At 38.9% G+C, this 57,671-nt stretch carries 44 protein-coding genes (1 of these 44 running past the window's edge); 34 read left to right on the top strand and 10 right to left on the bottom strand.

Translation table 11 applies throughout. The features are described 5' to 3' along the window. On the top strand, positions 1-871 hold the 3' portion of the coding sequence (locus AC5WOF_RS05065; protein WP_496048865.1) for a cytochrome P450. The gene continues 353 nt to the left of window position 1, outside the view; 871 of the gene's 1,224 nt are visible here — the last part of the coding sequence; the start codon falls outside the window, past its left edge; it ends in the stop codon at positions 869-871. Positions 872-929: 58 nt separating this feature from the next. Here AC5WOF_RS05065 and AC5WOF_RS05060 read toward each other — a convergent pair whose 3' ends face one another. Then, positions 930-1,559 carry a spore coat protein gene (locus AC5WOF_RS05060; protein ID WP_496048864.1) on the bottom strand — a complete coding sequence of 210 codons (630 nt, stop codon included), beginning with the start codon at positions 1,557-1,559 and terminating at the stop codon, positions 930-932. Positions 1,560-1,735: 176 nt separating this feature from the next. Between AC5WOF_RS05060 and AC5WOF_RS05055 the strand changes: the two genes are divergently transcribed. Further along, positions 1,736-3,208: a catalase gene (locus tag AC5WOF_RS05055; RefSeq protein ID WP_496048863.1), complete on the top strand. Its 1,473-nt coding sequence runs from the start codon at positions 1,736-1,738 to the stop codon at positions 3,206-3,208. Positions 3,209-3,259: 51 nt separating this feature from the next. On the opposite strand, the gene AC5WOF_RS05050 is transcribed toward AC5WOF_RS05055, so the two are convergent. The 3 genes from AC5WOF_RS05050 to AC5WOF_RS05040 form a co-directional block, all read right to left on the bottom strand. Beyond that, complete coding sequence (locus AC5WOF_RS05050) at positions 3,260-3,907, bottom strand: cupin domain-containing protein (protein ID WP_496048862.1); 648 nt, start codon at positions 3,905-3,907, stop codon at positions 3,260-3,262. 117 nt (positions 3,908-4,024) lie between these two features. After that, entirely contained in the window at positions 4,025-4,999 is a 975-nt protein-coding gene (locus AC5WOF_RS05045; RefSeq protein WP_496048861.1) for a YncE family protein, read from the bottom strand. Positions 5,000-5,061: 62 nt separating this feature from the next. After that, positions 5,062-5,757 (bottom strand): YiiX/YebB-like N1pC/P60 family cysteine hydrolase, encoded by a 696-nt coding sequence (locus tag AC5WOF_RS05040; RefSeq protein ID WP_496048860.1) that lies wholly within the window; start codon positions 5,755-5,757, stop codon positions 5,062-5,064. Positions 5,758-5,909: 152 nt separating this feature from the next. On the opposite strand from AC5WOF_RS05040, the gene AC5WOF_RS05035 reads away from it, so the two are divergent. Beyond that, positions 5,910-6,218: a hypothetical protein gene (locus AC5WOF_RS05035; RefSeq protein WP_496048859.1), complete on the top strand. Its 309-nt coding sequence runs from the start codon at positions 5,910-5,912 to the stop codon at positions 6,216-6,218. Between the two features lie 48 nt (positions 6,219-6,266). Here AC5WOF_RS05035 and lplA read toward each other — a convergent pair whose 3' ends face one another. Further along, complete coding sequence (gene lplA / locus AC5WOF_RS05030; RefSeq protein WP_496048858.1) at positions 6,267-7,262, bottom strand: lipoate--protein ligase; 996 nt, start codon at positions 7,260-7,262, stop codon at positions 6,267-6,269. A 292-nt stretch (positions 7,263-7,554) separates the two neighbouring features. Here lplA and AC5WOF_RS05025 point away from each other — a divergent pair, with 292 nt between their 5' ends. From AC5WOF_RS05025 to coaD, 3 genes are all read left to right on the top strand, one after another. Continuing rightward, positions 7,555-8,082: a DUF2062 domain-containing protein gene (locus AC5WOF_RS05025; RefSeq protein ID WP_496048857.1), complete on the top strand. Its 528-nt coding sequence runs from the start codon at positions 7,555-7,557 to the stop codon at positions 8,080-8,082. 274 nt (positions 8,083-8,356) lie between these two features. Beyond that, positions 8,357-8,983 carry a 16S rRNA (guanine(966)-N(2))-methyltransferase RsmD gene (gene rsmD, locus AC5WOF_RS05020; RefSeq protein WP_496048856.1) on the top strand — a complete coding sequence of 209 codons (627 nt, stop codon included), beginning with the start codon at positions 8,357-8,359 and terminating at the stop codon, positions 8,981-8,983. After that, the gene (coaD, locus tag AC5WOF_RS05015) at positions 8,980-9,471 is read left to right on the top strand and encodes a pantetheine-phosphate adenylyltransferase (RefSeq protein WP_496048855.1); all 492 of its coding nucleotides are present in this window, start codon (positions 8,980-8,982) and stop codon (positions 9,469-9,471) included. Before rsmD ends, coaD begins: the two co-directional genes overlap by 4 nt. Here coaD and ylbJ read toward each other — a convergent pair. Then, entirely contained in the window at positions 9,468-10,685 is a 1,218-nt protein-coding gene (gene ylbJ / locus AC5WOF_RS05010; RefSeq protein ID WP_496049429.1) for a sporulation integral membrane protein YlbJ, read from the bottom strand. The genes coaD and ylbJ overlap by 4 nt on opposite strands. A 209-nt stretch (positions 10,686-10,894) precedes the next feature. Here ylbJ and AC5WOF_RS05005 point away from each other — a divergent pair, with 209 nt between their 5' ends. From AC5WOF_RS05005 to rnc, 12 genes are all read left to right on the top strand, one after another. Beyond that, positions 10,895-11,689 (top strand): patatin-like phospholipase family protein, encoded by a 795-nt coding sequence (locus tag AC5WOF_RS05005; RefSeq protein WP_496048854.1) that lies wholly within the window; start codon positions 10,895-10,897, stop codon positions 11,687-11,689. Next, complete coding sequence (locus tag AC5WOF_RS05000; RefSeq protein ID WP_496048853.1) at positions 11,682-12,722, top strand: SepM family pheromone-processing serine protease; 1,041 nt, start codon at positions 11,682-11,684, stop codon at positions 12,720-12,722. The genes AC5WOF_RS05005 and AC5WOF_RS05000 overlap by 8 nt, the downstream gene beginning before the upstream one ends. A 239-nt stretch (positions 12,723-12,961) precedes the next feature. Further along, positions 12,962-13,492 (top strand): YceD family protein, encoded by a 531-nt coding sequence (locus AC5WOF_RS04995; protein WP_496048852.1) that lies wholly within the window; start codon positions 12,962-12,964, stop codon positions 13,490-13,492. A gap of 64 nt (positions 13,493-13,556) precedes the next feature. After that, positions 13,557-13,739, top strand: coding sequence for a 50S ribosomal protein L32 (gene rpmF / locus AC5WOF_RS04990; RefSeq protein WP_240875104.1), 183 nt, complete (start codon positions 13,557-13,559; stop codon positions 13,737-13,739). Between the two features lie 164 nt (positions 13,740-13,903). Continuing rightward, complete coding sequence (gene fapR / locus AC5WOF_RS04985) at positions 13,904-14,452, top strand: transcription factor FapR (RefSeq protein ID WP_496049428.1); 549 nt, start codon at positions 13,904-13,906, stop codon at positions 14,450-14,452. 12 nt (positions 14,453-14,464) lie between these two features. Next, a complete protein-coding gene (plsX, locus tag AC5WOF_RS04980; RefSeq protein ID WP_496048851.1) occupies positions 14,465-15,466 on the top strand; it encodes a phosphate acyltransferase PlsX in 1,002 nt (333 codons plus the stop codon). After that, complete coding sequence (locus AC5WOF_RS04975) at positions 15,463-16,458, top strand: beta-ketoacyl-ACP synthase III (RefSeq protein ID WP_496048850.1); 996 nt, start codon at positions 15,463-15,465, stop codon at positions 16,456-16,458. The genes plsX and AC5WOF_RS04975 overlap by 4 nt, the downstream gene beginning before the upstream one ends. Beyond that, the gene (gene fabD, locus AC5WOF_RS04970; RefSeq protein ID WP_496048849.1) at positions 16,458-17,420 is read left to right on the top strand and encodes an ACP S-malonyltransferase; all 963 of its coding nucleotides are present in this window, start codon (positions 16,458-16,460) and stop codon (positions 17,418-17,420) included. Before AC5WOF_RS04975 ends, fabD begins: the two co-directional genes overlap by 1 nt. 2 nt (positions 17,421-17,422) lie before the next feature. Continuing rightward, positions 17,423-18,166 carry a 3-oxoacyl-[acyl-carrier-protein] reductase gene (gene fabG / locus AC5WOF_RS04965; RefSeq protein ID WP_496048848.1) on the top strand — a complete coding sequence of 248 codons (744 nt, stop codon included), beginning with the start codon at positions 17,423-17,425 and terminating at the stop codon, positions 18,164-18,166. A 69-nt stretch (positions 18,167-18,235) separates the two neighbouring features. After that, the gene (locus tag AC5WOF_RS04960; protein ID WP_496048847.1) at positions 18,236-18,472 is read left to right on the top strand and encodes an acyl carrier protein; all 237 of its coding nucleotides are present in this window, start codon (positions 18,236-18,238) and stop codon (positions 18,470-18,472) included. An 86-nt stretch (positions 18,473-18,558) separates the two neighbouring features. Next, positions 18,559-19,815 carry a beta-ketoacyl-ACP synthase II gene (fabF, locus tag AC5WOF_RS04955; protein WP_496048846.1) on the top strand — a complete coding sequence of 419 codons (1,257 nt, stop codon included), beginning with the start codon at positions 18,559-18,561 and terminating at the stop codon, positions 19,813-19,815. Then, positions 19,815-20,510 (top strand): ribonuclease III, encoded by a 696-nt coding sequence (gene rnc / locus AC5WOF_RS04950; RefSeq protein ID WP_496048845.1) that lies wholly within the window; start codon positions 19,815-19,817, stop codon positions 20,508-20,510. The genes fabF and rnc overlap by 1 nt, the downstream gene beginning before the upstream one ends. A 200-nt stretch (positions 20,511-20,710) precedes the next feature. Here the strand turns inward: rnc and AC5WOF_RS04945 are convergent, their stop codons facing one another. Further along, on the bottom strand, positions 20,711-21,115 hold the full coding sequence (locus tag AC5WOF_RS04945; RefSeq protein WP_496048844.1) for a hypothetical protein: 405 nt from the start codon (positions 21,113-21,115) through the stop codon (positions 20,711-20,713). Between the two features lie 415 nt (positions 21,116-21,530). Here AC5WOF_RS04945 and smc point away from each other — a divergent pair, with 415 nt between their 5' ends. Both smc and ftsY read left to right on the top strand, forming a co-directional pair. Next, positions 21,531-25,100 (top strand): chromosome segregation protein SMC, encoded by a 3,570-nt coding sequence (gene smc / locus AC5WOF_RS04940; RefSeq protein WP_496048843.1) that lies wholly within the window; start codon positions 21,531-21,533, stop codon positions 25,098-25,100. Positions 25,101-25,112: 12 nt separating this feature from the next. Further along, positions 25,113-26,096 (top strand): signal recognition particle-docking protein FtsY, encoded by a 984-nt coding sequence (gene ftsY / locus AC5WOF_RS04935; RefSeq protein ID WP_496048842.1) that lies wholly within the window; start codon positions 25,113-25,115, stop codon positions 26,094-26,096. 46 nt (positions 26,097-26,142) lie between these two features. On the opposite strand, the gene AC5WOF_RS04930 is transcribed toward ftsY, so the two are convergent. Then, on the bottom strand, positions 26,143-26,328 hold the full coding sequence (locus AC5WOF_RS04930) for an H-type small acid-soluble spore protein (protein WP_496048841.1): 186 nt from the start codon (positions 26,326-26,328) through the stop codon (positions 26,143-26,145). Between the two features lie 32 nt (positions 26,329-26,360). After that, complete coding sequence (locus tag AC5WOF_RS04925) at positions 26,361-26,660, bottom strand: MTH1187 family thiamine-binding protein (RefSeq protein ID WP_496048840.1); 300 nt, start codon at positions 26,658-26,660, stop codon at positions 26,361-26,363. Positions 26,661-26,882: 222 nt separating this feature from the next. Between AC5WOF_RS04925 and ylxM the strand changes: the two genes are divergently transcribed. From ylxM to AC5WOF_RS04870, 11 genes are all read left to right on the top strand, one after another. Next, entirely contained in the window at positions 26,883-27,209 is a 327-nt protein-coding gene (gene ylxM, locus AC5WOF_RS04920; RefSeq protein WP_496048839.1) for a YlxM family DNA-binding protein, read from the top strand. Between the two features lie 15 nt (positions 27,210-27,224). Next, the gene (gene ffh, locus AC5WOF_RS04915; RefSeq protein WP_496048838.1) at positions 27,225-28,568 is read left to right on the top strand and encodes a signal recognition particle protein; all 1,344 of its coding nucleotides are present in this window, start codon (positions 27,225-27,227) and stop codon (positions 28,566-28,568) included. A 38-nt stretch (positions 28,569-28,606) separates the two neighbouring features. Next, complete coding sequence (gene rpsP, locus AC5WOF_RS04910; RefSeq protein WP_496048837.1) at positions 28,607-28,864, top strand: 30S ribosomal protein S16; 258 nt, start codon at positions 28,607-28,609, stop codon at positions 28,862-28,864. An 18-nt stretch (positions 28,865-28,882) separates the two neighbouring features. After that, positions 28,883-29,395 carry a ribosome maturation factor RimM gene (gene rimM, locus AC5WOF_RS04905; RefSeq protein WP_496049427.1) on the top strand — a complete coding sequence of 171 codons (513 nt, stop codon included), beginning with the start codon at positions 28,883-28,885 and terminating at the stop codon, positions 29,393-29,395. Positions 29,396-29,404: 9 nt separating this feature from the next. Beyond that, positions 29,405-30,142, top strand: coding sequence for a tRNA (guanosine(37)-N1)-methyltransferase TrmD (trmD, locus tag AC5WOF_RS04900; RefSeq protein WP_496049426.1), 738 nt, complete (start codon positions 29,405-29,407; stop codon positions 30,140-30,142). A gap of 86 nt (positions 30,143-30,228) precedes the next feature. Next, complete coding sequence (gene rplS / locus AC5WOF_RS04895) at positions 30,229-30,582, top strand: 50S ribosomal protein L19 (protein ID WP_240875126.1); 354 nt, start codon at positions 30,229-30,231, stop codon at positions 30,580-30,582. A gap of 74 nt (positions 30,583-30,656) precedes the next feature. After that, positions 30,657-31,232: a signal peptidase I gene (lepB, locus tag AC5WOF_RS04890; protein ID WP_496048836.1), complete on the top strand. Its 576-nt coding sequence runs from the start codon at positions 30,657-30,659 to the stop codon at positions 31,230-31,232. A 25-nt stretch (positions 31,233-31,257) separates the two neighbouring features. Further along, positions 31,258-32,136, top strand: coding sequence for a ribosome biogenesis GTPase YlqF (gene ylqF, locus AC5WOF_RS04885; RefSeq protein ID WP_496048835.1), 879 nt, complete (start codon positions 31,258-31,260; stop codon positions 32,134-32,136). Next, complete coding sequence (gene rnhB / locus AC5WOF_RS04880; RefSeq protein ID WP_496048834.1) at positions 32,120-32,896, top strand: ribonuclease HII; 777 nt, start codon at positions 32,120-32,122, stop codon at positions 32,894-32,896. Before ylqF ends, rnhB begins: the two co-directional genes overlap by 17 nt. After that, positions 32,896-33,255, top strand: coding sequence for a YraN family protein (locus tag AC5WOF_RS04875; protein ID WP_496048833.1), 360 nt, complete (start codon positions 32,896-32,898; stop codon positions 33,253-33,255). Before rnhB ends, AC5WOF_RS04875 begins: the two co-directional genes overlap by 1 nt. A 135-nt stretch (positions 33,256-33,390) precedes the next feature. Further along, positions 33,391-34,548 carry a D-alanyl-D-alanine carboxypeptidase family protein gene (locus AC5WOF_RS04870; RefSeq protein ID WP_496048832.1) on the top strand — a complete coding sequence of 386 codons (1,158 nt, stop codon included), beginning with the start codon at positions 33,391-33,393 and terminating at the stop codon, positions 34,546-34,548. 96 nt (positions 34,549-34,644) lie between these two features. Here AC5WOF_RS04870 and ilvA read toward each other — a convergent pair whose 3' ends face one another. Continuing rightward, the gene (gene ilvA / locus AC5WOF_RS04865) at positions 34,645-35,901 is read right to left on the bottom strand and encodes a threonine ammonia-lyase IlvA (RefSeq protein WP_496048831.1); all 1,257 of its coding nucleotides are present in this window, start codon (positions 35,899-35,901) and stop codon (positions 34,645-34,647) included. A 283-nt stretch (positions 35,902-36,184) separates the two neighbouring features. Between ilvA and AC5WOF_RS04860 the strand changes: the two genes are divergently transcribed. The 3 genes from AC5WOF_RS04860 to AC5WOF_RS04850 form a co-directional block, all read left to right on the top strand. Then, positions 36,185-42,685, top strand: a complete 6,501-nt coding sequence (locus AC5WOF_RS04860; protein WP_496048830.1) for an amino acid adenylation domain-containing protein — start codon at positions 36,185-36,187, stop codon at positions 42,683-42,685. After that, a complete protein-coding gene (locus AC5WOF_RS04855) occupies positions 42,686-53,365 on the top strand; it encodes an amino acid adenylation domain-containing protein (protein ID WP_496048829.1) in 10,680 nt (3,559 codons plus the stop codon). 5 nt (positions 53,366-53,370) lie between these two features. Continuing rightward, positions 53,371-57,671, top strand: a 4,301-nt coding sequence (locus AC5WOF_RS04850; protein ID WP_496048828.1) for a non-ribosomal peptide synthetase, incomplete at its 3' end; no start/stop codon positions are given.

Raw genomic sequence — 57,671 nt, 5'->3', positions numbered from 1 at the left:
AGCTATTGTGGATGAGTTAGTCGAAGAGATGGAAGGCGAGTCTACAGTGGATATTGTGCAGAAATTAGCGATTCCTTTACCAGTTACGGTAATCGCAGAATTGTTAGGTGTTCCTTCTAAAGATAGGGGTATAATTAAGGCTTGGTCGGATGTTCTCTTTCTCCCCTATAACAAAGAGGCATACAGTGATATTGCCCAAGAAAAAGGTAAGGCTATGAAGGAATTCCAAGAATACTTGCATCCGATTGTCCAAGAAAAACGAAAACATCCTGTAGATGACATTATCTCGGATTTGACAAAAGCAGAGCTAGAGGGAGAACAACTAACGGTTGAAGAAGTGGTCATGTCGAGCATTGGATTGCTAGGCGCAGGTAATGAAACGACAACTACGCTTATTTCCAATGTATTCTATTCACTATTGTTTGACCAACCAGGCATTTATCAAGAACTGAAAGCTGACCTATCACTGGTTCCTAACATGATTGAAGAAGTGCTCCGCTTCCGTTTTCCAGCTACTATGGATCGAAAGGTAGCGATAGACACGAATGTTTTTGGGCATGAGATGAAGGAAGGACAAGCAATAGTAGCATGGATTGGCTCCGCAAATCGAGACGAAGCTCAATTTGGTCATGCCGAAGAGTTTGATATCCACCGCCAAGGAAACCAACGTCATCTCACATTTGGAGCAGGTCCCCATTTTTGTTTAGGCGCCCCCCTCGCCAGAATGGAAGCCAATATTGCTTTAACGACATTCGTGAAACGGATTGCGAATATACAAAAGGTAGAAGGATTTAAGCTTACAGAGCATTTAACAGATTCAGTAATCGGTCAAGCGTTAAAAAGTTTCCCTATTCGATTAATGAAAGCATAATAGGGAGAATATTACCATAAATACAAAAAAGGCGATCCTCATGGATCGCCTTTAATTATTAATGCATAGCAGGAGTGGCAGGTGCAAATGCATGAACTAATGCATTTGTTGTTTGCTGATCATATTGAGGAACTTGGTAATGTCCATTTTTATTTCTCCAAAGGAAGAGTTCATAGGTCATTTCGATTGCATTTGGAACGCCATCTGCAATGACTCTGCGGACGACAGGGTTGGTTACTTCTGTTGCAGCCATAGCTTTCGAGGAAGCCAACCCTTTTACCAAATTGAGCATAAATCCTGAAATACAAGCATCATCGATGGCATTAGGTTGTTTGGGTTGTTTAGGGGTAGGAGATGGTTTTAATCCATAAACAATAGACTCATTGTTTTGATTAACCATTTGATATCTATTGGTTCCATGAGCTGGATCTTGTCCTGTCGAAAATGCTTGCACAAGCATATTGTATTCATCAAGAATAAATTGATATTGATTGTTGGCGATTTGAACTAATTCTTGATTTTTCAGTTGACCACGGAACATTGCATATTGTTCCAATGCACCGATCATACCGCCTAGTATTTCATGTACATCATTTAGTTCATGACCACCGTGGTTATAGGTAACAGAGCCAGTCTGCATGTTTTGTTGTGGTCTTTCATTTTGGAATCCATTTTGTGGTGTTTGCATCGAACATTCCTCCATCAGATTGATATAATTACTCTCCCCTTAGTCAGGAAAAATATTCATTTTGTTTGATACAAATTTCTCTAAATGAAATCGAAAAAAGACTTGAAATAAATATCATTTTATAATTATTATTATATAGGAAAGATAATCAATTACAGATAGGAGCATCTACTTATATGAGTGAACGCTTAACAACTAATCAAGGTTCTCCAGTAGGAGATAATCAAAATTCACGTACCGCTGGGCAACGAGGTCCTACACTGTTAGAAGATTATCATTTATTAGAAAAGTTGGCACATTTTGATCGAGAAAGAGTACCTGAGCGTGTTGTTCATGCACGAGGTGCAGGGGTGCATGGTGTTTTTACCGTCCATAATAGTATGGAGAAATATACAAAAGCTGCATTTTTACAAAAGAAAGGTAAAGAAACTCCTGTATTTGTTCGTTTTTCTACGGTGATTCATCCAGCTGGTTCTCCAGAAACAGCTCGTGATCCACGGGGATTTGCAACAAAATTTTACACAGAAGAAGGTAACTATGATTTGGTCGGAAACCATTTGCCGGTTTTCTTTATCCGTGATGCGATAAAATTTCCTGACATGGTGCATTCCCTAAAACCCGCACCAGATACCAACATACAAGATCCAGATCGTTACTGGGACTTTATGACTCTATCTCCTGAGTCTACACATATGCTTACATGGGTATTTTCTGACTACGGGACCCCTGCCAACTATCGTCAGATGAATGGCTTTGGTGTCCATACCTTCCAATGGGTAAATACACAAAACGAGCGCTTCTATGTCAAATATCATTGGAAACCTTTACAACAAGTGAGGAATTTGTCTGCGAGTGAAGCTCAAGTAGTTCAAGGTCAGGACTTTAACCATGCCACAAGAGATTTATTTGATCATATTGAAAAGGGCGATTTTCCAGAGTGGGATTTATACGTTCAAGTCTTCCCCATAGTAGACGAAGATGCTTTTATTGATAAATTCGAATTCGATCCCTTAGATCCAACTAAAGTGTGGTCAGAAGAAGAATACCCTCTGCAATTAGTTGGTCGTATGACTCTAAACCGAAATCCAAAAAACTTCTTTGCAGAAGTAGAGCAATCTGCTTTCTCACCTAGTGCATTGGTTCCTGGTATTGAACCCTCTGCAGATAAACTATTGCAAGGTCGATTGTTCTCTTATCCAGATACCCAACGTCATCGGATCGGGCCAAATTATTTGCAACTGCCAATCAATTGCCCATATGCTACAAAAGTGAACAATTACCAGGTAGATGGAAATATGCAAGCACGTACGGATATATCCACCATTAACTATGAACCAAATAGATATGATGATACGCCAAAAGAAACAGGCAGTAATGATGTAGAGAGTGAAACACCACTTACTGGTGCAGCTGGTAGGAAGCCCATATCCCAAACACTTAATTTTCGGCAAGCTGGTGAATTGTATCATTCCTTTTCAGCAGAAGAAAAAAATAATCTGATACACAATTTGACGAATGATTTGTCAGATGTAGATGAACGTACTAAATTACTAGCAATTTGCAATTTTTATCGAGCAGATAAGGAATATGGAGAAAGATTGGCTAAAGCATTGGGTGTTGATATCACACCGTATGTATCGAAAATATAAATAAAAAAACCAGCTTGTAGGCTATCCAGTCGATAAGCTGGTTTTTTACTATTAATACCAAAATCCATTGTAGGGGTTATTTTCATAACTATCCTGCTTGGATCGTTTGTATTTTTTTGTTTGTGAAACTTGGGAATTTTGTGTTTCGGAACATGATTCACCTACACACTCATCCGTTGGTCCGATGAGAGGCATTTGATTTTTTAATGGAGCTAGTGCTTTTTTTAGCAGTTTTGGATCTAAACAATACGTATGAGTAAAAACTTCAGTTGGCGTCTTGGTTAAAATATCAGAACCCGCAATATACTCTGGATAAGGTGCATCAAAGATGGCAAGTAGATGAGTTCCGTCTGTTGTGGCTACCTCCCAGTGCCACCAACCTTGAGGAATATTTGCAACTTGACCTGGAGTAATCGGAATGTCTGATTTTTTATTGGTAAAAGGATTGATAAGAGAAACGAGCGCCGAACCTGAAATACAATAGACCAATTCCGCAGCATTTTGATGATAATGTGGTTCTACTACACGGTTTTTGCTTAAAAAAATATCCAGCAAGGAAACATTTCCTAATGTGTTTAATTCATCTCTACCTAATTTATTTATAAAATTGCAATTATTGAGCGTGAAAAATCGATTTTGATTGACATCAGAAAAATATTGTACATCTCGGCTTTTGTAATCCATGTAACGTGTTGTCACAGCGATGTACTCCTTCCTAAATGGTGATTCCCTTGTAACATATGACTAGTCAAGAAATACGTGACAAATATCCCAAACAGCAAAAAAAAGATCCTCCAATTGCAGGAGGGATTAAAATTAGAAAACGACGATATCTTGGACAGTAGTATCTCGAATCGTTGGAAGAAGGTACTTTTTTTTCAATTTCCAATTTGAGATATCATACACTCCAACCAATCCTTGTCCATTTGCTGGGATTTGAGATAGCACATATAATTCATTGGCTTTTTGTTTTAGTTTGAAAACAGGTTGTGGGAGTTCAATTTGTTCGAGGATTCGATATGTTTTCCGATCGATCTTCGTCAATTTTTTACTGTTTTGAAATGAGACGAGCAAGTACCGTGACGTTGTAACAATATATTCGGGTCGTGAGTCAGGCAAAGTTTGATAGGTGATTTTCTTTGTTTTGCAATCGAAAATTGCGATTTGTTTTTGATTGGCGACAGAGGTAATAAATAAGTGATGATCGATGATTTGCATGTCATTTGCTTGGTCAATTTTGATTGGTATCGTCGCAGTGATTTTTGCAGAATCACGGTTTATTACATAAAGGACAGGCTTTCTTTGTTCTATAATCGTAGCAAAGACATAAATATAAGTTTGGTCAAAGGTTGCGATTCGCGGAAAGCCTGATACTATTGTCGATCGGCTTGTTTTTCCTTCCTGCCACTCCACTGTGCCAGCTTGTAGTGCTGAATTAAAAGTGGTGACACGAAAGTTTCCTGTTTGTTTCATATAAATAGGATAAAGGTGACTCTTTGCTTCTTTTAATTCATTATTTGCAAGGGTTAGCGAATAAATTTTATTTTCATATTGAACTGGGAAAAATAAATTTCCTGATCCATTATTTACGATTTGAAAAATGCCCATTGCGGGTATTTCAAATTCATCATCCTTATCTCCATTTTGGTCGAAAAGGACAAAAGCACTGTCAGGTATAGTGGCATTTGTGTAGATGGCCCCGAATGTATGGGTACTTGGCAAGGAGGAAACGGTGCAGCTTGTTATCAGAATGCTGATGCAAAGAAAATGTAGAAAATACCGGAGTCTCACATATCCATCTCCTTCTGTAAAACAGGTTATTTTCTATAAAACATAGAAAATAACCTGATGGCTTAACCTTGTGAGTAGTAGGGGATCGTATAGGGGCTTTTAATGAGATCAACAGGCCAAACGGCATAGCCTCCATAGTTGAGATCCCATCCTCGGTTATACCATGCCCTCCATACCAACTGAGAACAGTAGAATCGCGCTGTAGTGGTAATATTGAAAAAATTGTAATTGTACCCTTTGCCGATTTGTTCTCGGTTGTAGGCAGCTACATACTTGTAATCTTTTGAAGCAGCACCTTCTACCCACAAAGCTTTTACTTTTTTGTATCTTGTTTTCCAATCGTTCACCCAATGCCGTACGCCGTTTAATCCGATGGATTTGTTACCAAAAGATTCAACTACATAGCCAGGTACATCGGATACGATACCTGTGTGCCCACCAGCCCATTCAAATCCTGCGCTTGTGCCATCTAGTGTCACTAAAATATCTCCAGGTTCACCGATGGCATTGCCGGCTACAAATAAGGACTGCATTTGTGCGTCTTTAATTTTTACGTGTTTTACAGCAGCTTCTTTTTGTATGCGTTCGATGGGAAGATTGTTATTCCATTTGTAGACTTGGTTTAATGTTTCCTTTTTAGCTTGAAGGGACATCTTAATTTTGTTAAAGTCAAGGGTGGCTGCATGACTGGTAGAGGGTATTAAAATAGTAAACAAAGCGATGAAAAAGGCGATAATCGAATAAAAAGAAAAGCGCATATTTTCACTCCCTTTTCTTTCTCTTATTGTAATTAAAATTCCATAAAATGTTCAATCTTTATTTTGTATTCGATTTGGTCAATTTGTTTATCCACTTTAACGACATGTGGAATAGACTAGAAAAAGATTGTTTTACTGGAGGTGGACAATTTTTGAGTAGAGAGCGAGAATATCAAGAGATTTCGGATTCCATCAATCACTTGGTTGGTCGAAAGGCAGTAACATCCAAAAAAATAAAAAATGTGGTACAAGAGGCAAAACATCTTCGTAAAACCCAAGGGACGTCTGGTTTAATGCGTTTTGCTTCAGCGTTGCCTTACAAGTTTTTCACGCCAAAAGAGTTGGATTATATACAAACTACTCCACAATATCGAGAACTATCTAATAGATTGATCGATTTGTTAGTTGTTGAAGGGGTCATATCCTCTTTTGAAGCGATGTTTTTACGCAAGCAAGTATAAAAAAAAGGAAGCGTAACTTTTCGTTCGCTTCCTTTTTGTGTATTGTTATTAGTAGATTAGGTCTAAGAAATCTGCTTTGCTGATATTACCAAAGTAATGCTTTACTTCTACATTTTGTAATGCTTGTTCTAAATCAGCACGGTCATATCGGATACCTTCTAATCTTTTTTCTACATCACTTACATCTCCAACACCAAAAAAGTCACCATAGATTTTACAATTTTTTATTACTCCCCGTTCACCGACATTTAAGCGTACATCAATAGAACCGATGGGAAAACGTTTGGATTGTTGAACATTAAATACAGGAGACTCTCCAAAGTTCCAATCCCAATTTTGATAACGGTCTTTAGATATTTGATGGATTTTTGTCCAATCGGAATCTGTGAGGATATATTCTGGTATTGGATAGTTACCTTCGAATATAGAATTTAACAAGGCGTCACGAAATTGTTTCATTGTAAGGGGTCTGTCGAGAAATTCGGAGATATTCGCTACTCGACTACGCACGGATTTGATCCCTTTAGACTGTATTTTGTCTTGTTTTACATGGAGCGCTTTGCTTACTTGGTCTAGGTCGACATCGAGCATTAATGTTCCATGACTAAACATGCGTCCACGCCGAGAGAATTGGGCGTTTCCGGATACTTTTTTGCCCTCCACTATAATATCGTTTCGACCACTTAGTTCTGCATGGACTCCTAATTTTTGAAGTGCTTGTATAACAGGCTCGGTAAATTTACGGAAGTTTGCAAAGCTCTTACCATCATCTTTGGTTAAGAAGCTAAAACTCAAATTTCCTAAATCATGATATACTGCTCCACCACCTGAAAGTCGTCGTACGACATGAATTCCATGTTCTCGTACATAATCGACATGAATTTCTTCGACTGTATTTTGATGTTTTCCGATAATGATGGATGGTTCATTGATATAAAAGAGTAAATAACTTTCCTGATCTATCTTTAAGTGCTCCAATACATATTCTTCAATTGCTAAATTAATTTTTGGGTCAGTAATATTACGATTGTCAATGAATAACATGGAAATTTCCTCCTAAGTTATGATAAACAAGTTCATCATAACGCGATAGAGATTGCATGAGAAGTATAATATTATTTATAATTGAATTGAAAAGGTGTGATTTGTAGTATCTTTTGCAAAAACAGGGGTACTATATTCAAATCTTTGTTAGAAATATGGTTCATGCAACGTTAAAATATGTTAAGTGTACGGATGGAAAAAACATGTTATTCTTATGAATGTATTGCCAGCATAACCATAATGGTAAACATGAAAAACAATACAAGGGTATGATATAAAGGGTTGTTATTGGATGAGCGAAAAGAAAAAAAAGAAAATACCAAATTGGTTTTTACAAATTCCACGTGCAATCCGCTACAATTACCTCAAGTTGTTACGGTCGCCTGAAGGAGGAAAGAAAGTTTCTTTAGGCTTTGCATTGGGATTTGGATTGGAAATGATTGTTTTACCTACCGCTTCCTTGATTTATATTCTGTTTTATCCAATCGTTCGCCTATGCGGAGGATCATTTCCAGCCTCTATCATCGGAAATGTAATTGGTAAATTGTCTTTTTTGCCAGTGATTTTGCTTCCTTTCTCCAAAAAAATAGGAGAGCTTATCTATCCAACCCCATATGAAGACCATGTAGTCAAGTTTCATCATATCTACCACCAGTTATTACAGGGTGATTTTCGTGTGGTCAAGGATATTTTTCGTGGGGGTCTGCACATTTTAATTGGTCAGACTATATTTGGTTGTATCTTGGGTATCGCTTCCTATTTTGTTATTTACTATCTTTATGAACGTCAGAGAAAGAAAAGGATGGCACAGGGAGATTAAGGGGAGATGGTCAACTGCTGAAGGAGTAGTTGATCTTTTTTGTTTATTCCACTTGTGTCTGTTTTCACAAAGCTTATATTTAGTATAATGGAGTAGTAATGCAAAAAAAATGACTCGCGAGCTTTTCGCGAGTCCATGGTATTTTCACCATATGGGAAAATACGAAATGGGAGAGGAGAAACCGGAGGAAGAGCTTATGGGGAAACGTAAGTCTTCTCCGCGGTTAGACAGACCTTAATGGGTACTGTCTTTATTTATTGTTGCCATAGCTTGCTTGTTTATTCAACAATTTGATATTTTTATCAAGAGAAAAAAAGTTGAAGGTGCTAAAGTTATGCGAATTATAGCAGGAAGTGCAAAAGGAATACGATTAAAAATGGTACCTGGAAACCATGTCAGGCCAACGACTGATCGAGTGAAGGAATCGCTCTTTTCGGTAATTGGTCCCTTTTTTGATGGTGGAAAAGGATTAGATTTATTTACTGGGACGGGTTCCCTTGGACTAGAAGCAATAAGCAGGGGTATGGATCAAGTTTATTTTGTAGATCAATCTGACGTTAGTTTACGAATTGCCAGAGAAAATGCGGTGCATTGCGGATTATCCGAACAGGCTGTATTTTTAAGAAGAGATGCGAGAAGTGTTTTAAAGTATTTTGCGACAAAATCATTGCAATTTGATCTGATTTTCTTGGACCCACCTTATCATGAAAAACTTTTGCAACCAGTTCTTTCTTTGATACAAGAAAAATCACTTTTATCGCAGGCAGGATTGTTGGTGGTGGAACATCCGCATACTTTATCGATTCTTTCATCTGATAGTAGCTTTGTTACTTCTAGAGAACTCTCTTATGGAGATACTATTATTACATTGTTGAAACAGAAGGGAGAAACATCAGCGTGAAGGTAGCTGTATATCCAGGTAGTTTTGATCCGATCACTTATGGTCATCTCGATATTTTAAAAAGAGGGGCTAAAATATTTGATAAAGTGATCGTAGCAGTACTGATCAATTCAGCCAAACAACCTCTCTTTAGTGTAGAAGAAAGAAAACAAATGATCACGGAAGCCATCAGTCAAACTGATTATGGTGTACCAGTTGAAGTAGATAGTTTCGAGGGGTTATTGGTAGACTATTTACGAGATAAAGATATTCATGTCATACTTAGAGGTTTACGTGCCATTTCGGATTTTGAGTATGAACTTCAAGTTGCTTCTATCAATCGAAAACTAGCTAATGACGTGGAGACAATTTTTTTGATGACCAATAACATGCACTCCTTCATCAGTTCAGGAAGTGTAAAAGAAATTGCCAAATATGGAGGAGATGTAACGGATTTGGTACCTCCTCATGTAGTAACGGCTTTAAGAGAAAAAGCAGATGTCGTTTAAACCGGAAAATGGTCTTGTTGTTTTCGTATCCGTTTCAGCAAATAGAACAGCCAGAAGGACAAGACAACAAGAGAAAAAACTTGCAAGTAAACCCACCAGTGCATAGGATTGTGAGTGATCCCAGTTGTCCAAGTGGGTGCAATGGCTTGTAATTTGGGTTTGAATAATTTCCAAAAAGCGAAAGTCAAGAAAAAAGCTAGTACAGCATGCAGTATTCTCGCAAAGAAATACGGACGATAGCGAATATCACTTTTACTCAGCACACTTGCAACTTGTGCATGAATAGACAGACCATTCCAGCCGAGAAAAAAACTGACGAGTGCGAGTTGTATAAGCAGTGAAACGTTTGGGCTGTACTCGCTGATCATTTGAGAACCAATGGTCATCTCCAGTATTCCGGCAACTAAGGGAATGGATAGTATATCAGAAAGATGAAGCAATTGAAGGATTGGTTGTAAAATGGAGGCTAATAATGCTGTAATTCCAACATACGTAAAAACATGAATCAAAACAGAAAAGATAATAACAAAACCACCGATCATGAGTAGTGTCTGTACAGCAGAAGTAACTGCCTCACCAAGCATTTGACCAATCGGTCTTCCATCTTCTATTCTAGCATGATGCATGGCGGCAAAAGCTCTGATGAAGCGTTTGCCACCGTGATTAGCTGAGGGTGTAAGCTGTTTTTCTCTTGCGTGAAATCGCATAAGGAAGGCAACAATGAAACAACTTACATAATGAACTACTGCTAGGATCATACCCACTGAAGGATTTTCAAAAAAACCGATTGCAATTGCTCCAAAAATAAATAGTGGTCCTGCGGTACAAGCAAAAGAGACAAGACGTTCTCCTTCTTCTTTTGTGATTAAGTTTTGTTCTCTGAGTCGAGTAGTGAGCTTGGCTCCCATCGGGTTTCCTGAGATGAGGGCAACAGCCATAACAAATCCACCAGAACCAGGTACACGAAATAAGGGACGCATAAAAGGTTCAAAAAATACACCTAACAAGTGGACAACCCCGAATCCCATCATGAGCTCTGCAGTAATAAAGAAGGGTAGCATCGCAGGAAAAACGACATCCCACCATATTTTTAACCCTCGCAAAGAGGCTTTAAATGCAATTTCGGGATAGAATACTAGCGTAACCGCAAACAATAGAGCAAACATACCTAAGAATAAAGTTTTCGATTGACTTTGAAGGCGATGGGAAATCATTGCCATACTGTAGTTCGCTCCTAACTTCAATTGTAACGTTACTTTATCGTACGCGGTTGTCCTACATAATATGAGTTGTTTGAAAACAGTTTCCTGGTTATAGTGAAACTTAAAATTGAATATTTTTCTACAAATTGGCAAATCAACAAAGATAAGCAGCTTACATTTTTCTTATTTTTTATGGAAGTTTTTAAGCGTGGGGTGATGTGGTGGGTAGGCCTAAAGTAGGGATTGCATTAAGTGCCGGAGCAGCGAGAGGATTTGCGCATCTAGGTGTATTGCAAGTTTTAAAAGAAGCAAATGTTACAATTGATTATATTGCAGGAAGCAGTATGGGAAGTTTTGTTGGTGCACTTTATTCCAATGGTTTAGATTTAGAGATGGTGAAACATCTTGCTATTCATTTAAAACGAAAACATTGGGTAGATGTCACACTCCCTGGATTAGGATTTATTACAGGAGATAAGATGCAAGCCTTGACTAGACTCTTAACCCATCATAAAAACTTAGAAGATCTACCAATACCACTTGCAGTAGTAACCACGGATTTAATAAAAGGTGAAAAGTTAGTTTTTCGAACAGGATCGGTAGCTGACGCTGTTCGTGCAAGTATTTCCGTACCTGGTGTTTTTGAACCGGTTCCTTATGGGGATAAGTTGTTAGTCGATGGGGGAGTAGCAGATCGTTTGCCTATTTCCGTTGTTCGTGACATGGGGGCAGACTTTGTTATTGCTGTCGATGTGTTGTCCAAATCATATGATGTGCAAGTTAAAAATATTTTTGATGTGATTACCCAAGCGATTACGATCATGGAGCGCCAAATTTTAGAACAACAGGATCTGGCTGCGGATTTTCTTGTTGCACCAGAGGTGGGCGACATTGCTCCAACTGCTTTTCATCGAGTAGAAGAATGTATACGCCGTGGGGAACGAGCTATTCGTCCTTATTTGACAGATTTACTAGATAAGCTAGCCAATTGGCAAGGGGAGAACAGACATGAGTGAAACATCCAGTAACAAACAAGCGATCCGGTTGTTATGGCTTTCTATATTACTTTTAATCATTGGTATTTGCTTTCTCATACATGTTCCCTACTATGCAATGCAACCTGGAGATGCAATTGATACAGGAACAGTAATTTCAGTTGATGGAGGTTATACGGAAAAAACAGGTGACTTTTTTTTAACAACCGTTGCGATGAAACAAGCTAATGTGTTTGATTATCTGTTAGCAAAAGTGAATAAAAAAATAGAGCTAGTACCCATAAAAGAAGTATTAGCTGAGGATGAAAACGATAAACAGTATGAACAACAACAAGTTGAGAATATGTTAGAATCCCAACATAGTGCTGTTATTGCTGCTTTTCATCAATCTAAAAAGCCCTATCGTGTTACATACAAAGGAGTAGAAGTTCTAGGAGTAACTTCAGGAGCAAAAAATCATCTGAAAAATGGTGATATCATTCAATCCATCGATGGAAAATCCACACTCACAACGTATCAGTTATTGAACTTGTTTAAAACAAAAAAAGCCGGGGACAAGGTGAGCGTAGAAGTACTGAGAGCGAATAAAAAAGTAACAGAACAAGCGACTTTGATTTCATTAGATACTGGCAACAATAAAGAAAAACGAGTTGGACTAGGTTTTCTTCCGATGGATCGTTTGCTTTCTTTGACCTCTAATCCAAAAGTAAATTTCAAAACGAATAATATTGGCGGACCATCTGCAGGTCTCATGTTTACATTGGAAATCTTGAATCAACTGACTTCAAAAGATTTAACCCACGGTTATGAAATTGCTGGAACAGGGACGATTTCCCCAACAGGTGCAGTAGGACAAATCGGTGGTATCCAGCACAAGATTGCCGCAGCGATGGAAAAAAATGCAACAATATTTTTTACCCCAAAAGATATTTATGAGGGTGACGATAATGAAGCGATTGCCAAAAAGACTGCAAAAGAATTAGGGGCAAATATGAAAATCGTTCCTGTAGCTACGCTTCAAGAGGCGATCGATTATTTGAATAAATTGAAGTAGATAATGAAAAAACAACTATCTCATTTGTTTGGTGAAGAATAGTTGTTTTATGTAAAGAGAGAAATCCTTCACCATCTCTTATCGGATCTTTGATATTTCCGGTAGAAAAATACTCTTAAATAGAAGAGATAATGGGTAAGATACAAGTATGTTTTCCACAAGCTAAGATGTGTAAAGATAAATAGGTTGACACCTAAATTTGATATCTCGTATAATTCACCTGTTAGGGAGTGGGCATATTGATCATTACAATAAACCAAATAAATCAAAAAGCTGAAGGTGTCTATCCTTTTCAGGGAAAGGTTTATTTGGAAGATTTAGTGGAAGAAGATCCAAATATTGTGAAATTGGAACCGGTTCAGGTAGAGGGAGAAGCAAGTAAGCTAGACTCCCATCTTTACCAAGTTTCAGCGAAACAAAAATGTGTCGGGAAATTGATATGTTCCAGATGTCTGACGACTTTTCCTACTTCATTGGAATCTTCTTGGTTTGAGAAGTTTACAGATAAGAAGGAATTGACCATAGACACAGAAGAAGAGACCATTCATCTTCTTATAGATGGACAGATTGAGCTTGATCAGTTTGTTAGAGAACAATTGGTGATCCATCTTCCCTATGCCCCGCTGTGTAAACCTGATTGTGCAGGTCTTTGTCCGGAATGTGGGGCAAACAAAAATGAGAACTCTTGTGATTGTAATACCCAGCGGATTGATCCGAGGCTTACGAAGTTACAAGATTTGCTTACAGAAGATAAAGATTCTGTATCCTAGCACTCTTTTTAGATTTGTAGTATAATGTTTCACATTGGAATTTTTTTTAGGAGGTGACTTTCCCATGGCAGTACCTTTTCGTCGTACATCCAAAACACGTAAAAGATTGCGTCGTACACACTTTAAATTAACAGTAGCAGGTATGGCTACTTGTGAAAAGTGTGGATCAGCTAAATTAGCTCACCATGTCTGCAAAGAGTGTGGACATTACAAAGGCGCAGAAGTTGAAGGCGTAGTAAGCCAATAAAAAGTCGGTGATACCGGCTTTTTTTTGTAGGACATCATACATATATTCAAAATAGGAGATGGTTCCCTTTCTTTGTGATTGCCAACTGAAGTCATTTTTTGTATACTAATTTAGTACTTGGTACTAGAATGTGGTCATAAAAAGGGGCTGATTCCGTCATGCGCCTGTCCAAAAAAATGCGTCAATCTCGATTGGTTCAATCATTTCAAGAAAATCCTTTCTTGACGGATGGAGAAGTAGCCAAGCAATGTCAAGTCAGTATTCAAACCATTCGTTTAGACCGTATGGAGCTCGGTATCCCTGAGCTGCGAGAACGATTAAAGCATATGGCAGAAAAAAGTTTTGATGAAGTGAGATCCTTGTCTCCAGAAGAAGTAATTGGAGAAGTGGTTTCGCTTGAGCTGGACCAGAGTGGGGTTTCGGTGTTAGAAATCAGTGAAGACCATGTGTTTGAACGAAATCAAATCGCAAGAGGGCATTATTTATTTGCGCAGGCGAATTCTTTAGCTGTAGCTATTGTAAATGCAGATCTTGTATTAACTCGTTCAGCAGCCATTCGCTTTGTGCGCCCAGTAAAATTAGGAGAAAAATGTATAGCACATGCAAAAGTGGTGCAAAAACAACCATCACGTTTTCAAGTGGATGTTGAAACAAAAGTACTTGATGACATGGTTTTTCAGGGAGTGTTTGATGTATACCGTGCAACCAACTGAAAGGAGTTCGCTATGCGAATCGCATTAGATGCACATGGTGGAGATGATGCACCAAACTCAGTTGTAGAAGGATTAAAGCTCGCTGCAAGAAAGTGGCCTGATATTTCTTTTATTCTTATTGGTACAGATGATTCGTTACTTCTTGGTAACAATCTTCCAAATATACAGTTTCATAAAGTTTCAGAAATAATTTCACCAGAAGATGAACCAGTTAAGTCTGTTCGAAAAAAGCGAGACTCATCGATGGTTGTCGGTTGTCAAATGGTGAAGACAGGTATGGCAGATGCGTTTATCAGCGCTGGCAATACAGGAGCACTCATGGCGGCTGGATTGTTTTATACTGGTCGAATGAAAGGCGTGGATCGTCCAGCGCTTTCTCCGGTATTTCCTACCCTGCAAGATAAGGGTATCCTGGTTTTGGATGTTGGTGCAAATCCCGAAGCTAAAGCAAATCATTTGCACCAATACGCTCTTCTTGGAAGTCTTTATGCCAAACATGTCCAAGGAATAGAAAACCCAAAAGTTGGCTTGTTGAACATAGGGGCTGAGAATGGAAAAGGTACTGCATTGACCAAAGAAGCATTTGATTTGTTGCAAGATGATGATCGTCTTCAGTTTGTAGGAAATGTAGAAGCAAGAGAAGTCCTTTATCGTCCTTGTGATGTGCTAGTCTGTGATGGTTTTAGTGGCAACATCCTTTTAAAGGGTACAGAAGGTGTTGCCAAAGCTTTGTTTGATCGACTAAAAGATGTATTTACTAAAAATATTTTAACGAAATTAGCAGCCAGTTTGTTACTGCCTCATTTAAAAACATTGAAGTCAGAGATGGATTACAAAGAACATGGAGGGGCTCCGCTGTTAGGATTATCAGGTGCGATTATAAAAGCACATGGTTCCTCTGATGCGACTGCTATTTTCCATGCAATTCGACAGGCCCGTCTTTTTGCAGAAGGGAATGTCATCAAACAAATGGAATCACATTTACACCCTACAGAAGGGAATGTGGGAAGATGAGAAGTGTAGGTATCATAGGTACAGGTGCATATTTACCTGAGAGGCGCCTGACAAACTTTGATTTAGAAAAGATGGTGGATACTAGTGATGAATGGATCACTTCTCGCACTGGTATCACAGAGAGAAGAATCGCGGCAGAAGATGAGGCATCATCAGATCTAGCTGTCAAAGCTGCTAAACAAGCGATGGAGAATGCTGGTATTACTGCGGATCAAGTAGATTTGATCATTGTCGCTACTGTAACACCAGATATGTCTTTTCCAGCCACTGCATGTCTTGTTCAAGAACAGATCGGAGCGCCAAGAGCAGCTACGTTTGATTTATCTGCTGCTTGTACTGGCTTTATTTATGGAATTTCTACTGCAGCACAGTTTATCGCTACTGGAACTTATCAACATGCGTTGGTTATTGGTGTAGAATGTCTCTCTCGGATTGTAGACTGGACAGACCGCAATACTTGCGTATTGTTTGGAGATGGGGCAGGAGCCGCAGTTTTGGGACCAGTAAAAGAAGGGTATGGATTTCAATCCTTCGAACTAGGCGGAGATGGAAGTGGGAAAGATCTGCTTAAAGTGGCGGCTGGTGGATCTCGTTTACCTGCATCGGAAAATACAGTAGCAAATAGTTTACACACTCTCTATATGAATGGGAGAGAAGTTTTTAAATTTGCCGTTCGTGTTATGACGTCTGCTTCAGATGTTGCATTAGAAAAGGCAAATCTCTCGTTTGAAGACATTGATTTATTTATTCCTCACCAAGCAAATTTGCGAATTATTGATGCGGCAATGAAGCGGTATGGATTACCAAATGAAAAAGTAGTGGTCAATCTAGATCGTTATGGTAACATGTCGTCTGCATCTATTCCAGTAGCCCTTCATGAGGCGATAGCAGAAGGTAGAGTTTCAGATGGGGATACCCTTGTCCTCTGTGGATTTGGTGGAGGACTCACATGGGGCGCCACCGTGCTAAACTGGGGAGGAGCTATAAAATAATGAGTAAAATCGCCTTGCTTTTTCCTGGACAAGGTTCCCAAAAAGTAGGGATGGGAAAAGAAGCATTTGATCAATCGGAAGAGGCACAAAAGGTATTTGAATCTGCGGATCAAGTGTTAAACTTCTCTTTATCAGATATTATTTTTCAAGGACCAGAGGAAGAATTAAAACTTACCTATCATACTCAACCAGCTCTCTTAACTACTAGTATAGCCCTTTATCGTTGGTTGCAGACCAAAGTAGATATCAAACCTGCATTTGTTGCTGGTCATAGTCTAGGAGAATATGCTGCTTTGGTTGCAGCAGATTCCCTATCTTTTGAAGATGCTGTCTCCGCTGTATATCAACGTGGTTTATACATGGATCAAGCGGTACCGGCTGGAGTAGGGGCAATGTCAGCAATCTTAAACCTAGATCGTGATGTATTGGATCAAATTTGCGAAGAAGTTTCTACAGCTGAAAATGTTGTCCAAGCTGCCAATTATAATTGTCCAGGACAGATTGTTATTTCTGGACATGCAAAAGCAGTAAAGATAGCTGGTGAGAAGGCTTTAGAGGCTGGAGCTAGAAAAGTTGTTCCTTTGGCAGTCAGTGGGCCTTTCCACTCTTCTCTTATGCAGCCAGCAGCAGAACAGTTACAGGAGAAATTTTCAACCTATGCTTTCCATGATGCTAAAATCCCAGTTGTAGCAAATGTCACTGCTAGACCTGTTACAAAAGCTGCTGATATACAAACGGCCCTTGTTCGGCAAGTAGCTTCACCCGTCTTGTGGGAAGATACGATTCGATATTTGCTTCAAGAGGGAGTCGATACTTTCATTGAAGTAGGATCAGGATCAGTACTTGCTGGATTGACTCGTAAAGTAAATCGCAAGGTAACGATGTTAAATGTTCAAGATCAAGCTTCATTGGAAAAGAGCCTTTCTCAGCTTGAAGGAAAAACGGAAGGAATGACGAGATAGAGATGCTAACAGGAAAAGTAGCTGTTGTAACAGGTGGTTCTAGAGGCATCGGACGATCCATTGCTTTGGATTTGGCCAAAGAAGGAGCAAAAGTAATCATTTTTTATGCTGGTAATCATGGGGCAGCAGAAGAAACAGTTTCGGCTATCACAGATTTGGGAGCAGAGGCAGCAGCATTTCAAGTAGATGTTGCCGATAGCGCGCAAGTTGATGATGCATTTAAACAAGCAGTAAAGCAATTTGGACGAGTGGATATTTTGGTCAACAATGCTGGTATTACAAGAGATAATTTGTTGATGAGGATTAAAGAAGAAGATTGGGACCAAGTAGTAGACACCAACCTTAAAGGTGTTTTTCTCTGCTGTAAGGCTGTTGTTCGTCCCATGATGAAACAAAGAGGCGGCAGAATCATCAATATTAGCTCTGTAGTGGGTGTTTCAGGGAACGCTGGGCAAGCTAACTATGTAGCGGCAAAAGCAGGAGTAATTGGGCTAACCAAAACAATGGCAAAAGAATTTGGCAGTCGGAATATTACTGTCAATGCAATTGCTCCAGGTTTTATTCAAACAGACATGACTTCTGTTTTAGATGAAAAAGTAAAAGAGACTATCCTTGCTTCTATTCCACTTGGTAGATTTGGTGTTGCAGAAGAAGTAGCGAATACAGTTTCTTTTCTAGCAAGTGATAAAGCGAGCTATATAACTGGCCAAACTCTCCATGTAGATGGCGGCATGGTACCAAATTAAGAAAATGGATGAGAAAGGTTTGCGTCTGAGCCTATCATTCAACTATACTACGATAGGGAGGTGAAGAGCATGGCAGACACTTTAGAACGTGTAACACAAATCGTTGTAGAACGTCTAGATGTTGAAGCGGATGAGGTAACTTTAGAAGCATCCATTAAAGAAGATCTTGGCGCCGACTCCCTAGATGTTGTTGATTTGATTATGGAATTGGAAGATGAATTTAATTTAACTATTGAAGAAGAAGATGCAGAAAAGATCAACACTGTTGGAGATATTGTTAATTATATTAGTGCGAAAGTCTCGTAATTATAAGGTAAGTCCCAAATTTTGGGACTTACCACTTATTTCATCTAAAATAGGTCAACTCTAACGTGAAAGGTGGTTGATCCATTATGTTAAATAGAGTAGTTGTAACAGGGCTAGGTGCTGTATCTCCTATTGGAAATGATTTGTCTACTTTTTGGGATAACCTATTAGCAGGTAAATCTGGAGCTGGTCCACTTACGCGTTTTGATCCTGATTCATTTGCCACTCCATTTACAACCAGAATAGCGGCGGAAGTAAAAGATTTTGATCCTCTTTCTTTTATTGATAAAAAAGAAGTTCGTAAAATGGATATTTTTATTCAATATGCAGTAGCTGCAGCAAAAATGGCGATTGAACACGCAAAATTGGATATGGAAAAAGAAGATTTGGATGAAGTTGGAGTCTATATTGGTTCTGGGATTGGTGGCATGAATACCATCGAAGCAAATGCACGAATATTGCATGAGCGTGGTCCTAAGCGTGTAAGCCCATTTTTTATCCCCATGCTTATTGCAAACATGGCATCGGGACAAGTATCGATCTTAACAGGAGCAAAAGGTCCAAATAGTGCTTCTGTGACCGCTTGTGCATCTGGAACACATAGCATCGGCGAAGCTTTTCGTATCTTACAACGCGGAGAAGCTTCTGTGATGATTACAGGTGGTACGGAGGCAACTGTAACACCACTTTCCTTTGCAGGATTTTGTTCTGCTCATGCTATGTCTACTCGCAACGATGATCCAGAACATGCTAGTCGTCCTTTTGACAAAGAGCGGGATGGATTTGTGATGGGAGAAGGTTCTGGTATTTTGGTATTAGAGACCTTAGAACATGCACTTGCACGTGGAGCGAATATTATTGCTGAAATGGTTGGCTATGGAATGACTGCTGATGCTCACCATTTAACCGCCCCTGCACCAGAGGGTGAAGGTGCTCGTCGCAGCATGATTCGGGCACTCAAAGATGCAAATTTAGAACCAACTGAAGTGGACTATATCAATGCACATGGCACTTCCACAGATTTGAATGACAAATTTGAAACGATGGCTATCAAAGGCGCATTTGGGAACCATGCCTATAAGCTGGCTGTCAGCTCTACAAAATCAATGACAGGTCACCTACTAGGTGCAGCTGGTGGTATAGAAGCGATTGTATTGGCAAAGTCCATTCAAGATCAAGTAATACCTGCAACTATTAACTATGAATTCCCTGATCCAGATTGTGATCTTGATTATGTGCCAAATGAAGCCCGCAAAGCCAATGTGCGAGTTGCTTTGTCCAATTCTCTTGGTTTTGGAGGCCACAACGCTACCATTATCATGAAAGCCGTTGAGGAAGTATAATGTTGATCGATTTTGAAAAAGTGGAGCAAATAACAGGAATCTATATTCAAAATAGAAATTTATTCGTACAAGCATTCACCCATACTTCCTTTGCCCACGAACGAAAATCCCCCGGACGTGTTCAAGATAATGAACGCTTAGAATATCTCGGAGATGCGGTATTAGAACTACTCGTGTCTGAATTCCTGTACTATCGCTTTCCCAAAATGAGTGAAGGGGAATTAACCCGAACCCGAGCAAGAGTGGTATGTGAACCATCCCTTGCTTCCTTTGCTCGTGAACTCGAATTTGGTAAGTTTGTTCGATTGGGAAAAGGAGAAGAGCTTACAGGAGGCCGTGAGAGACCATCCTTATTGGCAGATTTATTTGAGGCTTTCATCGGTGCACTATATTTGGATCAAGGATTAGAAAAGGTTCGCCAGTTTTTAAACAAACTCGTTTTCCCACAGATCAATGGTACCTGGTTGGAGCAAATGACAGATGCTAAGAGCCAATTACAAGAATTGGCTCAGCAAGAGAAGAGAGGATCATTGGAGTATCGAATTGTAGATGTCCAAGGACCTGCGCATGATCGTTTCTTTTCAGCTGAAGTTTACTTGGATGATAAAAAATTGGGTAGAGGATCTGGACGTTCCAAAAAAGAAGCAGAGCAACAGGCTGCAAATACTGCTTTAAAATCGTGGAAAACAAACTAAACCACTGTGAGGGAATCACGGTGGTTTTATTTTTGTATCACGAAGAAATCCTGCCGTTAAACGCTAAAGTGTAACCACAAAAAAGATTAACTCTAAAGTCCATTGTAGATAATGTTAATCTTCTTTTGTGAATGTTATTAATATTTGGGAATGAATTTTACAAGGTAGGTTTGCTAGTGAAGTGACAAGTTAAGAAATTATCAAGTTTTATTATTTATGGTTTGTTCTTGTCCTGCTTCTTTTATAGACTCAGATTGGTTTAAGAAAATCGAGAGAATCATACCAGTGGCTGCTAAAAGAGTTGCCACCATGAATGACATGTTTACACCTCCGATGGAACTATCCATTCCTTTTTCAGTACCGGAACTATTCGTCATAATGGTGATTAATACAGCTGTACCTAATGTACCAGCGATTTGTCTCATCGTATTGTTCATCGATGTTCCATGTGGGATGAGTTTTTTAGGGAGTTGGTTGATAGCTAATGTTGTAATGGGGGTTGTTACCATTCCAATTCCCACCATACGAAAGAAATAGACAACAGACAAATAGAGAAAAGTGGTTTCTGTCGTTAGATTAGAGAGCATCCATGTAGTGATGGTCACAAATCCTAACCCTATAATAGATAGCCACTTTGCACCCTAATTCATGTTATTCAATCTGAATTAGCGGAAAAAATGTTACAACGATTTTCTCCCGAACAACGACATCAATTGATTCATCTTCTTGAAGGGATGATGGATAATTTAAATCTCGACTGAATTGGTAATGAATTGTCTTTGAAAAGAGAAGAATATTAGATTATTAGTGGGCCAGCTTTCAATAAAATAAATAAGATACAAGCTCCCTATCATCTCAGGGAGCTTGTATTTGGAAATATCAAGCCTCTTAAAACGATAAGTGAGAGAAAAGAGGAGAAATTTTAGTATTTTCAAAATGATAAATGTAGGCAAGTCAATTTTTTGCAAAATATATGCTACAATATGCAGGTTAGCGATCAAGAAAGGAGGCAGCTTTTCGATGCATCTTAAACGCTTAGAGATGTCAGGATTTAAATCTTTTGCAAGTCGCACTGAATTGGAGTTTGTACCTGGGATTACGGCAGTAGTGGGTCCAAATGGCAGCGGCAAAAGCAATGTCACCGATGCGATACGCTGGGTATTGGGAGAGCAAAGTGCGAAGTCCCTGCGTGGTACGAAGATGGAAGATGTAATCTTTGTCGGGAGTGATTCGCGTAAACCGGTTGGTTTTTGTGAAGTTTCCATCACCTTGGATAACACCAGACGAATTTTGCCTTTGGATTATGCTGAAGTTACCGTAACTCGTCGAGTTTATCGATCCGGAGATAGTGAATATCTCCTCAATCGGCAAGCTTGTCGGTTAAAAGATATTCAAGAATTGTTTATGGATACAGGAATCGGGAAAGAAGCATATTCGATGATTGGACAAGGTCGAATAGAAGAGATGATCAGCAACAAATCAGAAGATAGACGAGCTATCTTTGAAGAGGCAGCTGGCATTGTTAAATATAAATCCCGTAAGAAAGAAGCAGAAAAAAAACTTGCAGATGCAGAGCAAAATCTAGTTCGGATTCGCGATTTAATCCATGAACTTCGCAACCAACTGGAACCACTGCAAAAACAAGCAGAGCATGCTCAGCAGTTTAAAGCATGGCAACAAGAATTAACTGAGGTAGAAATATCTTTTTATGTACATAAAATTGAGACTTTACATGAAGAGTGGACCAAAACTTCTCAGCAGGTAAAGCAACTGAAAGAACAACATATCTCTGGCGCTTCCAAGCAGAGTAAAGAAGAAGCAGAATTAGCACAAGTCAAATTTCAATTGGTGGAATTAGAAAAGAAATGGGAAATTCTCCAGTCAGAACTGCTAGACACAAGTGAAAAAGTGGAAAAAGCGGATGCAGAAAAACAGGTATGGCAAGAGCGAACAAAAAGTCGAGCAGAAATGGAAGAAAAATTACAAGAACAATTGGAAGCTTATGTTGCAGAATATACAACAAGTGAGAAAGAACGGCTAGCAAAACAGCAGCAGCATCAAGCAAAAAAACAAGAATTATCTACCCTCCAAGACCAAATGAAGGCGATAAAATTTACAGTAAACGAAGAAATCGAATCAAAAGTATCTTCAACGCAGATCGAATGGGAAAAGATAAAGAATGAACAAGTTCGAGATGATAGTGAAAAGAAATATATTTTAAATCAGTGTGAAGAGATAGAGCAAGATTTTACGACTTACCAGCAAGAAAAGCAGACTTTGAACGAAGAAACGAAAAAGTTAGAGCAGATCAGTAATGAAATGAAGCAAAAAATCGAGGCAATAGAAACAGAACTGGAGATAAAAACAACAAAAGCTAGCGCTTTAGAATCGGAAAAAATAGAATGTTTGTCAGAACAGAAAAATTTTCACAATCAATTATTACAACTAGAAAAGCAATTGGTTCGAATCCAGTCGGAGCGCGATGTATTGCAATCCATGGAACAAAATCATGCTGGTTTTTTCCAAGGAGTCAAAGCTGTTTTGGAGAATCGTGCACTAACTGGTATCATTGGAGCCGTTGCGGAGTTGATCCAAGTACCAAAAAAAGTAGAAGTAGCGATGGAAACAGCACTTGGTGGAGCTTTGCAGCATGTTGTTGTAAAGGATGAAACAGCTGCTCGTAGCGCAATTACTTATTTAAAAGAGAAACGACTAGGACGAGCAACCTTTTTGCCGATTAATGTGATAAAAGGAAGAAGTATTCCTGAACAAGATTTAGCAAAACTTACACACATCAGTGGCTTCTTAGGGGTTGCAGATGATTTGGTTTCGACAGCTGTTACTTATCGTCCGTTATGCTCTCAGTTACTTGGAAATGTTTTGGTAACGGATAACTTAGTAACGGCAAATAAAGTTGCCCAAGTTTTATCGCATCGTTATCGAGTCGTTACCTTGGAAGGGGACGTTGTCAACCCTGGAGGATCGATGACTGGAGGAAGTAGACAGAATAAGACTCCTAATCTGCTTGCACGTAGTCGTCAACTGGAAGAATTGAATCAACAAGTACAACAATGGCTTGATAAACAAAAGAAACTACAAGCGGATGAGAAGATACAAACGGAAAGATTAGCATCACTGGAGAATGAAAGGAAAATTATCCAAACGAATCTAAACGATTTGTTTGTTCAGCAGAAGGATTTAGATGCCAAAAAACAAGAAAAACAATTACAGTTAAATAACAATATGCACCGCTTGCATCTAATTGTCATTAGAGAAGAGGAATCAGATAAAAAACGTGCTCAATTGCAACAACGATTAAGTGAAATGGAAGATATTCACCATAACAGGATGGAAAGACTTAAAGGATTAGAAGTCTTACTGGAGCAAGAGGAGTTTATACGAAAACAACAAGCAGATGAAGAGAGAGAAAGAAACTCCCAATTGACGGAGTATCGAATTGAAGAAGCAAAACTGCAACAAATGATAAGCAGTCTAGAAGAAGATTTACACCGGATCGAAGAGGCACAACAAAAAAATCTCTATTTGCAGCAGAATACAAAGAGAGAACAACAAGAGCTTTTAGAGATGGAAGACTTAAGTGAAGATGCATGGCAAAGATTACTTGCTTCCCTCTATCAACATCAAGAGGCAAAAAAAGCCCTTCAGTTAAAGATTTCTGAGCTCCGCGATGAGCGTGATGGTTGTAGTCAAAAACATCAAGAGTTAGAGCACATTGCTTATGAAAATAGCAAATTGCTTCGTTCTTATGAAGAGAAACTTCACCAGCAAGAAGTACGAGTAAATCGCCTTGATGTTGAGCTTAACCATCTTCTGCAAAAATTAGCAGAGGAGTATGAAACAAGTTTTGAAGGTGCAAAAGAAAAGTATGGTGTTCCTGAGAATCCAACACAGGCAGAAAGAAAAGTCAAATCTTTAAAGCAAAAATTAGAACAATTAGGCGATGTGAATATTGGAGCAATTGAAGAGTACCAGCGATTAACTGAGCGTCTTACTTTTTTGACGACACAAGAAGATGATCTACTTCAGGCCAAACAACAGCTTTATCAGATGATCGCACAAATGGTTTCTGAGATGGGAAAACGATTTTCTGATAGTTTTGTGCTTATCCGTGAAGAATTTCAAGATGTATTTGTGAAGATGTTTGGGGGAGGTCGTGCTGATTTGCAACTCAGCGACCCTAATAATTTACTAGATACTGGGATTGAAATTGTCGCACAGCCTCCAGGAAAGAAACTGCAACAATTGTCGCTATTGTCTGGTGGGGAGCGATCTTTAGCAGCCTTAGCTCTACTCTTTGCTGTTCTGCGAATCAAACCTGTACCTTTTTGTTTTCTAGATGAAGTAGATGCGGCTTTGGATGAAGCAAACTTAACACGGTTTACGCACTACTTACAAAAATTTGCTAATCAGACGCAGTTTATTATCATCACACACCGCAAACATACGATGGAAGGCGCGGATGTGTTGTATGGAATTACCATGCGAGAATCTGGTGTATCTACCCTAGTATCTGTCAAATTAGAAGAGTATGATGAGAGCAGAGAAGAAGTTGCCGCGGCAAAAGCATGAGGAGGATAACCGTTGAGTTTTTTTTCAAAGTTAAAAGAAAGTGTTTCCAAACGAACAGAATCAGTGACTCAAAAATTTGTTTCTGGGTTGAGTAAAACGAGTTCTAATCTCGTTGGTGCGATGGGCAGTATCTTTACTGGTCGTACTAAGATCGATGAAGATTTATATGAAGAACTAGAAGAAGTATTGATTGGAGCAGATGTAGGAGTGCCCACTACGATGCACCTAGTGGAACGACTCCGAGCTGAAGTAAAAGAGAGAAAAATCAAAGATCCGAATGAATTACAACCCATTATGACGGAATTGATCGCTGAACTTTTGGAAGATGAGGATGGTCCTGCTCTGAGACTAAATCAAGATGGTATGAGTATCATCTTGTTTGTAGGGGTCAATGGGGTGGGAAAAACGACTACCATTGGGAAACTCGCTCATACCCTCAAAAAAGAGGGGAAGAAAGTTATTTTAGCAGCAGGAGATACGTTTCGAGCTGGAGCCATTGAACAATTGGAGACATGGGGAACACGTGCAGGTGTAGATGTAATTAAGCAACAAGCTGGTTCTGATCCTGCCGCGGTTATTTATGACGCAATCCAAGCTGCCAAAGCTCGAAAAGCTGATGTATTGCTTTGTGATACTGCTGGTCGATTACAAAATAAAGTGAATTTGATGGAAGAGTTAAAAAAGGTGTTTCGTGTTGTGCAACGTGAAGTTCCTGATGCTCCACACGAAGTGTTGCTCGTATTAGATGCGACAACTGGTCAAAATGCAATGCAACAAGCAAAAACGTTTGGTGAAGCAGTAAATGTATCAGGTATTGTTCTCACGAAACTAGATGGAACTGCTAAAGGCGGTATTGTTATCGCGATCCGTCACGAACTAGACTTGCCAGTGAAATGGATTGGTTTAGGAGAGAAAGCAGATGATCTGCAACCGTTTGATCGTGAGCAATTTTTGCATGCGTTGTTTCAAGAGGCGGATATCTCATCGTTACAATAGTAAAAAGGCGTTCCTCTTTCTAGGGACGCCTTTTGTGATTCTATTTTTATGCTCTATTTTCTTGTAATTCACGGACAGGGACCATCTTCTCATCTTCTCGATTACCGACTGTATACACATTAGCGATTTGAGTAACATCATTCACCGATTGAATCCAAACTGGATCACCTTGGAATGTGACGGTTATATTGTCTGGGGAATTTAAAATTTCCTCTGCGCGTTTAACATCCATTTTACAAACCCTCTTTTTGTGAGATATAGATTTTATTGTAGCGATTGTTCAATAATTTCTATTTGTTGTTCCATACTCATTGATTTATCCATTCTTTCATCTATGGATATATTGGTAACAACACGGTGTGCACCATTGGTAATGGCATTTTGATGGATTGCTTTTGCTGCATCCATCAGTTGATTTATGTCACCTTCAATGATGGTGGCTGTAGGGGTAATTTGATACTTTAATCCTTTTTCTTCAATGAGTCTCACTGCATTGACAACAGATGAACTAAAACTAGGGCTATCTGTTCCGATTGGGATGAGACTTATCTCCATTAATGCCATTTACAGACCTCCTTATAGATAGTAATTTTCTCGTTTTGAAGTTTTATACATGATTCATTTAGGATCAAATTTTTTTCTTTTTTAATGTAGGGAGTGTTCAAGTGAGATGTTGTTTTGGTAGTATTTTCGGATACGAGGAATTGTCTTGACTCGACATCTGTTTTCTGTTACTATTTTCAACTGTAAAGGAAATCACCTTGACACAAACAAGAGGTGATCTTGGTGCTTGAACAAACTACGGAAATAAACTTGCTATATGATTTTTATGGCTCGTTATTGACTAAAAAGCAACAACTTATTTTAGAGTGTTATTATTTAGACGATTGGTCTCTCTCGGAGATTGCTAGTCACCAAGGAACATCGAGACAAGCTGTGTTTGAAGGCATCAAGCGTGCTGAACAACATTTGATAGAGTTTGAGAAAAAGCTGGGTATGGTGCAAAAGTACCGTCAGCGAGATCAGTTAGCAAAGAAGATTCTCTCCAAATTATCTGCTGATCCAACCCTTCAAGCGGAGATTTCTCCCCTGATCCAGCAGATGATAGACTAGCGAAGAGGTGAGAAGATGGCTTTTGAAGGATTATCAAGCCGTTTGCAGAGCGTCATGCAAAAGCTTCGCGGAAAAGGAAAAGTGAGCGAAGCAGATGTAAAAGAGGCCACACGAGAGATTCGCCTTGCACTTCTTGAAGCAGATGTAAACTTTAAAGTAGTAAAAACATTTATCGATCGAGTGAAAGAGCGTGCGACCGGTCAAGAAGTATTGAAAAGCCTCACCCCAGGTCAACAAGTAGTAAAAGTAGTGAATGAAGAGTTAACATCTCTGATGGGCGGTCAAGAGAGTAAACTTGTTATTGCGAGCAAAGCTCCAACTGTTATTATGATGGTGGGGTTACAAGGGGCAGGGAAAACCACCTCATCTGGTAAGCTGGCAAGAATGCTTGCGAAACAAAACAAGAAACCATTGTTGGTAGCAGCAGATATTTACCGGCCTGCTGCAATTCGGCAGTTGGAAGTATTAGGGGAACAGCTAGGTGTTCCTGTTTTCTCTCTCGGCGATAAGGAAAGTCCAGTAAATATCGCTAAAAAAGGGATTGAAAAAGCGGAAAGCGAACAGTTCGATACTGTTATTATTGATACAGCTGGTCGATTGCATGTAGACGAACAGATGATGGATGAGCTGAGGAATGTTCGGCAAATAGCAAACCCTGATGAGGTATTACTCGTAATTGATGCGATGACTGGTCAAGATGCAGTCAATGTGGCGGAGAGTTTTCACCGTGAAATGGAATTGACTGGTGTCATCCTTACCAAATTAGATGGTGATACACGTGGTGGAGCTGCTTTATCTGTAAAAGCTGTAACCAACTGTCCCATTAAGTTTGTGGGGATGGGGGAGAAAGCAGATGCTCTAGAGCCTTTCCACCCAGATCGTATGGCTTCCCGTATACTCGGGATGGGTGATGTGCTTTCCTTGATTGAAAAAGCACAAGAAGCTGTTGATATAGAAAAAGCCAAAGAGCTGGAAAAGAAAATGCGCAGCCAGAAGTTGACGTTAAATGATTTTTTGGATCAACTTCAGCAAGTGCGCAAAATGGGGCCACTGGAAGATATGCTGGCGATGATCCCAGGAGCAAACGCTAAGGCCTTGAAAAATGTCACAGTAGATGAGAAAAAAATGGATCGGATCGAGGCGATTATTCGCTCCATGACGGTCTATGAAAAGGATCATCCAGAAATATTAAACGCAAGCCGCAGAAGGAGAATCGCATTGGGGAGTGGTACTTCTGTTCAAGAAGTAAACCAATTGCTCAAGCAGTTCCAAGAAATGAAGAAGAGTATGAAGCAGATGGCTTCGATGATGAAAAATACGAAGAAACGAAAAGGATTTAAATTTCCTTTTATGGGATAGCAGTTTCATGTGTATTCTAGAGTGGAGGTGAAAGAAAAATGGCAGTGAAAATTCGTCTAAAACGGATGGGTGCAAAAAAAGCTCCTTTCTACCGTGTAGTTGTAGCGGATGCTCGTGCTCCTCGTGATGGTCGCTTTATCGAAGAGATTGGTTATTTCAATCCTCTGACTGAACCAGAAACAGTGAACATTAACGAAGAAAAAGCTTTAAAATGGCTTCAAACAGGTGCACAACCTTCAGATACAGTGAAAGCTTTGCTTCGTAAAGAAGGTATCCTAGATAAACTACAAAAATAAGGTTGGGCTGACGTGAAAATGGAATTTCTTCGTGTAGGTCAATTTGTCAATACACACGGGATTCGCGGTGAAGTAAAAATCATGGTGAATACGGACTTCCCTGAGCAGCGGTTTGCAGTTGGTAAACAAGTTTGGCTTGAGCATTCAGCACTTGCCAATAAGCAGGCTTTAACCATTGCAGGGGTTCGTAAGCATAAATCTACCCTACTGATTCGTTTTCAAGAATGGACAGATATCAATCAAGCTGAGCCTTTTAAAGGAGCAGGCTTGTTGGTACCAGAAGAAGCAGTAGTGTCAGATGAGGAGGATGGTTTTTTCTTTCATCAAATAATTGGCTGTCAAGTGGTTACCACTGAGGGAGAACAAATAGGGAGCGTAAAAGAGATTTTGACCCTTCCAGCGAATGACGTGTGGGTAGTATCCAGAGAAGGAAAAGGAGATTTGCTTCTTCCGTATATCGAGGATGTTATCAAAGAAGTAGATGTGAAAGAGCGAGTTGTCACAATGAAGTGGATGGAAGGACTGGAGTAAATGGCGACGATTCGCTTTGATGTATTAACCTTATTTCCGGAGATGTTTCATGGATTCCTTTCTCATAGCATCATGGGTAGAGCGAAGGAAAGAGGGTTAATTGAGGCTAATCTCATTAATTTTCGTCAGTTTTCCGACTCCAAACATCATACTGTCGATGATACTCCTTATGGAGGCGGCGGTGGGATGGTACTAAGACCACAACCAATCTTTGATGCGGTCGATCATCTGTTAGAAAATGTAGCAGAAAGACCACCAATCATCATGATGACGCCACAAGGAGAACCTTTTTCTCAAGAAAAGGCAGAAGAGCTCTCGCAGTTTCCTCATCTAGTGCTGCTCTGTGGACACTACGAAGGTTTTGACGAGCGAATCCGTGAGCATCTGGTGACCCATGAAATATCGATGGGGGACTATGTGCTAACGGGTGGTGAATTACCAGCGATGATTATTATGGATAGTGTCAGTCGCTTGCTTCCAGAAGTACTGGGGAATCCCAACTCTCATGTGGATGATTCTTTTTCTACGGGTTTGTTAGAGTATCCACATTACACCAAACCAGCTGATTATCGAGGGATGAAGGTACCAGATGTTTTATTGTCCGGTCATCATGCTAAGATAGATAAGTGGCGTAGGGAACAAGCATTACTTCGTACATGGAAACGCCGACCGGATTTGTTAAAATCTTCGATTTTGACCGAGGAAGACCGTAAATTTTTGCGTCAATTAAAAGCAAATCAAGATTAAATTGTCTTCATGAAAGACATATGATAAAATATTTCCGTTTCCGTGATTCGGAATTTTGAATAGGACAGAAGGGAGGTCATCCGATCATGCAAGAACTTATCAGAAGCCTTACAGAAGATCAATTGAAAAAAGATATCCCACTATTTCGCGCTGGGGACACACTTCGTGTTCATGTGAAAGTAAAAGAGGGCCAACGTGAACGGATTCAGCTTTTTGAAGGAGTTGTAATTCAACGTCGTGGTGGTGGGATTTCTGCTACTTTTACAGTTCGAAAGATTTCTTACGGTGTAGGTGTAGAGCGTACTTTCCCACTGCATTCCCCACGTTTGGATAAAATTGAAGTAATCCGTCGTGGTAAAGTTCGTCGTGCGAAACTGTTCTATCTCCGTAAACTTCGTGGAAAAGCTGCTCGCATCAAAGAGAGAATTACACATAAATAGAATGCACGATTCGCGAAAAAGGGCTTGAGATAATCAAGTCCTTTTGCCATATTTACATAGGGGGCGTCTGGTGATTGAGTGAATTTATGTCTCGCTCTGAGCGGCAAAGGAAAGAACGTCTAGAACGAAGAAAACAAAAACGCGATAAACGTTCATCTAATGCATTTGATTGGGTGAAGGCAGTTGTGATTGCTTTAGTTGTCGCTGTTATCATTCGTGGATTTTTTCTTGAACCAACCTACGTGCAGGGCCCTTCCATGTTAAACACCATGAGAACTGGAGATAAGATTATTATCAACAAACTTGTCTACTGGTTTACATCCCCAGCTCGTGGTGAAGTAATCGTATTTCATTCAACAGAAGATAGAGATTTGATTAAACGAGTAATTGGTTTACCTGGCGATACTATCCAAGTGAAAAACAATCATGTATACATCAATGGCAAAATATTGTCAGAACCTTATTTGACTTTTTCAACACAGACTTCCACTGTCCCACTTATAAAAATTCCTGCCAATCAACTATTTGTAATGGGAGATAATCGTGAAAATAGTACCGATAGCCGTGAGTTAGGGCCTATTCCAATCGATCAAATCATCGGTAGGGCAGAGTTTATTTATTGGCCGATTTCAGAATGGAAGTTATTGTGATTTTAATAGACTTGAGGTGTTAAACATGTCGATTCATTGGTTTCCTGGTCATATGGCAAAGGCAAGAAGACAAATAGAGGAAAAATTAAAACAAGTAGATATCGTGATCGAACTGTTAGATGCCAGACTGCCACTGGCTAGTCGTAATCCTATGATTGATGAGATAACAGGTCATAAAGCTCGTCTTGTTCTATTTACAAAAGGGGATATGGCAGATGAAGCAATTACCAATGAATGGGTATCCTATTTCACCAGTATTGGTGTTTCTGTTTTACCAATCGATGCAAAAACTGGAAAAGGAGTGCAAAAGATCGCTGCTACCTGTGAGCGTGTATTGGAACCGCTTTTTATTTCGAGGAAAAAGAAAGGTATCGTTTCTAAAAGAATGCGTGCAATGGTTTTAGGAATACCCAATGTTGGAAAGTCATCTTTAATCAATCAATTGGCAGGAAGACATGCTACTCAAACAGGAGACCGACCAGGGATAACAAAAGCACAACAATGGATACGAGTGGGGAAACAACTAGAATTATTAGATACACCGGGAATTCTATGGCCCAAATTTGAAGACCCAAATGTAGGAATGCGATTAGCTATGAGTGGTGCGATTAAAGAGGAAATTTTACCAACAGAAGAAGTAGCACTGCATACTTTAAAATATCTAAGTTCGCAGTATCCAAAATTGTTAGAAGAACGCTATAACATAGAAATATTAGAGCACACTCCAGTAGAATTATTAGATGAAATTGGTAAGAAAAGAGGATGCTTGATGCGTGGAGGTCAAATCGATTGGGATAAAGCAGCAGATATCGTCATGGGAGATTTGCGGTCTGGCAGACTTGGTCGAATCTCTTTGGAAATTCCAAGTGATTATGAGGGGGACATCCATGAAGAGAACGATTGAGGCTTGGCGTGAATGGATTTCTACGAATGAAGTTACAGAAGAAGTATTGGCTGAACTTTTGGCTGATACACGGCAAGGGGTCAGACAGCTAGGCAAGCGGTATCAAATGCAACAGGAAAAAGAAAAGGCTGAACAAGAGAGATTAAATCGAATGTGGAAATATGAAAAACAGTTTTGGCAAAATGGTCAAATATTGATTGCTGGTGTTGATGAAGCTGGCCGCGGTCCATTGGCAGGTCCTGTTGTGGCTGCGGCTGTTATATTGCCACAAGATTTTGATGTAACAGGATTAAATGATTCAAAACAAGTAACTGCGACTGATCGCGATATCTTGCGAAAACGAATTGAACAAACGGCTATTGGAGTCGGAGTGGGGATTGTAGATGTCGCATTTATAGATGAATATAATATTTTGCAGGCAACATATCGAGCGATGAGAATAGCAATCTCTCAATTACCAAAGAAACCTGATCAGCTTTTACTCGATGCGGTAAAACTACCAAAAGTTCCTATTCCCCAGCGAAGTCTCATCAAAGGAGATAGTTTAAGCCATTCTATCGCTGCTGCTTCCATTATCGCTAAAACAACGAGAGATAAATGGATGATGGATATACATAAGCAATATCCGCAGTATGGATTTGATCAGCATATGGGGTACGGTGTCCCAGCTCATCTGGAAATGTTAAAAAAATATGGCCCATCCCCGATTCATCGACGCAGCTTTTCTCCTGTGCGTGCAGTTCTTGGTGTGTCTTTGTAATGGATAAAAGAAAAGAAGTTGGACGAAGAGGTGAAGATATCGCCGCACAATATCTGGTTTCGAAAGGATGGGAACTAATAGCACGAAATTGGTATACCAACTTAGGGGAGTTAGATATTGTTGCTCATGATGGATTACAACTCATTATTGTAGAAGTTCGTACCACAACATCCAATCAGTATGGACTTGGTTTCCAATCTGTGCAGCATCGCAAACAACAACAAGTCCGAAAGCTGGCTCTCCAGTTTATTAGTCAGAGGCGTTTGGGCCATCTACCAATACGTTTTGATGTAGTATCCATCTTATTGTCCAAAAATTGGGAGTTTGTCGATTTAAATCATTTAGAAGGTGCTTTTTAAAAATTAAGACCAATAAAATAGATGATGAATTCATACTAGCAGGAAATATGCTAGTTTTTCCTTATTTGAAGTGATAATATATTTCTGTCGAAGTAATTAGTAAGGACAATCTAATCAGGCAGGAGTAGGGGCGTAATGGTAAGAAAATTTTCTCTGTTTCTATTATTGATCACTATTTTGTCCTTTTCTATGGGAACGATGGTATTTGCTGAAGCAAAAAAACCAAGCATCCAAGCAAAGGCCACCTATGTGATTGATTATTCAAGTGGAGCTATTTTAACTGATGATTACGGAAACAAAGAACTAGCATTAGCAAGTCTGACAAAATTGATGACAGTTCTGATTGTGCTTGATCAAATTTCTGCTGGCAGATTACACTGGTCAGATATTGTTACTGTGAGTAAAAAAGCAGAAGCTGTCAATGAATCAGAGATTCGCCTAGTAGCAGGGGAAAAAATAACGATAAAAGAACTTGTAACTGGAATGATGGTTCAATCGGCAAATGACGCAGCGTATGCTCTGGCAGAAAAGATAAGTGGTTCAGAATCAAAGTTTGTTGCTTTGATGAACCAAAAAGCTAAGCAACTAGGATTGACCAAAACGCATTTCTATACGAGCAATGGTTTGATCTATAAATCGTCCTCTGGAAAAGTCTATAATAACTATATGTCAGCCGCTGATATTGCTCACTTAACGAGGACTTTAGTAGCGACCCATCCAGAAATATATACATTTAGTAAAATCACTCATTATACGTTTCACAAGGGTACCAAGCGTGAAATGAAGGTAACGAATACCAACCTCATGTTACCGACACTTGCGTATGGTTATAAAGGAGTAGATGGCTTAAAAACGGGTTATACATCTGCTGCTGGTTATTGTTATACAGGAACCGTACAACGAAACAATTTTCGTTTAATAGCAGTAGTGCTAGGCTCGAGTTCTGTATCAAAACGTTTTTCCGATACCAAAAAACTATATGATTACATTTACAGTATCTATACACCACGAAAAGTTTTAGAGGCAGGTAAACCGATCTCCTCTTATAAAACGATCACCATACAAGGTCATAAAGGACCAGTAACGATTGCTCCATTACGAAATTTGACAGTACCGCTACGCAATGGTCAAGAAAAAAATTATACTTATCATATTGTGATTTACTCCAATTTAAAAGCACCGATGAAAAAAGGTACAGCAGTTGGGTATGTTCAAGTGTATGACAAAGGAAAAGCTGTAGCTGGTACACCGCCAATCTCGCTCGTAACAACGACAAGTGTAGCAAAGAATTAGAAGATACATCTGATAGATTAATTGGATACCTAGATGACGTCGATATGAATATGTTTGCACTAAAAAAGACTCCTAAGGAGTCTTTTTTTCAAAGAATTAGATAAGCAAATTAAACAATTGTGGATTATTGTTTACTTCTGTATACGGAAATCCATACTGTTCCATACGTTTTAAAAGTGCTGGATAATCTTTTGGGTCTTTCAGCTCAATCCCGACAAGAGCTGGCCCTGAGCTTTTATTGTTTTTCTTGGTATACTCAAACCGAGTGATATCGTCGTCCTCACTTAAAACATGTTGGACAAACTCACGAAGTGCTCCTGCTCTTTGGGGGAAAGAGACGATAAAATAATGTTTCAATCCTTCATAGATCAGAGATAGTTCCTTCATTTCTTGCATACGATCGATATCATTATTGCCACCGCTAATGATGCAGACGACATTTTTTCCTTTAATTTCTTGGCGATAGAAATCAAGAGCAGCTACAGAAAGAGCTCCCGCGGGTTCTACCACTAATGCAATTTGATTGTAAAGTTCAAGGATAGTACTACAAACTTTTCCCTCTGGTACTACGGTGATATCATCTACTAATTCTTGAACGATTTGAAAAGTTAGCTGACCTACTTGCTTTACTGCTGCTCCATCAACGAAAGGATCAATCTTATCCAGCGTCACCACTTTCCCAGCTTCTAATGATTTTTTCATGGAAGGGGCACCTTGTGGTTCTACACCAATTATTTTGCAATCTGGGTTTACACCCTTCATATAAGAGCTGACCCCTGATATCAGACCACCGCCACCAACTCCTGCAAACAACATATCTACTTTATCAATGTCATTCATGATTTCCATTCCTATGGTGCCTTGGCCTGCAATAGTGCGGTAATCATCAAATGGATGGACGAAAGACATCTGATTTTGATCACAATATTCTTTCGCTTCTAGATAGGAGTCGTCGAAAGTATCCCCAGTCAAAATAACTTCTATATATGATCCACCATAGCGCTTTACTTGTTCTACTTTTTGCCTGGGAGTGGTAGTTGGCATGAATATTTTACCTTTGATGTTAAGCTTACTACATGAATAGGCTACCCCTTGTGCATGATTTCCAGCACTGGCACAGACTACCCCTCTGTCTCTTTCTTCTTCTGATAAACTTTGAATCATATAGAAAGCACCGCGTATTTTAAAAGAGCGTACTACTTGTAAATCTTCTCTTTTTAAATAGACATTACAGTCGTATAGATTAGATAAATATTCATTTCTTTGTAATGGAGTGCGAAATACCACATCTTTTATCATTTGATTTGCGATGATGATATCTTCCATTTTCATTAGTATGGATTGTGTAGTCATGGATAATTTCATTCCTTTTTTCACAAGTATCTTGAAAAAGATTCTATCATATTTTTAACATCCTTGTGTAAGAAGTCCCCTGCTCCTATAGGAGGAAAATTGCTAGCGACCTTTTTGTGAGGTATGGAATATGCAGAATTATTACAAACTGTGTCCGATCATTGACACAACTTATTTTAGTCTGATAGTATGTCATTATAATTTCCAAAAAATTCATCATATAGAAATGAATGTATTTTTTTCTTCCGTATATCGAACTTTTTTAATAGATGAAGGAGGAATCATGGATAAAATATTTAGAACTTTGATCGATATTGCTAGATACCGTGCCCAATATCAAGGGAATCGAAAAGCATACACCTTTTTAAAAGATGGAAATAAAGATGTAGTGAGTTATACATATAAAATATTAGATTTACGAGCTAGAGCAATTGCAGCATGGCTTCAAAGCAAAGTCCGAGAAGGTGATCGAGTTATGTTGATGTATCACCAAGGACTTGATTTTATTAGTGCATTTTATGCTTGTTTATATGCTGGAGTTATAGCAGTTCCTGGCTATCCACCTGAAGAACAGCATCGACGAACAGCTCGTTTGCAAGCAGTGGTGAAAGATGCAGGAGCTAAGATTGCTTTAACAACAACAGATGTTTTACACCAAATAAATGTAGAAAAAAGCAAGGATTTAGTAGGTTTGGATATGGAATGGTTTCCAACAGATACATTATCGGACGAATGGGCAGAGTCTTGGAAAGAGGTCACAATAGATCGTGATACAGTCACTTATTTGCAATATAGTTCAGGTTCCACTGGTGATCCCAAAGGTATCATGGTAAGCCATGGTAATATGTTGGATAATTCAGCGATTATTTGTGAGCGATTACAACATACGGAAGATGATGTTAGCGTTTCATGGCTTCCAATTTTTCATGATTTGGGCTTGATTGGTTGTGTGATCCAACCTATGTATGTTGGTTTTCACGCTGTTTCACTATCACCTTATCAATATGTTGAAAATCCATATCTATGGTTAAAAGCGATTGATCGTTTTCGAGGTACGACGACTTGTTGTCCCAACTTTGGTTTTGATCTATGCATCCGAAAAATCACCCCTGTAGAGCGAGCTTCTTTAGACTTAAGCAGTTGGAGAGTTGCAGTCAATTGTGCAGAACCAGTCAGGCATCAGACTTTAGAAAAGTTTACAGAAGTATTCTCTCCTCATGGATTTCGTGCAGAAGCGCATTATCCCATGTATGGAATGGCTGAAACTACATTATTTATCACTGGAGCAAAATGGAATGAGAAACCAAAATATCAATCTGTTTCTATTTCCGATTTAAACCATGGAAAAGTTTGCTTCACGGATTCGAAAGATTCAAGAATAGTTGTCAGTTGTGGACCTGTTGGAACAGGATTGACCGTCAAAATTGTAAATCCGGAGACTTTGACCTTATGTGAAAACAGTGATGTGGGTGAGATATGGGTTAAAGGAAGTAGTGTAGCTCATGGGTACTGGAATCGACCAGAAAAAACAAAGGAAGATTTTGCTGTATTGATAAATGGTGATGGCCCATATTTAAGAACTGGTGATTTGGGATATTTTGTGGGCGATGAATTGTTCATTGCTGGTAGATATAAAGACCTTATTATTATTCGTGGAAAAAATCTATATCCACAAGATTTAGAACTGACAGTAGAGTCCTGTTCTTCTTTTATTCGTCCAGGTTGTGGGGCAGCTTTCTCTGTTGATCATGAAAACGAAGAAAAACTGATTATTGTGCAGGAGTTGAGAAAAAATGCGAAGGAACTCATAGATGTTTCTCAGTTAGCACACCAAATACAGCAAAGATTGTCAGAGGAACATGGTGTTGCGTGCTATGAAATGGTCTTTATTGAAGAAAATAGTGTAAATAAAACATCAAGCGGGAAGATACAGCGCCGAGCTTGCAAAGAGGCTTATCTGGCAGATGATTTGAATGTAGTACATCGATTGGTAGAAAAGAATACTTCTTCTATAAATGTAAACAAAGGTGAGTTTGATTGGCAAAAATGGAGTTTATTAACTCCTTCTATGCAACGAATCGAGTTGCAATCAGATTTGGTTGGTCTATTAGGATTACAAGGTATAGGAACAAAGTGGGAGCAACAAAGGCTTTCTTTTTTTGGATTTGATTCTATAAAAATCCTTCAATTCAAATTTTTATTAGAAAAAAATTGGAATATTGAATTGCCCTCCATACCAATTTTACTTTCTTGGACTTGGGATCAACTTATTAGTTGTATTCATTCCCAATTACTTGAACGTCCTAATGAACGTAAAATTTTAAATACAAGCCCTATTCCCTGTATGGAAATTCCTTTGAATCGAGGACAAGAGGCGCTCTGGTACATTCATGAAACATGTCCTCAAAATGCAGCTTATTTAATGCCGATGGCTGTTCGATTTCCAAAAGAATTAGACAAGTATATTTTGTCTCAAGCTGTTCAGCAGCTTGTCGATCATAATACCATTTTGCGCTCTTCTATTCAGGAAAAGGAGGATGGGAATTTATTTTTTCAAGCGCAAGAGAATGTATCTCTTGATTGGTCAGAGAAAGAAGCAATAGTAGATTTTAGATCACAACTGATGGAGGATGCTTATAAGCCATTTGATTTACAACAAGCTCCATTGTTTCGGACAAACTTATATAAACATTTGGATGGTTCGTATACTGTTTTGTTCTGTTTCCATCATATTATTTGTGATTTATGGTCATTGGATATGTTTCTTTCTGAACTTCGTACCTGTTATCTGGCTTTAGAGGCAGGGACAAAAGTTGCTTTACATTCCAATGCCCCAATACAGATGGAGAAAGAGACGTTAACAGCATCGACCCTTTCTTACTGGAAAGAAAAGTTAACTGGTGAATTGCCTATTTTGTCTTTGCCTCAAAAACGATCTAGAGGAATGAATCAATCTTTTCAAGGTCGAACCATAGAGACCAAAATTTCATCTGAGTTTGTTCAATCTCTACGTACTTTTGCTAGAGAATATGGAGCAACAGTTTACCAAGTTTTGTTAGCTGTCTATCAATTGGTTCTATCTCGTTACAGTGGACAAAAAGATGTGATAATTGGATCACCTGCCACAACTAGATCGACGATTTCTTCCTCGAAACAAGTGAATCACATGGTAAATCCTATCGCTATCCGAGGAGACTTGTCGAATTCTCCTACATTCATTCAATTGTTAAAACAAACAGTTCAACATGTACAAGAGGTTTTTGAAAATGAGATACGCTTTATTGATTTAGTAGAACATCTTAATGTTTATCGTGATCCGAGTATTCCTTCGATTTTTCAGGCGATGCTTGCATTTGAACAAACACTATATGTTCCTGAAACAGCAGCAATATCGCTTGGAGTAGGTAACATTAAACTAAAATGGGAAAAATGGGAGCTGGAGAGTGTAGCATTGCCAGATCCTACATCCCAATTTGATTTGACATTAAAAATTGCTGAATACGAAGGTGAATTATTTCTTCATTGGCAATATGATTCATTTCTTTTTGAAGAGAGTCTCATGCAACAATTAGCAGGGAGTTTTTCGATTATGCTAGAGCAAATATTGCATAATCCAAACCATTCCATTGACTCGTATTCGAGTATGTCAAAAGAACAAGAATTGCAGATCATTCAAGCAGGCCTTGGAGAAAAAACACAAGCTCCTGTTCTGACGTTAAACCAAGCATGGATGGAACAAGTAAGAAAAACACCGGAAGCGATAGCAGTAGTAGATGGCCTTGATCGTTTCTCTTATCAACAGATGAAAGACGATGTTAATCAATTTACACATTTGTTAAAAGCAAGAGGAATAGGAAGTCAGCAAGTAGTCGGTATTGCACTAAGACGAAAGTATCCGTTATTAGTAGCGATGATGGCTGTATTACAGACCGGAGCAGCCTATGTTGGTTTAGATCTTTCTTATCCAGAAGATCGTTTAAATTATATGATACAAGATGCAAAGACATCTTTGGTAATAATCGAACCTGATAGGCAATCAAAACTTGGGAGAATCGATACACCAACATTACTTGCTACAAGAAGTGTTTGGCGAAATTTTCCTAAGTATGATACAAAGACGAATCAAGATGTACATGATCTTGCTTATCTTATTTATACATCTGGTTCTACAGGAAAACCAAAAGGTGTTGCCATTGAACATTTTCAAGCGATGACTTTTGTACAATGGGCGCAAAGCGTATTTCCAGCAAGTGAATTGGCTGGAGTATTATTTGGGACTTCTATCTGTTTTGACTTATCTATCTTTGAGTTATTTGTACCTTTGCTGACAGGTGGTAAAGTGATTATTACTGAAAATGCACTTTCTCTACCATCTCTATCGGCAGCAGAGGAAGTTACTCTTCTCAATACGGTACCTTCCGTGGCAAAAGCCCTCGTTGCATTAGGTCTACCATCATCTGTAACGACGATAAACCTTGCTGGAGAGGTTTTAACTAGGAAATTCGTCGATGAATTATATCAAGTTAAGACAGTACGTAAAGTCTACAATTTATACGGACCATCTGAATGTACGACTTATAGTACTTATACGCTTATATCCAAAGAAAAAAAAACGTCTCCAACAATCGGAAAACCTATCTCCAATACCAATGTTTATATATTAGACTCCCATCTTCAAATCGTTCCTAATGGAACCGTTGGTGAACTATGCATCGGAGGGGCAGGAGTTGCCCGTGGGTACGTTGGTCAACCTGAGAAGACAACAGAAAAGTTCATTGATCATCCCAAATATGGAAAATTGTATCGTACAGGTGATTTAGTGAAATTTTCGTCAACACAAGAGCTTATTTATATTGGTAGATCGGACTTTCAAGTCAAAGTGAGAGGTTATCGTATTGAATTAGGAGAAATTGAGGCTGCACTCTGTGAGTATCCCACAGTAGAAGATGTTGTTGTGATGGTGAATGACCAACAACTAATAGCTTACTTTACGAAAAAGCAGGATAGAAAAGAACTGGAGTTGTCTTCTATAAAGGAGTTTTTAGAAAACAAATTACCTTCTTATATGGTGCCAAATCATGTAGTAGAGTTATCTTCTTTTCCATTGACCTTAAATGGAAAAATTGATCGAAAGTTACTGCCGGAACCTACTGAGAATCACCATGAAAATAAAATCATGCAACCAACAAATGAAACAGAAATGAAACTATTAGCTATTTGGCAAAAAGTGTTGAAGAAAGATGGTATCGCAATCAATGATCGCTTCTTTGAATTAGGTGGAGACTCTATTTTGAGTTTACAAGTAATTGCGGAAGCTAAGAGGGTTGGTTTACAACTAAGTCCCAAACATTTCTTCACTCATCCGACGATTGGTATGATGGCTTGTATAGCAGTAAATAAATCAAAACTTTCCATTGACCAAAGTGTAGTTACTGGTGAAGTAGGCCTTACACCTGTGCAAAAATGGTTTTTTTATCAAAATATACCTAATTATAACAATTGGAACCAATCGATGATCCTTACACTTGAGAAAAGAGTGAAATCCTCTCTTTTGGAACAAGTTTTACAAAAAGTGGTGGAGCATCACGATGCGTTGCGTCTTCGATTTCGCAAAGAACAAGATCATTGGACATGTTGGAATGCAGAAACCGAAAAGCAATCTTTTTTCCGAGTGGTGGAAGCGAAAGAGGCATCATTAACAGAAATACATCGACAATCAGAACAACAGTTAAATATTACGGATGGCCCATTAATACATGCAACTTTTGTCCAGAAAAAAGGAGAGGCTGCAAAATTAATTCTTGTCGTTCATCACTTAGCGGTGGATGGTGTTTCATGGAGAATATTGCTTGATGATATCAATCGACTGTATCATCAGCTGGAAACCGGGATTCCTTTGGCACCTCCAGCAAAAACTACATCCTATGCTAATTGGTCTAAGTATTTGAAGTTTCACAGTACAGATTCTATACTCACTCAGAAAGAGAAACATCAATGGCTAGAAATTATTCGGCCTGCCAAAGATCGTTTCCCAATAGATTACAAAGATGGAGTAAACACTGATACTCAGGTGGAGGAGTATATACAAGTCTTTACCAAAGAGGAAACCAAAAATTTACTTGAACAGTCATTCACAATAAAGATGAATGAATTGCTATTAACGGCACTTTGGAAAGGTTATCAAAAGTGGTCTGGAAAGCAAACATTGAAGTTAGATGTAGAAGGACATGGAAGAGATCATCAAAGGGAAAATTTGGATGTCTCACGGACAATTGGATGGTTTACGAGTATATTCCCTGTTATCTTTCAAGGAGATGCTACAAAAGATGGTATTTCGATTGTTCAAAAACAACTCCGAAGCATTCCTAATGGAGGTATAGGATTTGGAATTTTACGGTACCTAAGCAGAGATGAAGAGATAAGGAGTACTGAAACATCACCTATTTGTTTCAACTATTTGGGCCAGTTTGATCAGATGATCGAAAAGGATGGGATATTTACCCATTTGTCTTTTTATGGACCACGTAAATATCAAGAAGTAACTCGTCCTTATTTGATGGAGATCAATTGTTATATTCAAGAGGGTAAGTTGATTGTTTCTTGGGCTTATAGTAGAGCGCTCTATCGAGAGAATACCATTTCTGTTTTCGCTGCCGCATTTCATGAGGAGTGTATGTCTTTCAAGCAAAAAGATCGAAAGTTGAAGTCAGGGAACAATAGTAAAATAAAAGATTCCGACTTATCTAGAATCTTTTCTAAAATCAAGGAGAGAAAGGGCCGATAAATGTTGCAAGAAGGAATACAAGACGTTTATCCTTTAACACCTGCTCAACAAGGTATATTGTTTCATTCGCTGGATGACACTACCGTTGGTGTGTATGTAAATCAATTGTGTCTTCGACTTAATGGTTCTATAGATTTGATTCGATTTGAACAGGCATGGAAACATATTGTACAGCGTCACGACGTGTTTCGTACTGCTTTTTTTTGGGAAGAGTTGTCCACTCCACTTCAAGTGGTCTCAGATGAGGGAAATATACCCTTTGAGATAAAAGATTGGAGTCATCTTACAGAAAAAAGTCAAGAAGAGTCCTGGGAGCAATTGCTTATTCAAGATAGAGAGTTAGGATTCGATCTACAAGAGGCTCCTCTAACTAGAGTAACAATGATCAAAGTTGCAGAAAAACAGTATCGAATTTTATGGACATTTCATCATTTACTTTTGGATGGCTGGAGCTGTCCTATTGTATTGAAAGAGCTACTTGATTTTTATAATAGGAAGGCAGACTTTTTGGAATCCTCTTTGTTTTCTGAGTTTGTGGCTTGGATAGATGCAAATGATCAGTCAGAAGCCTTAGATTATTGGGGAAAGCAAGTAACTTCGATAGAAGAACCAACTTTTTTATCGGATCAGCAAATCCATGAACAATCTCAGTCAGTAGTACCATCCGAGCATAATCTTGTTTTTTCAGCTGAACAGACGAAATTAATAAGACAGATAGCAAAACAGTTGAATATTACAGAATCTACTTTGCTGCTAGGCGCTTGGATGCTGACAGTCAGCCTTTTTACCTCGAAATCAGATATTGTTGTTGGAATGGCTGTTTCAGGACGATCTGCTTTACTAGAAAATTATGAGAATCGTGTTGGTATGCATATGAATACGGTACCTGTACATGAGGCAGTAACATTTGAAGATGCAATACAAGATTGGTTACAACAATTGCAACAAAAATTGCTAGATATGCGGATGTATGAACATACATCATTGGCTGATATAGGAGCATACAGCCAAGTAGCAAAGGATCTCAATCTATTTGATAACATATTTGTTTATGAAAATTACCCATTAGAAGAATGGAAACAAGAGGATTTTTCTTTGGTGATAGAAGAATCGATTGAGCGATCACATTTTCCATTGACTTTGATGGTTATTCCAAATGAAGAAATTCGTTGTAGATGGATATATAACTCGACTGTGTCATCTGCAAGGGTGAATGCACTTGCTTCGCATTACCAACATATTTTGCTGCAGATACTAGCGATGCCAGATCAAAGTCTATCTTCTATAGAATGGACAACCATGGAGGAAAAACAACAAATTTTTTCTTGGAATCCGTCCGATTCTAATTTGATTCTTTCTGATGAACGTATGCATCAACTTTTGGAAAAACAAGTAACTGTATCTTCTGGCAAAATTGCTATTCATTGGGGAACAGAAACGATTACGTATCAGGAATTAAATAATCACGCCAACCAGTTGGCACGTCTGCTTTTACAAAGAGGGATGCAGGCAGGAGATGTGATAGCAGTCGGTATGCCACGCTCCATTGAGATGGTGATTGCTTTTTATGCCATCTGGAAAATGGGCGGTGCCTACCTTCCGATTGATCTGACTTACCCAGAGGCGAGGTTATCGTACATACTAAGTGATGCAAAAGCTAAGTTCATGATCACTACTTCGGATGTAGTGACATCATATCAAGGAGAAACGCTGCTATATGATCAAGTGACGGATCTTATGGCAAGTTTATCACCCGAAGACTTACAGTTAGAGGGAAGTAATATGTCCCTTGCTTATGTGATCTATACTTCGGGTTCTACAGGAGAACCAAAAGGTGTAATGATTACTCATCGTAATGCTGTTCATTTGATGCAATGGGCGAGTACGATATTTTCACCAGAAGAAAGAGCTGGAGTGTTAGCATCCACTTCCATTTGCTTTGATTTATCCGTATTTGAGTTGTTTTTCCCTCTAAGTAATGGCGGAATGGTTATTGGAGTTGAAAATATACTTGAATTGGCAGAATTGACCGAAAGAAAACAGGTGACCCTAATAAATACGATTCCTTCTGCTATTGCTGAGTTATTGGAGCTTGATGCTATACCATCTAAAGTAAAAACAGTAAATCTAGCAGGAGAGTCTTTAACAAATGGTTTGGCACAAAAGCTTTATGAATTGGGTAATGTGGAAAAAGTCTATAACTTATATGGGCCAACTGAGGATACCACCTATTCTACTTATTCTTTAGTAGAGAAAGGTTCGATGAAAGTTCCCACCATTGGTCAGCCGATTGATCATACAGAAGTATTTGTGATGAATGATCATGGAAAGTTGATGCCAATCGGCATACCAGGAGAACTATACCTTGGAGGAGCTGGAATATCAACTGGTTATATGAATCGACCTACATTAACGGAAGAAAAGTTTGTCAATCATCCTTTTCGTTCAGGAGAGAAACTCTACCGTACAGGAGATCAAGTAGTATTGCTGGGAAACGGGGAGTTAAAGTATTTAGGTAGATTGGATCATCAAGTTAAAATTCGAGGGTTTCGCATTGAATTAGCAGAAATTGAGCATATCTTAGAAAAACATCCAGAAGTAACAAAAGCCATAGTAGTAGCCAAAGAAAATCAGCTGATCGCATATGTGATGGGTCAAGTTAATCACTTTGACTACGAAAATTATCTCACGTCATTTTTGCCTTCTTATATGGTGCCTAACCATTTTATTGAAATAGGTGAGTTTCCTTTGACCCCTAATGGAAAAATTGATCGGAAAGCACTTTTAGACAGGCAAATGGAACGGGTGGATGTCATTCTTCCTACAAACGATTCCCCATTAGAAGAGATTCTCAAGGGGGTTTGGAAAGAAGTATTGGGAATACAAAGCGTATCCACAACCGATAACTTTTTTGCTCTAGGTGGACATTCTTTGCTGGCGACGCAAGTTATTTCGAGAATAGCTAGAATTTTTCAAGTGACAATGCCGATTCGTTCTTTATTTCAATCGCCAACTATCAAGCAATTAGCACGAGATTTGGATCAGATGTTACATACTCACCAAGAAGAACATGAACCAATTGAAAGATACCAGAAAACTGGAAAATTACCACTTTCTCCATCACAAAAGAGAATTTGGTTTTTAGAACAAGTCTTGCCTTTGAAGCATGTGTATCACTTGCCTTTCGTATTAAAAGTAAAAGGTCATATGGAAATACAAGGTTTGGAACAAGCAATTTGTTATCTAATTGCCCGTCATCCAGCTCTTCGAACTTCTTTCTATCAAGAAGATGGTGTTCCTTATCAGTTGGTTGAAGAAACTCTAACCATTTCATTGGAAGAGATGGATGTTTGCTCTGCTGAAAATCCAGAGCAAGAGGCCAAATTGCAAATTGAAAAAGAGATAGAAGTTCCATTTTCTTTAGATTCTTCGCCGTTAATTCGGGTAAAGCTGTACCGGCTTGCTGACGATGAGTTTTATTTATTTTTCTTGATGCATCATTTGATCGCAGATGGATGGTCCTTGTCTATTTTAGCTCGTGAGCTTTTCCATGTTTATGAAAGTATTTGGATGGAAAAAGATATTGATTTACCAACTCTTCCATTGGAACCAGTAGATTATGCCAAATATTTAGAAGAGATGGCTGAATCAACAAGTTGGAATCGGAAAATATCCTATTGGAAAGAAAAGTTGTCAGACTTGCCATCTCTTGTTCTACCAACTGACTTTCCGAGGCTGAATGAACAATCCTTTGAAGGAAACAGCATATATCATCTATTATCTGTTTCTTTGTCTCAAGATTTGAAAGCATTGAGTAATGAACAAGGTTCCACGCTGTATATGGTATTACTTGCTGCGTTCCAAGTATTGTTGAGTCGTTATACAGGTCAAACTGACATTGCAGTTGGTAGTCCTGTGGCGGGGAGAGATGATGAGCAGTTAGAAGGGTTGATAGGATTTTTTGTAGAAACGATCGTTATTCGTGCAGATTTGAATAATGCTGTGACATGGACAGATTTATTGCAGCAGGTTCGAGAAATATCACTCGAAGCATATGCCAACAGTCAGGTACCATTTGAAAAAATAGTGGATGCAGTAGCTCCAGATCGTAAATTAGGCGAATCTCCTTTGTTTCAAATAATGTTTGCGATGCAGTCGATTTCCAACGAAAGGCAGAACAAAGGAGATCTTGTTATTCAACCTATTCCAGTTTCTCTCCCATCTGCCAAATTTGATTTAACTCTTACTGCTGTAGAGCAGACAGATGGTATATTTCTAACATTTGAATACAATTGTAATCTTTTTGAAGAGAAGACCATTCGGCGTATCATGAAAAATTACGAACAGATTTTACAAGAAATGGTTCGTGATTTGGATCAGAACTTCCAAAGTTTTTCTTTATTGAGCGAAGAAGAAGTGGAGATGCTTCATTTATGGTCTGTGTCAGAGGAAAAGGCTAGTTTTGAGTTTCGATCATTAACTGATCATATTCAAGCACAAGTTGAAATCGTTTCAGAGGGCTTAGCAGTAGTAGAAGATCAAAAATCATTATCTTATTTAGAATTAGAACAACAATCGACTCAACTAGCATTATTTTTGCGTTCTATCGGAGTCGGTAAGCATGATCGAGTTGCCATATGCTCTCATCGTTGCCCTGAATTGGTTGTAGCACTTTTAGGTGTGATGAAGCTGGGAGCATGTTATGTACCATTAGATCCAACATATCCACTTGATCGATTAGCTTTTATGATTGAAGACTCTGGTGCATCCGTCCTATTGACTCAACATCACCTGACTGGGTGGCTTGACGGATTAGCAACAACCACGTTTGTCATAGACAAACATCCTGTTTCCTGGGACCATATGCCAACAGATGCGCTATTTTCTCCAATCGAAGAAAATCAGCTCGCTTATATGGTTTACACGAGTGGATCAACTGGATTACCTAAAGGAGTGTGTATCACACACGGAGGGCTTCATAATTTGGTGCAGTGGCATCGCCAATCTTACCAATTGACAATTGAAGATCGAACAACAATGTTAGCAGGACCAGCATTTGATGCTGCAGTATGGGAAATTTGGCCAACTTTAGCAGCTGGGGGAACATTGATAATACCGAATGAAGAGAAAAAAGCAGATCCAACTGAATTGCGGGATTGGTTAATCTGTCAAGGTATAACGATTAGCTTTATACCAACACCGTTACTTGCACAGCTACTTTCTATTCCTTGGGCAAATGGAGGAAGTTTACGATACTTATTAACGGGTGGAGATCAGTTGCATGTCTATCCTCCAGATGATTTTCCAGTGCCAATATACAACCATTATGGTCCTACAGAAAATACAGTAGTAACTACAGCAGGTCTTGTGCCATCTAAAGGAACTTGGTCTCCTTCTATTGGAAAACCGATTTATGGGGTACATATATACATACTAGATGAAAAAGGTTTGCCGGTTCCCATAGGTGTGCCTGGGGAATTATGTATTGGTGGAAATCAGTTGGCAGCAAAGTATCATGAGTTATCGGAGAAAACCGAACAGGCTTTTATTCAACATCCTAAATATGGTCGTTTGTACAAAACAGGAGATCGTGTGAGGATGATGGCTGATGGAAATCTTCATTTTCAAGGCAGGATGGATCGACAAGTCAGTATACGAGGTTATCGAGTGGAATTGGGGGAGATAGAAGCTACCTTAGCACAATTAGATCGGGTTCATGAATCGGTGGTAGTACTGGTTGCTAACAACAATCTAGTAGCTTATGTAGAAATGGATGGCGATGATATCCAGTATGTAAAGGATGAACTAGCCCAAAAACTTCCTACTCATATGTTGCCGAAATTATTCATTCCTTTACCGTCTCTACCACTTACGGAAAATGGAAAATTTGATCGTGCTAATCTGCCTGAACCAAAATGGGATCAGTTAGTAGACGAAGATGCTTTTATTGCTCCTCGTACGAAGATAGAGTGTCAATTAGCAGAAATATGGGAGCAATTACTTAACATCGAACAGGTCAGTGTACATGATAATTTTTTTCAACTTGGCGGAGATTCGATTATCAGCATTCAGATGGTTGCACGTGCAAAAAATGCGGGTGTAGCAATTACTGCCAAGCAAGTGTTTAGCCACCAAACTATCTTTGAACTATCGAAAGTTGCAAAATTAGCACAAGAAGCCAAACATGATCAAGGATTAATTGTAGGTGAAGTTTCGCTTACACCAATACAGACTTGGTTCTTTGATCAAAAGATGGAAAATCCAAATCATTTTAACCAAGCGATGTTGCTGACTTTGAAGCAACCTCTGTCTGCCTCCATTTTAACTAACGCACTAGAGAAATTAATGGAACATCATGACTCGTTCCGGTTGAGATTCGTAGAGACAGACAGAGGATGGCGCCAATCGTATAGCACGATATCGGCTAGTGTACCATTTCAGGTATTGGATATTAGTTCATTTTCCGAAGAGGAACAAATGGAAGCGATTAAGCAAGTAGGTGAGAGAACACAGATAAGTCTTCACTTGAACGAAGGCCCTGTATTTCGTGCTATCTATTTTAAACATGCTATCAATCAAGATGATAAATTATTATTGGTGGCGCATCATCTTATTATTGATGGTGTATCTTGGAGAATTATTCTAGAAGATTTATCTGACATATATCAGCAAATAGAGATGGGAAAAGAACCGATACTATCTGCAAAAACGACATCCTATCAAGCCTGGTCTAATACATTATGGAAACTTACTCAATCTCAAGATTGGGCAAAAGAAATTGCTTTTTGGAATGAGCAACAAGTTAAAGAAGATGAATTATTGCCGGTATGTATGGGAGAAAGTGAAAATAGACAGAGTGATGTGAAAGAGATCTCTTTCCGATTGCCAAAAGAACTTACAAGACAACTTTTAACTCAGAGCTTTCAATCATACAGAGCTCATGTTTCGGAGTTGCTACTATCTTCACTAGTGAGTTCCTATCATGCTTGGTCAGGTAATGATACTGTATCCATTGATTTAGAAGCACATGGACGAGAAGAATCGATTGTAGATGGCACAGATCTCTCTCGAACAATTGGATGGTTTACAGCTGTCTATCCAGTAAAGTTTAATATTGCAGCTGAAGAGTGGGAACAGTTAGTGCCAATTGTTCAAAAACAACTATCCCGTGTTAGGAAACAAGGAATAACGTATGGGATGTTAAAATGCTTAAAAATGGAAAAATTATCATCTAATTCCCAAATTAGTTTTAATTATCTTGGTCAGTTTCAAGCTGATCCTCAGTCTATCTGGGCAACTTCTACATCAGAAAGAATAGGGAGTTTAATAGATCCTGCTTTCCGTCGACCCTATGCTTTAGATGTGTGGTCCGCTGTTCAAGAAGATCAGCTTCAAGTGAAATTTATTTATGACCCACTCCAGTTTTCGAAAGTTCAGATTACATCTTGGATAACACTTTATCAGCAACAGTTGAATTTACTTATTCAACATTGCGTGACTAAAAAAACACAACCGATGTTAGCTGATTTTCCATCAGCAAAGCTATCAACTGAAGAGCTTTTAAAAGTACCAAGATTAGCAGATGTGAAAAGTATTTATCCTTTGAGTCCACTTCAGGAAGGTATGTTGTTTCATAGTCTCTATGAAAATGACAATGAAGCTTATGTCATTCAAATGACTATGAAGATCACAGGTGAACTAAATGTTACGGCTTTTCGTGAAGCTTGGAACAGGTTAATGGAAAGGCATCCCCAATTAACTGTTTCGATTTGGTGGAAAGGGGTTCGTAAGGCGCATCAGATAGCGTGGAATCACTTGGAAATACCCATTCATCAAATGGACTGGTCTGACAAGAATAGAGCAGAACAAGAACAATTACTAATAGACTTTTTAGTAAACGATCGTAAAAAAGGATTTAATTTGACCGAACCTCCTTTGATGCGTGTGGAGTTCATTTCGATTGGGGAACATGAACATCGAGCAATATGGAGTTATCATCATGTTGTATTTGATGGATGGAGTATGCCGATTATTTTAGAAGAATTGCTGCAAATCTATCAATCATTGTTAACACAACACAGATTACAGTTACCATCTGCCGCTTCTTATGAACAGTATTTCAAATGGCTGTCAGAACAAGATGAGGAGCTAGCCAAATCTTACTGGTCACACCAATTGGCAGATGCAACTGCTGCAGTAATAGCAATACAAGCCCATGATGGCAGTAAATCGACTCATGAAGAATGGACCACCTACTTGTCAGATGAATGGACGGAACAAATCAAGTTGTTTGCAAAACGACAAAAAGTGACCATGAATACAGTTATTCAAGCTGTCTGGGGTATTTTCTTATCAGCCTATAGTGGTCAAACTCATTTTCTATACGGAACGACAGTTTCAGGTAGACCAGGTTCTTTAAATGGTGTGGAACAAATCGTCGGACCATTTATTAACACCGTTCCAGTGAGAATAGAATTAAACAAAAATCTATTAATCAACAACTATCTTATTGGATTGCAACAACAGCTAAAAGATACAGAAGAATATGCATATGTTCCACTGACCAAAATTGCTGATTGGGCTGGTGCAGGTAAAAAGGAGCCATTGTTTCACTATTTGTTAGTAATGGAAAATTACCAAATGCGCTCTTTAGAAAAGGAAAGTATTCAAATCTCAGAGTTAAAAGGGTTAGAGAAAAGTCATTACCCTCTTGTATTGGTGGTAGCGCCTGGAGAACGTTTGTTTTTTAAATGGATGTACAACAGCAGTAATTGGAATGAAGGCACAATAAAGCGATTTATGCGTTTGTTTACCAGCCTTCTTCAGCAGCTTGTCCAATCCGATGATGGAACAATTGCAGGACTAGATTTCTTGCCGGAAGAAGAAAAAGTACAACTTCAAAACTGGCATCAAACAAAAGAGGTGTCGAATCCTTTATCAGTACTAGAACGAGTTGTAATTCATGCTACAGAATCTGCTGATCATCTTGCTATTGAAAGCCCTACGGGAACTCTGACATATGGTGAGTTATATCAAAATGCAGCGCAGCTTGCTTATTATTTGCGAATGGCAGAAGTAAAACCAGAAGATTGCGTGGGTGTGCTTTTAGACCGGTCTATCGAATTAGCTATAAGTTTGGTAGCGATTCATCTTCTAGGAGCTACCTATGTACCGATCGATCCAGCTTATCCAGATGATCGAATCAACAGTATGATCCAAAATTCTGGGATGAACGTAATTATTACAGATAGTTGCTTCCAATCCAAGTGTACAGATTCCAATAAGCATTTGATATGTATGGATACAGATAAATCAAAATGGATCAGTATGCCAACCATCCATACGCGATTAGTTCAGCCTCATCATCTAGCTTATGTCGTTTACACTTCAGGATCGACAGGAAATCCAAAAGGAGTGGAGATTACTCATTCATCTTTGCAACAACTCGTAGATTGGCATCAAACTACTTATGAGCTTACTCGCAAGGATAGGTGTTCTATGTTAGCGGGAGTTGGATTTGATGCTTCTGTTTGGGAGATATGGACAGCATTAGCGAGTGGAGCGACATTAGTAATAGCAGAAGAGGAAAATAGGCTTTCTCCTAGTCGATTGAAAAATTGGTTGATTCAAGCTAAAATTTCCATCAGTTTTGTTCCTACAGTAATTTGTGAAGCGTTTTTCCAATTGGATTGGTCTGGTGAAACTTCATTACGTGTATTGCTAACTGGCGGAGATCAGCTTCGCCGATATACACCAGCATCATTTCCAGTAAAAGTAGTAAATCACTATGGGCCTACAGAGAATACAGTTGTCGCTACATCTGGTGTAGTGCATGCAGAAGGGGATGGGCATGGTCTGCCTTCGATCGGATTTCCTATAGCTGGAACCTCGGTCGCGGTTGTGAATGGATTTGGTCAACAACTTCCAATCGGTGTTCTTGGCGAATTGTGGCTATCAGGAAAGAGTCTAGCCAATGGTTATCGAAAGCAAACGGATCTTACAACAGAAAAGTTTATCCATCACTCCCAATTAGGCAGAGTTTATCAAACTGGAGATATTGTCCGCTATGGAATGGATGGTCAACTACTGTTCATTGGGAGAAAAGATGATCAAGTTCAACTACGCGGATATAGAATTGAACTAGGAGAGATTGAAGCAGTATTGATGGAGCATGAAGAAGTGACCCAAGCTGTGGTACTTATGCAAGAACAAGCAAATGGAGAAAAAGTGTTACATGGTTTTGTTCAGGCAAATCGAGATTTACAAACAGAATGGCAAACATTAATAAAGCAGAAGTTACCTGAATACATGCATCCAGCATCAATTAAGTGGTTAACGCAAATTCCGATGACAGAAAATGGTAAAATTAACAAAGCATCATTGCTACAAATGGAAATTGAGCTTACATCATCTTATGTTGCACCTTCTACTCCTATGGAGCAGAGGTTGGTCTCGATCTGGGAGGAACTAATCGGATCAAAGCAAAAAATCGGTGTAGAGGATAATTTTTTTCAGCTAGGTGGGCATTCCCTTCTGGCTACTCAAATTATTACTCGAGTGAATGAATTGTATCGTTGTAACCTTCCGCTTAAGGTGTTATTTGAATCTCCGACAATTAGTGAGTTAGTCAAGCAAATAAAACAAAATCTTCTTCGTAAGGCTTCTGTAAGAAAGGGTTGACCAGAGTGGATAACAAAAATACAAACACAAAGGGAAAAGCATTAGAAGCTATATTAATGCAACATCCTTTCCTATCTTATATGGAAATCAAAAGAGAGCAAAATAAGCAAATTGTCTATTTTGTCTCTAAAAGAACAAAAGCTCTTAAAAGATTTGAACTTCGACAGTATTTAAAAATGATGGCAGTTGATAATCTCGATTCTACCATATTTGTAGAAGTTCCTTCGTTTGAAAAAGCGGAGGGAACTTCTTTTCCTATTTCTTTTCATACTGTCACAGAAGAATTAGTTGCAGAAATATGGGGAATTTGGAGTGATAAAACATATACAAGCGTTTACGACTTTTTTTCTGAAAAACATGTTGCTGAAAATATGATAGATCACCTTAGAGAAACTTTCGAAGTAGATATTTCAGTTGACTATGTACTTGATGTTCCTTTATGTGAAGTAGCTGAATATATTGATGTCCAATTAGAAACAGATACTCCCACCAAAGTTATATTAGATAAACAAAAACCAGTCGTACTTTCCTCTGCACAACAAAGGATATGGTTTTGGGAGCAACTTGTCCCTAACACAACGGTTTACTCTGTACCTGCTGCTTATAAGTTGACAGGTAATGTAGAACTTACAAGACTATATCACGCATTAGAACAATTGATGGAAAGACACCCTATCCTTCGTGTTACTTTTCATGCAAATGAAGATGGGACTCCTGAACAACACTTGCATTCACAGCTTACCGATTGGTTTTTTTATCAAGATTTAAGGGGAGAAGCACAACCTGAGAAATTTGTAGAATCTTGCATACACCATGACTTGGAACAAACATTTGATCTTTTACAAGGGCCTTTATTTCGAATTTATCTATATCAATTGAAAAACGAATGGAGACTGCTAATTTTAGCTCATCATCTTGTAATGGATGGATGGTCTTTAGGGGTACTTGTTAGAGATCTAGCTGCTCTTTATGATGGGAAACAATTGCCAGTAAATGAAATTGATTATCTTGATTATGCAGCTATTGAACAAGGAAAAGATTGGGGTAAAGAAGCCAGTCAGTTGGCTTATTGGAAGAAAAAATTACAAGACTTACCTATGACACGAGTAGCGACTGATTATCCTAGAGGCGCAGAAGAATCTTATCGAGGTTCAAGTATAACGACAACTTTTCCCTCTCATTTGGTTCGTAGGCTTCACCAAGTTGCACAATCGACTGGTTCAAGTTTCTATATGGTTTTACTCACGGCATTTCAATTACTTCTATCCAGATATGGTGGGGGAAAAGATATTGTAGTTGGAAGTCCTGTGGCGGGTCGTTTTCAGTCTGAATGGGAGAAAGTGGTTGGATTTTTTGTGAACACCATTGTGCTTCGAACAGATTTATCAGGGAATCCAACATGGGACCAATTGATTGGACGTGTAAAAGATACGGTATTAGATGCTTTTTCTCATCAAGAGGTTCCATTTGATAAAGTTGTGGAAGCAGTTTCACCAGATAGGCAAACCTCCCTATCTCCATTCTTTCAAGCTATGTTTGTATTACAAAATATGAATTTAGACACACCAACTGATTCTTCTATCCAGTTTGAGCCAATGTTATTACCCCAGTCCATTGCAAAGTTTGATCTGACGTTGACAATGATAGAAGAAGATGAAGAACTTCGTGCTATTTTGGAATACAATTCAGATTTATTTGCAGCTACTACCATTGCTAGGATGCTAGAGCAGTTAGAGCTGCTGCTAGTTAGTTTGACGTCTGACCGAAATGCATGTGTTCATCAAGTAAGTATACATACAGAAGGTAAAAAAAATGAAGCATTGGAATGGAATCGTGCTGAGAAAACATATGAAGAACAATCTATTCCAGCTCTGTTTGAGCGACAAGTACAACAAAATCCACATGCTATCGCAATGCAATTGGGTGGGGAATGCTGTACCTATCAAGAATTGAATGACAGAGCAAATCAAGTAGCCCGCTATTTATCTGCACACGGAATTGGAGCAGGAGACCGAATTGGTATCTGCTTCGAGCGATCTATGGAACTTTATATCAGTATGCTTGGAATTACAAAATTGGGTGCTGTCTATGTACCTTTTGATGTTCAGTATCCTAACGAGCGCTTTGCTTATCTGTTATCTGATGCAAAACTATCTTTAGTATTCACTTCAGCTAAGTTTGTAGATCGATTTCAAGATGTATCATTTTCTACATTAATATGGGAGAAAATAGATTTTGGTGAAGTGAGTACAAGCAATTATGATTCACCTGCAACCATTGATTCCCTTGTTTATGTGATGTATACATCCGGATCGACAGGTCAACCAAAAGGCGTGGAGATCACTGCAAGAGGAATTGTTCGTCTCGTCCAAAAACCAAATTATATGGAAATTATACCAGATGATGTTTTTTTACAATTGGCTCCAGTTGCTTTTGATGCTGCTACATTGGAAATTTGGGGATGTTTCTTAAATGGTGCGAAGTTGATAATTATGCACCCTGTTACGCCATCTTTAGAAGATATAAGTGATGCCATTGTACAAAATCAAGTAACAACATTATGGTTGACAGCCGGACTGTTTCGACTCATGGTCGAAGAACATCTCCCATCGATCTTAGGTCTTCGATACTTGATAACTGGTGGAGATGTTGTATCGGCAAGCCATGTAAAACAAATATTAGCGCAAAATGGACCACAATTGATCAATGGTTATGGCCCAACAGAAAATACAACTTTCACTTGTTGTTATCCAATTCCAGCAGATTGGTATGGAGGTGCATCCGTTCCAATCGGAAGGCCGATAAATGGCACCTATGTCTATATTTTAGATGACAATGAAATGGAAGTTCCGCTTGGTGTACCAGGAGAATTGTACATTGGTGGAGATGGTTTAGCATTAGGTTATGCCGACAGACCTGAACTTACAGCAGAAAAATTTGTAACTATTGCCGGTAAAGGTAGATTGTATCGTTCTGGTGATCTGGTTCGTCTTGATCAGGATGGTTTGATACATTTTGTAGGTCGATTGGATCATCAAGTCAAAATTCGTGGTTTTCGTGTAGAACTTGGTGAGATTGAAGCAGTTATGACAACACATCCAGCAGTAAGTGATGTTGTTGTACTCGCTAAAGAAATGAGACAAGGTGATAAACAGTTAGTTGCTTATCTGAAAGCAAATAGACAAAGTGATTGGAAGGCTTGGCTCGAGAGTAAACTTCCTGCCTATATGATTCCTAGTAATTTCATCGAATTATCTACTTTTCCACTGACCTCAAATGGAAAAGTAGATCGAAAGCAGCTAGCTGCGCAATATAACTTTATAAACAAAAACCAACAGACCTATTATCATCCTGTGAGCGAGGAAGAGAAACAGTTATATAACATTTGGTCAGAGGTTTTAGGGCATGACCAATTTGGTATACAAGACAATTTTTTTTCTATTGGTGGGCATTCATTGCTAGCAACACAAATCATTGCTCGAATTCAAAGAGATTGTGGAGTTTCTCTACCATTACAATCGCTATTTACTAAGCCAACAATTGAAACATTATCTCCGCTTTTGCAACTTCCGGCAGCGGATTCGCATCTTTCTTCAAAACAAGAGGTGAAACCGAGGGAAATCCCTGCATCATTTGCACAAAAACGATTGTGGTTTTTTGATCAGTATTCTTCTGAACGTAATTTATATCGTATGCCAATTGTTTTACAAGTAAGAGGGAAATTGGTTCGTGAAAAGTTAAAGGAAAGCTATCGATCCTTACTTCAAAGACACAAAGCCCTTCGTACAATTTTTTACTTTGAAGATGGACAGCTATATCAGCGGATAACGGAACTTTACGATGATTGCTTCCAATATGAAGATTTACGTTTGCATGGAAACCCGCCGGTAGAAGGCAATAAACGGATGGATCAAGTTCTAACAAGTACTTTGGATCTTACGGAAGGACCGTTAGCCAAGTTGTATGCATATCAATTGGCAGATGAGTGTTGGTATCTCTTGTTCGACATGCATCATATTGTCGCAGATGGAGCTTCATTGCAGATTTTGACAGATGGATTTTTCCAGTATTATCAAGGAGAGGAAGTTGCTCCACTTTCTATACAATATGTTGATTACACTTGGCAGGAACAATTATGGATGGAAACGGAGCAAATGCAACAGGAATTGAGCTACTGGAAAGAACAGTTGTCCGATTTGCCTGTCCTCGATCTTCCAACGGATCACCCAAGAGGACAGGAGCAGACGTTTGCAGGAGCGACGTATTCGGTGGTTTTACCAGAAGAAGTTCGAACTGGATTAACCCG

It is taken from the genome of Shimazuella sp. NTD250, from assembly GCF_059510375.1.
This window is presented reverse-complemented; position numbering and strand designations above follow the sequence as displayed.

Excerpts from the sequence above, each read along its gene's own strand:
- ylqF (WP_496048835.1), top strand. The coding sequence starts at position 31,258 with ATGTCGATTCATTGGTTTCCTGGTCATATGGCAAAGGCAAGAAGACAA.
- AC5WOF_RS05055 (WP_496048863.1), top strand. The coding sequence starts at position 1,736 with ATGAGTGAACGCTTAACAACTAATCAAGGTTCTCCAGTAGGAGATAAT.
- AC5WOF_RS04925 (WP_496048840.1), bottom strand. The coding sequence starts at position 26,660 with ATGGCATTAATGGAGATAAGTCTCATCCCAATCGGAACAGATAGCCCT.
- ffh (WP_496048838.1), top strand. The coding sequence starts at position 27,225 with ATGGCTTTTGAAGGATTATCAAGCCGTTTGCAGAGCGTCATGCAAAAG.
- ilvA (WP_496048831.1), bottom strand. The coding sequence starts at position 35,901 with ATGACTACACAATCCATACTAATGAAAATGGAAGATATCATCATCGCA.
- fabF (WP_496048846.1), top strand. The coding sequence starts at position 18,559 with ATGTTAAATAGAGTAGTTGTAACAGGGCTAGGTGCTGTATCTCCTATT.
- AC5WOF_RS05060 (WP_496048864.1), bottom strand. The coding sequence starts at position 1,559 with ATGCAAACACCACAAAATGGATTCCAAAATGAAAGACCACAACAAAAC.
- rimM (WP_496049427.1), top strand. The coding sequence starts at position 28,883 with ATGGAATTTCTTCGTGTAGGTCAATTTGTCAATACACACGGGATTCGC.
- fabD (WP_496048849.1), top strand. The coding sequence starts at position 16,458 with ATGAGTAAAATCGCCTTGCTTTTTCCTGGACAAGGTTCCCAAAAAGTA.
- AC5WOF_RS04860 (WP_496048830.1), top strand. The coding sequence starts at position 36,185 with ATGGATAAAATATTTAGAACTTTGATCGATATTGCTAGATACCGTGCC.
- AC5WOF_RS04975 (WP_496048850.1), top strand. The coding sequence starts at position 15,463 with ATGAGAAGTGTAGGTATCATAGGTACAGGTGCATATTTACCTGAGAGG.
- AC5WOF_RS04875 (WP_496048833.1), top strand. The coding sequence starts at position 32,896 with ATGGATAAAAGAAAAGAAGTTGGACGAAGAGGTGAAGATATCGCCGCA.
- fabG (WP_496048848.1), top strand. The coding sequence starts at position 17,423 with ATGCTAACAGGAAAAGTAGCTGTTGTAACAGGTGGTTCTAGAGGCATC.
- AC5WOF_RS05025 (WP_496048857.1), top strand. The coding sequence starts at position 7,555 with ATGAGCGAAAAGAAAAAAAAGAAAATACCAAATTGGTTTTTACAAATT.
- rpmF (WP_240875104.1), top strand. The coding sequence starts at position 13,557 with ATGGCAGTACCTTTTCGTCGTACATCCAAAACACGTAAAAGATTGCGT.
- rnhB (WP_496048834.1), top strand. The coding sequence starts at position 32,120 with ATGAAGAGAACGATTGAGGCTTGGCGTGAATGGATTTCTACGAATGAA.
- rplS (WP_240875126.1), top strand. The coding sequence starts at position 30,229 with ATGCAAGAACTTATCAGAAGCCTTACAGAAGATCAATTGAAAAAAGAT.
- rpsP (WP_496048837.1), top strand. The coding sequence starts at position 28,607 with ATGGCAGTGAAAATTCGTCTAAAACGGATGGGTGCAAAAAAAGCTCCT.
- smc (WP_496048843.1), top strand. The coding sequence starts at position 21,531 with ATGCATCTTAAACGCTTAGAGATGTCAGGATTTAAATCTTTTGCAAGT.
- ylbJ (WP_496049429.1), bottom strand. The coding sequence starts at position 10,685 with ATGATTTCCCATCGCCTTCAAAGTCAATCGAAAACTTTATTCTTAGGT.
- AC5WOF_RS04930 (WP_496048841.1), bottom strand. The coding sequence starts at position 26,328 with ATGGATGTTAAACGCGCAGAGGAAATTTTAAATTCCCCAGACAATATA.
- AC5WOF_RS04870 (WP_496048832.1), top strand. The coding sequence starts at position 33,391 with ATGGTAAGAAAATTTTCTCTGTTTCTATTATTGATCACTATTTTGTCC.
- rnc (WP_496048845.1), top strand. The coding sequence starts at position 19,815 with ATGTTGATCGATTTTGAAAAAGTGGAGCAAATAACAGGAATCTATATT.
- plsX (WP_496048851.1), top strand. The coding sequence starts at position 14,465 with ATGCGAATCGCATTAGATGCACATGGTGGAGATGATGCACCAAACTCA.
- AC5WOF_RS04855 (WP_496048829.1), top strand. The coding sequence starts at position 42,686 with ATGTTGCAAGAAGGAATACAAGACGTTTATCCTTTAACACCTGCTCAA.
- AC5WOF_RS04960 (WP_496048847.1), top strand. The coding sequence starts at position 18,236 with ATGGCAGACACTTTAGAACGTGTAACACAAATCGTTGTAGAACGTCTA.
- AC5WOF_RS05040 (WP_496048860.1), bottom strand. The coding sequence starts at position 5,757 with ATGCGCTTTTCTTTTTATTCGATTATCGCCTTTTTCATCGCTTTGTTT.
- lplA (WP_496048858.1), bottom strand. The coding sequence starts at position 7,262 with ATGTTATTCATTGACAATCGTAATATTACTGACCCAAAAATTAATTTA.
- AC5WOF_RS05000 (WP_496048853.1), top strand. The coding sequence starts at position 11,682 with ATGAGTGAAACATCCAGTAACAAACAAGCGATCCGGTTGTTATGGCTT.